This is a genomic window from Parazoarcus communis SWub3 = DSM 12120, from assembly GCF_003226565.1.
Taxonomy (GTDB): Bacteria; Pseudomonadota; Gammaproteobacteria; order Burkholderiales; family Rhodocyclaceae; genus Parazoarcus; species Parazoarcus communis.
This window is the reverse complement of record NZ_QKOE01000026.1, coordinates 1-42,423: the sequence shown is the minus strand read 5'-3', so window position 1 is coordinate 42,423 and position 42,423 is coordinate 1. Positions and strand designations below refer to the sequence as shown.

At 62.7% G+C, this 42,423-nt stretch carries 36 protein-coding genes, 1 tRNA gene and 2 pseudogenes; 23 read left to right on the top strand and 16 right to left on the bottom strand.

What is annotated here, in order from left to right; translation table 11 throughout:
• Positions 1 to 127: 127 nt before the first annotated feature.
• A pseudogene (locus tag DNK49_RS21070) lies at positions 128 to 280 on the bottom strand (transposase); the annotation flags it as partial.
• Between the two features lie 80 nt (positions 281 to 360).
• On the opposite strand from DNK49_RS21070, the pseudogene DNK49_RS21065 reads away from it, so the two are divergent.
• The 10 genes and pseudogenes from DNK49_RS21065 to DNK49_RS21015 all read left to right on the top strand — a co-directional run.
• Positions 361 to 1,248, top strand: a pseudogene (locus tag DNK49_RS21065) (IS3 family transposase); the annotation flags it as partial.
• A 540-nt stretch (positions 1,249 to 1,788) separates the two neighbouring features.
• On the top strand, positions 1,789 to 3,249 hold the full coding sequence (locus tag DNK49_RS21055; RefSeq protein WP_110529524.1) for a 2-hydroxymuconic semialdehyde dehydrogenase: 1,461 nt from the start codon (positions 1,789 to 1,791) through the stop codon (positions 3,247 to 3,249).
• Positions 3,250 to 3,256: 7 nt separating this feature from the next.
• A complete protein-coding gene (dmpE, locus tag DNK49_RS21050; RefSeq protein ID WP_110529521.1) occupies positions 3,257 to 4,054 on the top strand; it encodes a 2-oxopent-4-enoate hydratase in 798 nt (265 codons plus the stop codon).
• Between the two features lie 2 nt (positions 4,055 to 4,056).
• On the top strand, positions 4,057 to 4,860 hold the full coding sequence (gene dmpH / locus DNK49_RS21045; protein ID WP_110529537.1) for a 2-oxo-3-hexenedioate decarboxylase: 804 nt from the start codon (positions 4,057 to 4,059) through the stop codon (positions 4,858 to 4,860).
• Between the two features lie 19 nt (positions 4,861 to 4,879).
• Positions 4,880 to 5,095: a tautomerase family protein gene (locus DNK49_RS21040; protein WP_110529518.1), complete on the top strand. Its 216-nt coding sequence runs from the start codon at positions 4,880 to 4,882 to the stop codon at positions 5,093 to 5,095.
• Entirely contained in the window at positions 5,092 to 6,006 is a 915-nt protein-coding gene (locus tag DNK49_RS21035) for an acetaldehyde dehydrogenase (acetylating) (protein WP_110529515.1), read from the top strand. Before DNK49_RS21040 ends, DNK49_RS21035 begins: the two co-directional genes overlap by 4 nt.
• On the top strand, positions 6,006 to 7,058 hold the full coding sequence (dmpG, locus tag DNK49_RS21030) for a 4-hydroxy-2-oxovalerate aldolase (RefSeq protein WP_110529512.1): 1,053 nt from the start codon (positions 6,006 to 6,008) through the stop codon (positions 7,056 to 7,058). The genes DNK49_RS21035 and dmpG overlap by 1 nt, the downstream gene beginning before the upstream one ends.
• Positions 7,059 to 7,123: 65 nt before the next feature.
• The gene (locus tag DNK49_RS21025) at positions 7,124 to 8,059 is read left to right on the top strand and encodes a catechol 2,3-dioxygenase (RefSeq protein ID WP_110529509.1); all 936 of its coding nucleotides are present in this window, start codon (positions 7,124 to 7,126) and stop codon (positions 8,057 to 8,059) included.
• A gap of 4 nt (positions 8,060 to 8,063) precedes the next feature.
• Complete coding sequence (locus DNK49_RS21020; protein ID WP_110529506.1) at positions 8,064 to 8,831, top strand: SDR family oxidoreductase; 768 nt, start codon at positions 8,064 to 8,066, stop codon at positions 8,829 to 8,831.
• A gap of 19 nt (positions 8,832 to 8,850) precedes the next feature.
• Entirely contained in the window at positions 8,851 to 9,294 is a 444-nt protein-coding gene (locus DNK49_RS21015; protein ID WP_110529503.1) for a tautomerase family protein, read from the top strand.
• Positions 9,295 to 9,812: 518 nt separating this feature from the next.
• On the opposite strand, the gene DNK49_RS21010 is transcribed toward DNK49_RS21015, so the two are convergent.
• Complete coding sequence (locus DNK49_RS21010; RefSeq protein WP_110529500.1) at positions 9,813 to 10,658, bottom strand: alpha/beta hydrolase; 846 nt, start codon at positions 10,656 to 10,658, stop codon at positions 9,813 to 9,815.
• 183 nt (positions 10,659 to 10,841) lie between these two features.
• Between DNK49_RS21010 and DNK49_RS21005 the strand changes: the two genes are divergently transcribed.
• Positions 10,842 to 13,166 carry an acetate/propionate family kinase gene (locus DNK49_RS21005; RefSeq protein ID WP_110529497.1) on the top strand — a complete coding sequence of 775 codons (2,325 nt, stop codon included), beginning with the start codon at positions 10,842 to 10,844 and terminating at the stop codon, positions 13,164 to 13,166.
• A 17-nt stretch (positions 13,167 to 13,183) separates the two neighbouring features.
• Here the strand turns inward: DNK49_RS21005 and DNK49_RS21000 are convergent, their stop codons facing one another.
• From DNK49_RS21000 to DNK49_RS20975, 6 genes are all read right to left on the bottom strand, one after another.
• On the bottom strand, positions 13,184 to 14,230 hold the full coding sequence (locus DNK49_RS21000) for a VWA domain-containing protein (RefSeq protein ID WP_110529494.1): 1,047 nt from the start codon (positions 14,228 to 14,230) through the stop codon (positions 13,184 to 13,186).
• Complete coding sequence (locus DNK49_RS20995) at positions 14,227 to 15,195, bottom strand: DUF58 domain-containing protein (protein ID WP_110529491.1); 969 nt, start codon at positions 15,193 to 15,195, stop codon at positions 14,227 to 14,229. Before DNK49_RS20995 ends, DNK49_RS21000 begins: the two co-directional genes overlap by 4 nt.
• Complete coding sequence (locus DNK49_RS20990; protein WP_110529488.1) at positions 15,176 to 16,186, bottom strand: AAA family ATPase; 1,011 nt, start codon at positions 16,184 to 16,186, stop codon at positions 15,176 to 15,178. Before DNK49_RS20990 ends, DNK49_RS20995 begins: the two co-directional genes overlap by 20 nt.
• A gap of 9 nt (positions 16,187 to 16,195) precedes the next feature.
• Positions 16,196 to 17,176, bottom strand: a complete 981-nt coding sequence (locus tag DNK49_RS20985) for a S1C family serine protease (RefSeq protein WP_110529485.1) — start codon at positions 17,174 to 17,176, stop codon at positions 16,196 to 16,198.
• A gap of 136 nt (positions 17,177 to 17,312) precedes the next feature.
• Positions 17,313 to 17,924, bottom strand: coding sequence for a YceI family protein (locus DNK49_RS20980; protein ID WP_110529482.1), 612 nt, complete (start codon positions 17,922 to 17,924; stop codon positions 17,313 to 17,315).
• Positions 17,921 to 18,655, bottom strand: coding sequence for a CDP-alcohol phosphatidyltransferase family protein (locus DNK49_RS20975; protein WP_243632467.1), 735 nt, complete (start codon positions 18,653 to 18,655; stop codon positions 17,921 to 17,923). Before DNK49_RS20975 ends, DNK49_RS20980 begins: the two co-directional genes overlap by 4 nt.
• A gap of 210 nt (positions 18,656 to 18,865) precedes the next feature.
• Between DNK49_RS20975 and DNK49_RS20970 the strand changes: the two genes are divergently transcribed.
• Genes DNK49_RS20970 through DNK49_RS20950 form a run of 5 tightly spaced genes read left to right on the top strand, consistent with a single transcriptional unit; the run spans position 18,866 to position 23,438 of the window.
• Positions 18,866 to 19,882 (top strand): zinc-dependent alcohol dehydrogenase, encoded by a 1,017-nt coding sequence (locus DNK49_RS20970; RefSeq protein ID WP_110529480.1) that lies wholly within the window; start codon positions 18,866 to 18,868, stop codon positions 19,880 to 19,882.
• 60 nt (positions 19,883 to 19,942) lie between these two features.
• Positions 19,943 to 20,341, top strand: a complete 399-nt coding sequence (locus tag DNK49_RS20965; RefSeq protein WP_110529477.1) for a 6-pyruvoyl trahydropterin synthase family protein — start codon at positions 19,943 to 19,945, stop codon at positions 20,339 to 20,341.
• Positions 20,342 to 20,363: 22 nt separating this feature from the next.
• Positions 20,364 to 21,548 carry a glycosyltransferase family 4 protein gene (locus DNK49_RS20960; RefSeq protein WP_110529474.1) on the top strand — a complete coding sequence of 395 codons (1,185 nt, stop codon included), beginning with the start codon at positions 20,364 to 20,366 and terminating at the stop codon, positions 21,546 to 21,548.
• Entirely contained in the window at positions 21,545 to 22,480 is a 936-nt protein-coding gene (locus tag DNK49_RS20955) for a class I SAM-dependent methyltransferase (RefSeq protein ID WP_243632466.1), read from the top strand. Before DNK49_RS20960 ends, DNK49_RS20955 begins: the two co-directional genes overlap by 4 nt.
• Positions 22,473 to 23,438: a lysylphosphatidylglycerol synthase transmembrane domain-containing protein gene (locus tag DNK49_RS20950; RefSeq protein WP_165843402.1), complete on the top strand. Its 966-nt coding sequence runs from the start codon at positions 22,473 to 22,475 to the stop codon at positions 23,436 to 23,438. Before DNK49_RS20955 ends, DNK49_RS20950 begins: the two co-directional genes overlap by 8 nt.
• Here the strand turns inward: DNK49_RS20950 and DNK49_RS20945 are convergent, their stop codons facing one another.
• Together DNK49_RS20945 and DNK49_RS20940 are read right to left on the bottom strand one after the other, a co-directional pair.
• Positions 23,439 to 24,311 (bottom strand): RibD family protein, encoded by an 873-nt coding sequence (locus DNK49_RS20945; protein ID WP_110529468.1) that lies wholly within the window; start codon positions 24,309 to 24,311, stop codon positions 23,439 to 23,441.
• A 7-nt stretch (positions 24,312 to 24,318) separates the two neighbouring features.
• On the bottom strand, positions 24,319 to 25,149 hold the full coding sequence (locus tag DNK49_RS20940) for a creatininase family protein (RefSeq protein ID WP_110529465.1): 831 nt from the start codon (positions 25,147 to 25,149) through the stop codon (positions 24,319 to 24,321).
• 268 nt (positions 25,150 to 25,417) lie between these two features.
• Between DNK49_RS20940 and DNK49_RS20935 the strand changes: the two genes are divergently transcribed.
• Positions 25,418 to 27,061: an LTA synthase family protein gene (locus DNK49_RS20935; protein ID WP_133255139.1), complete on the top strand. Its 1,644-nt coding sequence runs from the start codon at positions 25,418 to 25,420 to the stop codon at positions 27,059 to 27,061.
• A 100-nt stretch (positions 27,062 to 27,161) separates the two neighbouring features.
• On the opposite strand, the gene nadC is transcribed toward DNK49_RS20935, so the two are convergent.
• The 6 genes from nadC to DNK49_RS20905 form a co-directional block, all read right to left on the bottom strand.
• Complete coding sequence (gene nadC, locus DNK49_RS20930) at positions 27,162 to 28,007, bottom strand: carboxylating nicotinate-nucleotide diphosphorylase (protein WP_110529532.1); 846 nt, start codon at positions 28,005 to 28,007, stop codon at positions 27,162 to 27,164.
• Positions 28,008 to 28,056: 49 nt separating this feature from the next.
• A complete protein-coding gene (locus tag DNK49_RS20925) occupies positions 28,057 to 28,950 on the bottom strand; it encodes a DMT family transporter (protein ID WP_110529459.1) in 894 nt (297 codons plus the stop codon).
• Between the two features lie 85 nt (positions 28,951 to 29,035).
• Complete coding sequence (locus DNK49_RS20920) at positions 29,036 to 30,544, bottom strand: NAD(P)H-hydrate dehydratase (protein WP_110529456.1); 1,509 nt, start codon at positions 30,542 to 30,544, stop codon at positions 29,036 to 29,038.
• 100 nt (positions 30,545 to 30,644) lie between these two features.
• The gene (locus tag DNK49_RS20915; RefSeq protein ID WP_110529453.1) at positions 30,645 to 32,171 is read right to left on the bottom strand and encodes a SpoVR family protein; all 1,527 of its coding nucleotides are present in this window, start codon (positions 32,169 to 32,171) and stop codon (positions 30,645 to 30,647) included.
• Positions 32,168 to 33,436: a YeaH/YhbH family protein gene (locus DNK49_RS20910; RefSeq protein WP_110529450.1), complete on the bottom strand. Its 1,269-nt coding sequence runs from the start codon at positions 33,434 to 33,436 to the stop codon at positions 32,168 to 32,170. The genes DNK49_RS20915 and DNK49_RS20910 overlap by 4 nt, the downstream gene beginning before the upstream one ends.
• Positions 33,437 to 33,505: 69 nt before the next feature.
• Positions 33,506 to 35,428 carry a PrkA family serine protein kinase gene (locus tag DNK49_RS20905; RefSeq protein ID WP_110529529.1) on the bottom strand — a complete coding sequence of 641 codons (1,923 nt, stop codon included), beginning with the start codon at positions 35,426 to 35,428 and terminating at the stop codon, positions 33,506 to 33,508.
• 334 nt (positions 35,429 to 35,762) lie between these two features.
• Here DNK49_RS20905 and tig point away from each other — a divergent pair, with 334 nt between their 5' ends.
• From tig to DNK49_RS20875, 6 genes are all read left to right on the top strand, one after another.
• Positions 35,763 to 37,067 (top strand): trigger factor, encoded by a 1,305-nt coding sequence (tig, locus tag DNK49_RS20900; protein WP_110529447.1) that lies wholly within the window; start codon positions 35,763 to 35,765, stop codon positions 37,065 to 37,067.
• Between the two features lie 18 nt (positions 37,068 to 37,085).
• Positions 37,086 to 37,724, top strand: a complete 639-nt coding sequence (clpP, locus tag DNK49_RS20895) for an ATP-dependent Clp endopeptidase proteolytic subunit ClpP (RefSeq protein WP_110529444.1) — start codon at positions 37,086 to 37,088, stop codon at positions 37,722 to 37,724.
• Between the two features lie 17 nt (positions 37,725 to 37,741).
• Positions 37,742 to 39,010, top strand: a complete 1,269-nt coding sequence (clpX, locus tag DNK49_RS20890) for an ATP-dependent Clp protease ATP-binding subunit ClpX (RefSeq protein WP_110529442.1) — start codon at positions 37,742 to 37,744, stop codon at positions 39,008 to 39,010.
• An 88-nt stretch (positions 39,011 to 39,098) separates the two neighbouring features.
• Positions 39,099 to 41,522 carry an endopeptidase La gene (gene lon / locus DNK49_RS20885; protein ID WP_110529439.1) on the top strand — a complete coding sequence of 808 codons (2,424 nt, stop codon included), beginning with the start codon at positions 39,099 to 39,101 and terminating at the stop codon, positions 41,520 to 41,522.
• Positions 41,523 to 41,725: 203 nt separating this feature from the next.
• Positions 41,726 to 41,998 (top strand): HU family DNA-binding protein, encoded by a 273-nt coding sequence (locus tag DNK49_RS20880; protein WP_110529436.1) that lies wholly within the window; start codon positions 41,726 to 41,728, stop codon positions 41,996 to 41,998.
• A gap of 38 nt (positions 41,999 to 42,036) precedes the next feature.
• A tRNA-Val gene (locus tag DNK49_RS20875) sits at positions 42,037 to 42,112 on the top strand.
• The last annotated feature ends 311 nt before the right edge of the window (positions 42,113 to 42,423 follow it).

Sequence of the window (42,423 nt, the reverse complement as noted above, 5' to 3'; positions counted from 1 at the left end):
CCTTGAACCTATCGGGTATATCCCGCCCGCAGAAGCTGAGGCAAACTACTACAGGCAGCTCGCCAGTCAGGCCGCGATCGCGACCTGACTTAAACCAACCGGCCTCCACGGAACCCGGGGCGATTCACACCACCTCGTCGAAGAAGCGCCGGGCGATGTCGGTCTTCACCAGGCGCTCGCGCAGTCGGCTGAAGTTCGACTGATCCAGGCTGGTGCTCTCGAGATTCATGTCAAGAAACCAGCGAAAGAGGATGTTGTAATCGAGCTGTTCGCAGAACTGGAGTTCCCAGGATTTAGTGGAGAGGGGAAAATAACCTATCCTCATCTCGTGGGAGGGACTACATGGACACCAAGCTAAATTGCAGTCATGTCCGCCTTGCCTATCAATTCATAGAGGCGAACAAGAAACTATACAGCGTTGAGGCCATGTGCCGCGTGCTCGAAGTTGCGCCCAGTGGCTATTACGCTTGGCTTAAAAAGCCGATCTCCGAACGAGATCAGGAAGATGCGAGGTTGCTTCGATTGATTCGTGCCTCTTTCGATCGCAGCCACGGAGTGTATGGTGCGCCTCGCGTTTTTCTTGATCTTCGCGAAACGGGTGAGACTTGTAGCAAGCATCGTGTCGAGCGCCTGATGCGGGAAAACGGCTTGAGAGCACACGGAGGGTTTCGTATCAGACGTGTAGTAGCGGGAAAGCCCGCCGTTTTGATACCGAACCTACTCCAGCGCCAGTTTACCGTTTCGCAACCTGATAAGGCGTGGGTGACGGATATCACTTACATTCGTACCTGGGAAGGGTGGCTTTATCTAGCTGTCGTCATAGATCTGTTTTCGCGCAAGGTGGTAGGTTGGGCAACGAGAGGTAGCATTCAACACGAGCTAGTTCTTGACGCTGTGCTGATGGCGACTCGCCGTCGCCATCCACGAGAAACCTTGATTCATTCTGACCAAGGCTCACAGTACGGAAGCGATGTTTGGAGGCGATTTTGCAAGTCCAATCACCTTGAACCCAGCATGAGTCGCAAAGGTAACTGTTGGGACAATGCCGTAGCAGAATCCTTTTTCGGTAGTTTGAAGAAGGAACTCATCAAGAAGCACATCTACAAAAACCGCGCACTCGCAACGGAAGATATTTCTAACTACATTGAGACTTTCTACAATCGAACCCGCAAAAACTCGCATCTATCGGGTGTCAGCCCTGATGACTTCGAGGCCAACTTCGAGCAACAAGGCAAAGGTCTCCACTAAATCCTGGGAACTCCAGAATTCGTCAGTCAGTTCTGGCGCATCGTCGGTGTCAATCCGGTCGGTCGGCGTAGCGTGCTTTTTCGCGTTCATTCGCTTTCCTCATGCTGATGATGCGGCGTGTTTCACCACCGAGTGTAGTTACGATAATTCCGACTGCCGAGGATTTTTTGTAACTACGCGTCGGTCGGAGGATGCACGCTCTTAGCGGATGTGGGCTTGCGTTCGGCAGCAGCGATTCGGGAATTGGAAATCGACCAACGCCTTCGGCCCGCCGCCCACGATGGGATACCGGCACCTTCCGCCGCTTAGCCGTCATTGAATCAACACAGTCAATATCCTCCTCAAGCCACCTTCAGCGCACGCTGGTTGAAGATGCTGTGTAAGCATGTCTCGTCATACCTCGCAGGTATTGAACGTCCTGGAATAAGGTATTAGACGGTATTCCACTCGCTTCTTAGACTCTCTTCCAGGTCGAGTGAACTGCAGCCCCGCAATCCGCCGCTTGAGGCGCGGAGCAGGGGATGGACAGAGGAGATGAGGATGCGTCAGATCGAGAATTTCATCGCGGGCGAGTTTGTCGGCGCGGCCAGCGGGCGGCGCTTCGACAAGCGTTCTCCGCTGGATAATCGGGTCATTGCTTCGATCAGCGAGGCTGGAAGGCCCGAGGTCGATGCCGCCGTCGCGGCGGCGCGTGCCGCGCTGCGGGGCGAGTGGGGCGGGCTTGCGACCGAGCAGCGCGTTGATCTGCTCTACGGTGTGGCCGATGGCATTACCCGCCGCTTCGAGGATTTCGTCGAAGCCGAGATGGCCGATACCGGTCAGCCTTCGCATGTGATGCGCCATGTGTTCATTCCGCGCGGCGCAGCCAACTTCAAGGTATTTGCCGATGTCATCAAGAATGTGCCGACCGAGGCCTTTCAGATGGATACGCCCGATGGGCGCGGCGCGCTGAATTATGCCTTGCGTATGCCCAAGGGCGTGATCGGCGTGATCAGTCCGTGGAACGCCCCCTTTTTGTTGATGACGTGGAAGGTCGGGCCGGCGCTGGCCTGCGGCAATACGGTGGTGGTGAAACCCTCCGAGGAGTCGCCGCACACCGCTGCGCTGCTGGGCGAGGTGATGAACGAGGTGGGCATCCCGAAAGGTGTCTACAACGTGGTGCACGGCTTTGGGCCGGATTCCGCGGGCGAGTTCCTGACCCGCCATGCGGGCGTGGATGCGATCACCTTTACCGGCGAGACGCGCACGGGCGCGGCGATCATGAAGGCGGCCTCGGACGGCATGCGCGACGTGTCGTTCGAGCTCGGCGGCAAGAACGCCGGCATCGTGTTCGCGGATGCGGACTTCGATGCGGCCGTTGAAGGCATCTTCCGCTCCGCCTTTCTCAATACCGGGCAGGTCTGCCTGGGTACCGAGCGGGTGTATGTCGAGCGGCCGATCTTCGATCGATTCGTCGCGGCGCTGAAGCTCAAGGCGGAGCGCGTCCGGTTTGGCCGCCCCGAAAGCCACGATGCCAACTATGGCCCGCTGATCAGCCAGGAACACCAGCGCAAGGTGCTTTCCTATTACGCCAAGGCGGTGGAGGAAGGGGCGACCGTCGTTACCGGCGGTGGCGTGCCCGACATGCCGGGCGAGCTTGCGGAAGGGGCCTGGGTGCAGCCGACGATCTGGACCGGGCTGCCCGAGAGCGCGGCCGTGGTGCGTGAGGAGATCTTCGGGCCGTGCTGCCACATCCGCCCCTTCGACAGCGAAGACGAGGTGGTGAATCTCGCCAACGACACCGACTACGGCCTGTCGACCACGATCTGGACCACCAACCTGACGCGCGCACACCGGGTGGCAGCGCGGGTCGAGGTGGGCATCACCTGGATCAACAGCTGGTTTCTGCGCGATCTGCGCACGCCCTTCGGCGGCTCGAAGCAGTCGGGTATCGGGCGTGAGGGCGGGGTGCATTCGCTCGAGTTCTATACCGAGACGCGCAATGTGTGCGTGAAACTCTGAGGCCGACATGAACGACGAAACCATTCAGAAATATGGCGACGAGCTCTATGTCGCCTGGCTCGAGCGGCGCACGGTCGCGCCGCTGCTCGAGCGCGAGCCGGACATCACCCTTGCCGACGCTTACCGCATTCAGTCGCGCTACATCGAGCGCCGGGTGGGCGCGGGCGAAACCGTTGTCGGGAAGAAGATCGGCGTCACCAGCAAGGCGGTGCAGGACTTTCTCGGTGTGTTCCAGCCCGATTTCGGCCAGCTCACCTCGGGCATGGTCCATGAGGAAGGCGACACCATCGATCTCGGGACGCTGATCCAGCCCAAGGCCGAGGCGGAGCTGGCTTTCGTGCTCAAGGCCGATCTACAGGGGCCGGGCGTGACCGCGATGGACGTGATTCGCGCCACCGACTACGTGGTGCCGTGCTTCGAAATCGTGGATTCGCGCATCACCGACTGGAAGATCAAGATCCAGGACACGGTGGCTGACAACGCCTCCTGCGGCGTGTATGTGCTGGGCAAGACGCGGGGCGACCCGCGCAAGCTGGACATCACCCTGGCCGGCATGGTGCTGGAGAAGAACGGCGAACTGCACTCCACCGGCGTCGGCGCCGCGGTGCAGGGCTCGCCCGCCAATGCGGTGGCCTGGCTGGCCAACACGCTGGGCGAGCTGGGCATTCCGTTCCGGGCCGGCGAGGTGATCCTGTCCGGTTCGCAATCGGCGCTGGTGCCGGTGGTCGATGGCGACGAACTGGTGTGCACAGTCGGCGGTTTGGGCAGCTGCCGGGTGAAGTTTTCCGTAGGGAGTGCAGCATGAGCATGAGCATGAACGTCACCCTGTCGCGTGAGGACGTCGTTCGCTTGTGCGAACGTGTGGAAGGGGCGCAGAAGCGTGCCTATGCGATTCCCAAGCTGACCGACGAATACCCGGGCATGACCATGGGCGACGGCTACGCCGTGCAGCTCGAGCTGCGTCGTCGCTTTCTCGAACAAGGCCACCGCCAGGTGGGCTGGAAGGCGGGCCTCACCTCTAAGGCCAAGATGCAGCAGATGGGGGTCAGCGTACCCTCCATCGGTTTCCTCACCGACCGCATGGCACGGCCCGAGAACTCGGCCATCTCCACCGCCGATCTGGTGCATCCGCGGGTCGAGTGCGAAGTGGCTTTCGTCATGAAGAAGACGCTTTCCGGGCCAGGTTGCACCCGCGAGGACGTGCTGGCCGCGACCGACTATGTGCTGCCCGCCGTCGAGATCATCGATTCGCGCTTTTCCGGCTTCAAGTTCGACCTTGAAAGCGTGGTCGCCGACAACGGTTCGTCGGCGCGCTTCGTTGGCGGCGGTCGCGCCCGCTACGCAGAGGAGCTGGACCTGCGCACGCTCGGTGTGGTGATGGAGAAGAATGGCGAGATCGTCACCATGGGGGCGTCGGCCGCGGTGCTCGGCCACCCGGCCGAGGCGATCGCGATGCTGGTCAATATCCTCGCCGAGCTGGGCGAAGACCTGCCCGCCGGCAGCTTCGTGATGAGCGGCGGCATCACCGAAGCCATTGCGGTGAAGCCGGGCGACAGCATCACTGCCCGCTTCCAGGAACTGGGCAGCGTATCGATGCGCTTTGTCGACTGAAGGAACCCAAGGAGATCCCATGCCAATTATCGAGATGCACATGATGGTGGGCCGCACCACCGAGCAGAAGCACAAGGTTGCGGCCGCGGTCACCGAGGCGGTTGCCAGAAGCCTGGAATGCAGCGCCGATACGGTGCGCATCCTGATTACCGAACATGCCGCCGACGGCTTCTTCGTCGCTGGCCAGACCATGGCCCAGCGTGCCGCCGCCAAGGCGCAGGAGCTATCCCTATGAAAAAGATCCGCTGTGCACTGATCGGCTCGGGCAACATCGGCACCGACCTGATCTACAAGGTCAAGCGTAGCCCGGTGCTCGAGCCTGTATGGATGGTGGGCATCGACCCTGAGTCCGAAGGCCTCGTCCGCGCCCGCGAAATGGGCCTCAAGACCACGGCCGAAGGCGTGGACGGGCTAGTGCCCCATGTGCTGGAAGACAACATCCAGATCGCCTTCGATGCCACCAGCGCCTATGTGCATGCGGAGAACAGCCGCAAGCTCAATGAGCTGGGGGTGATGATGATCGACCTTACGCCCGCGGCCATCGGCCCCCTGTGCGTGCCGCCGGTGAACCTGCGCCAGCATGCCGACAAGGTGGAGATGAACGTCAACATGATCTCCTGCGCGGGTCAGGCGACGATTCCCATCGTTCGGGCGGTGTCGCGCATTCAGTGCGTCGACTACGCCGAGATCGTCGCCAGCCTGGCCTCCAAATCGGTCGGCCCGGGCACCCGCGCCAACCTGGACGAGTTTACCTACACCACCTCCAACGCGATCAAGGTGGTCGGTGGCGCCCGCCGCGGCAAGGCGCTGGCGATCATCAATCCGGCCGAGCCGCCGATGATCATGCGCAACACCATCTCCTGCCTGACCGACGACGAACCCGATCACCTGAAGATCACCGAGTCGATCCTGCAGATGATCGGCGAGGTGCAGAAGTACGTGCCGGGCTACCGCCTGGTGAATGGGCCGATCTACGACGGCAACAAGGTGCAGGTGTTCATGGAAGTGGCCGGCCTTGGCGACTACCTGCCGAAATACGCCGGCAATCTCGACATCATGACCGCGGCGGCGGCCCGTACCGCCGAGATGTTTGCCGAGGAAATTCTCGCTGGAACAATCCAGCTCAAGGCGACGGAGGCCGCGTGATGAGTGAATCCAGTCTGAAAGGCCGCAAGGTCATCCTGCACGACATGTGCCTGCGCGACGGCATGCATGCCAAGCGCGAACAGATCAGTGTCGAGCAGATGGTCAAGGTTGCCACCGCGCTCGACGACGCGGGTGTGCCCTACATCCAGGTCACCCACGGTGGCGGCCTGGGCGGCAACTCGCTGCAGCACGGTTTTGCCCTGGCCAGCAACGAGGAATACATCACCGCCGTTGCCTCGAAGATGAAGCAGGCCAGGGTCTCGGTGCTGCTGATCCCCGGCCTGGGCACGATGAAGGAACTTCAGTCGGCCTACGACTGCGGCGCCCGCAGCGTGCATGTGGCCACCCACTGTACCGAAGCGGACACTTCGCCTCAGCACATCGCCTTTGCCCGCAAGCTGGGCATGGACACCACCGGCTTTCTGATGATGGCCCACCTCAACGACGCCGCCGGCATTGCCCAGCAAGGCAAGCTGATGGAAAGCTATGGTGCACAGACGGTGTATGTCACCGACTCGGCCGGCTACATGCTGCCCGACGACGTGAAGGCCCGTATCGGTGCCTTGCGCGCGGTGCTCAAGCCCGAAACCGAGATCGGTTTCCACGGACATCACAACCTGGGCATGGGCATCGCCAACTCGATTGCCGCGATCGAAGCCGGCGCCAGCCGCATCGATGGTTCGGTGGCGGGGCTGGGGGCTGGTGCCGGCAACACGCCGCTGGAAGTCTTCGCCGCCGTGTGCGAGCGCATGGGAATCGAGACCGGCGTGGATCTGTTCAAGATCATGGATGTGGCCGAAGACATCATCGTGCCGATGATGGATCACCTGGTTCGGGTCGACCGCGAGTCCCTGACCCTCGGCTTCGCCGGTGTCTATTCCACCTTTCTGCTGCATGCGAAACGCGCCGGAGACCGCTTTGGCGTGTCGGCCCGCGACATCCTTGTCGAGCTTGGCCGCAGGAAGATGATCGGCGGGCAGGAGGATATGATCATGGACACGGCGATGACCATGGCCAAGGCGCGTGGCCTGCTCAAAGAGGTCGCGCGCTGACGGAAACGACGGGGTGTCCACGCAGATACCCCGCGCAGGCAACAAGCACATAACGGAGACAAGAGATGGCACTCAGAGGATTGCTTCGCCTCGGCGAAGTCGCAGTACGCGTGCTCGACATGGGCGAAGCCCGCGAGCATTACGGCAAGCGCATGGGCCTGCACGAGGTCATGACCGACGCCGCCGGGCAGGTCTACTTCAAGGCCTGGGACGAGCATGACCACCACTGCCTGGTGCTGCGCGAGGCGGATTCGTCGGGCATGGATTACTTCGCCTTCAAGGTCTTCGACGATGCCACGCTCGACGAGCTGGAGCCGAAGATCCGCGCCTTCGGCCTGCAGGTCGAGCGCATCGCGGCGGGGGTCTATCCGAAGAGCGGGCGCCGCCTGCAGTTCATGCTGCCCAGCGGCCATCTCATGCAGCTCTATGCGCACAAGGAGCAGATCGGCAACAGCCTTGGCGTGCGCAATCCGGGGGTACTGCCCGACGAAGGCGTGATCCGTGGCTTCCGCATCAACCGGCTGGATCACGCGCTGCTTGGCGGGGTGAATATCGACGAGTCGGCACGCCTGTTCCGCGAGGTGTTCGGCTTCGACCTCAGCGAGCGCCTGATCGATGCGGAGGGCGGGCAGTCACTGGCGCTGTTCCTGAGCTGCTCGACCAAACCCCACGATATCGCCTTCGTGCTGCAGCCGACGCCGGGGCGCTTCCATCACGTGTCTTTCCTGCTCGAGTCGGAATCCGACGTGATCCACGCCGCCGACCTGATCGGAAAGTATCGCATCCCGGTGGACGTGGGCCCCAACCGGCACGGCGTGACCCGCGGCATGACGATCTATTTTTTTGATCCGTCGGGTAATCGCAACGAGGTCTTCTCCGGCGGCTATGTGCATTACCCGGACACCCCGACGCTTACGTGGGACACGACCGAACTGGGTCATGCCACTTTCGCTCAGGACAACGTCGTCCGCGAGAGTTTCCTGACTGTGCTGACCGGGTGATCGAATGAACGCCAACGTGCAGCAACGCGACGAGATCGCGGTTGTGGTGGGCGCTACCGGCGCCTTCGGCAATGCAATCGTGGGACGGCTCGCTGCCGCCGGGCTGGGCGTCGTCGCCGTGGCCCGCAGTGGCGATGCGCTTGCCGCCCTGCAGGACAGGGTGCCCGGCCTGCGCGCCTGCGTTGCCGACATCGCCTCCGACTCCGCCATCGCAGCCATTTCTGCGGCGGTGAACCGGCCCGTGCGGATGGTGGTGCACGGCCCCGGCGTTGGCGTGGCCGGCGGCATCCTCAGCGTGCCCACGGCGACGATGGTGGATGCGGTGAATATCAAGGTCGGCGGCCTGCTGCGCCTGACCCGGGCGGTGGATAGCCTGCTGGTGGATGGTTCGCGCATCGTCGCCATCGGCGGCCACTACGGCTTCGAGCCAACCGCTTACGCCGCCGCGGCCGGTGTCGCCAATGCGGCGCTGATGAACGTGGTACGCCAGCTCAGTCTGGCCTACGGCTCGCGCGGCATCACTGCGCACCTGATTGCCCCGGGGCCCGCCGACACCGAGCGCCTGCGTCGCGTGGCTGCCGACCGGGCGGCCCTGCGCGGCATCACCGTCGATGAAGTGCTGGCCGAGATGCTCGCCGATTCGTCCATTGGCCGCTTCACCACGGCGGAGCAAGTGGCCTGGGCGGTTTCCATGCTGCTGGACCCGGAGGCGGATGCGATGACGGGCTCGAGCCTGATGCTTGACTCCGGCCGCCGTCGCGGCCTGCCGTGAACACCCGAGGGAACAGATCATGCCGGTCGTGAATTTCCATCTTGTCGAAGGCATGACTTCATCCGAACAGGACGAACGCCTGTTGATCGGGGCGAGCCGACTGTACGCGGAAGTGCTGGGTGCGCCGCTGCAGCGGGTGCGGGCCTTCATCACGCCGCACCGGGCGAGCCGGTTTGCGGTGGCGGGAGATGTGGTCGTGAACAATGGGCTGCACGCGCCGTACTTCGATTTCATCGTGCTGGAAGGGCGTCCGCTCGACGAGCGCCAGCGCTTGCTGGCCGGCTTTACCGACCTGCTGGTGGACACGCTCGGTGTCCGCCGCGACCTTGTCCGCGGCAGTTGCCGCAGGGTGGCGCCCCAGGATTGGGCCATTGGTGGCGAGCCGGCGAGTGTGTTGCGCCAGGATGAGGTCGAGGCACGTGCCCGCGCTACGGCGATCAGTGGCGATGTCGAACGTCGATAAGGCCGATGCGGCTTGCGTCCGTCCGGCGTATTGATGGCCTTGAAAGCATGGGACGTCGGGGGGCAACCGATGTTCTCTCTCGACCGACGTGATTCCTCTCCTCCCCGCCTAGTCGGTCGTGTTTGACCCCTTCGTGGTGCAATGCCGCGAAGGGGTTGTTTTTTTGCTCGGTGAGCTGAAACGCGTGGCCTACAGGTCACCTTATGCTTGATTTCCTGAGTCTCGGCTGTGTTGCTGTTGCATGCCTTGTGGTAGGTCGGCGTCCTTCGGCGATCTGAACCACGCCGAACATCAACGGGCGGACAACCAAAAGAAAAGCCCGAACGCTTTCGGGTTCGGGCTAAATCCACACCAAAGGAGGAGGGTGGAGGAGACAGCTGCAGAATACCGAGACAGGTGTTGCAATGCAATATCAGCGCATTCGAATGTTTCTATCCCGGTATAAGTAAAAAATATGCATAAGCCCGAAGCCGCGGACGTGTCGACAACCCGAGCCGCTGAGAGCGAGCTTGATATCGTCAGGAGCCGGTACAGCCGACGAGGCTTTCCGGTGGGTGGGTGACCGGCAGGTTGTCCACCCACTCGAGCAGTTTTTCTGCTGCAACGGGCCATTGTGGGTCGAGGATCAGCATATGGCCGGCGCCTTCGACGATGACCGAGCGTGCGTTCCAGATGGCTGCGGTGAAGTGCAGCATCGAAGCAGGAAACACGGCGTCGCAACTGCCGCTCATGACCAGCGCGGGCAGCTTGGGGCGCCGGCCTGCGGGGCGGAATGGCAGGGTGACCATTTCCGCAACTGCATGCTCGGATTCGTTACCGATCAGGGGCATGAAGCGCTCGATGTCTTCCGGGCTGAGATCGGGCGAGAAATACACCTGGGCCATGACGCGCAGGGTGTCGGCTGTGGGGGTGCCACCGACTGCGTTTGGCAACTCCTCAAAGAACCCGGGCACTTGCAGCGCCAGGCGCGTGGCCGAGCCGCCGGTGCCGGTTGGCGGGACCGGCGCAAGCAGTGCGACGGCCACTGCGCGGGCGTGTGCTGAAGACAGGTAACGGTCGATGACCAGTGTTCCCATCGAGTGGCCGATCAGCACCGGGGTATCGGCCAGGCTCTCAATGGCGCGAGCCAGGTCCTCGGTGTAGTCCGCCAGACCGAAGTTGTCCAGTTGATCCTGTCCGCCACTCTGACCATGGCCGGCGAGGTCGATTGCATGGCAGTCGTACCCCCGTGCGTTGAAGTAGGGGATGAAGTTTTGCTGCCAGCTGCCCGCATGGGTGTAGCCGCCGTGCACAAACAGCAGTGGCGGGCGATCGTTGGGACTGTCGGCGGGATGATGATGAATCTTCAGCGGATGGGTGGTCATGTTTGGGGGTTCGATGTGTTATGTGCTGTTGGTCGTTGCCGCGTATCGTGCGATGTGATCGGCATATCCGGTGATCTGATGCGTCACCTGGGTCACGCAGGGGACGTGACGACGCTTTGCTGCAATGCAACACAATGATAATCTCTCAAATCAAGCCCACAAGGCAATCGTGCGAGAAATGAGATGAGTGATGCGGATCTGAAACGGTTCTTCCTTGAGCAGGTTCGGCTGTTCGAGAGCTTTTCGGCCGACCGGGTCGATGAGATCGTGGCGGCGTCCCGGCTGGAAACCTACGAAGGCAACGAGGCCATCATCGAGACGGGTGATGAGGGGCGCTTCCTCGGGGTGGTGGTCAGTGGCGTGGCCGAGATTTCGCTCACCGACAACACGGGCACGCGCTCGGTGATCGGTCAGCTGGGCGAGGGGGATGTGTTCGGCGTGCTATCGCTGATGACCGGTGAGCGCATCGCCGCCGACGTGATCGCCGGTAGTCGTTGTTTCGTGTTGATGATTCCGCGCGAGATCTTTCATACCCAGATCCTGACCAACCCGAAGGCAGTCGCCTATCTGTCGCGCCTGCTGACCGAGCGCACCCGGGCGATGTCACAGGATGCGGGCAAGCTGCAGCGCCGCGCGCTGGCCAATGCGGATGATCCCTACGCCTTGTCGCTGGCCACCGATACTCCTGGTAAGGTCGTGGTGCTCAATGTGGGCATCAGCCAGATTCACTTTGGCATCTACGACACCCGCGATCTGGGTTCGGACATCCACGGTGTCATCGACAACGTCGATGACCGCATCGCGAAGATCAGTGTATCGGTGGGGCCGCATACCCGCACGTTGGAGCGCCCGGCATTTCCGCTTGCCGACTTGTTTCTGGTCATGCAGGAGACCACCCGGCTGTTTGGCGATGCGTTCGCGCTGCATCTGCAGGACGTGACCGCCGTGGGCCACCGTGTGGTGCACGGTGGCAGCAAGTTTGCCAGTTCGGTGGTGATCACGCCGGCCGTGATCGCCGATATCGAGGCATTGTCGGTGTTCGCACCGCTGCACAACCCGGTCAACGTCGATGGCATCCGGGTGGCGATGCAGCAGTTGCCTGGGGTCGCGCATGTGGCCGTGTTTGATACCGCCTTCCATCAAACCCTGCCGCCCTATGCCTATCTCTATGGTCTGCCTTACTACCTGTACAAGCAGGATGGTATCCGGCGCTACGGTTTTCATGGCACCTCGCACCGCTATGTGTCGCTGAAGGCGGCCGAGGTGCTCAAGCGCCCGCTGGGCGAACTGGAGATCGTTTCCTGTCACCTCGGCATCGGGGCGTCGGTGTGTGCGATCGACCACGGCCGCTCGGTCGACACCACCATGGGCATGACGCCGACGGACGGCCTGATCATGCCGAGCCGCTCGGGCAGCATCGATCCGGCCGTCATGATCCATCTGCTCCAGCATCACGGCATGTCGCCGGATCAGCTGTCCAACCTGATCAATACTGAAAGCGGCATGAAGGGCATCTCGGGCATCTCCAGCGACATCGCCGAGATCGAGGCCGCCGCGGCCGAGGGGCATCACCGCGCGCTGTTGGCGCACAAGGCCTTCTGCTACCAGGTACGCAAGAACATCGGCGCCTATGTCGCGGCCATGGGGGGTATTGATGTACTGACCTTCACCGGCGACATCGGTGAGACCAGCGCCACCGTGCGCAGCCTGGCCTGCCAGGGGCTGGGCTACATGGGCATCAAGCTCGACGAGGAAAAAAACCGCAATCTGGGTACGCTGGGTGCCTGCAAGGTGATCTCGACAGACGACTCGCCGGTGACTGTGCTGGTGATCGCCAACGATGACGAGCGTCTGGTGGCATGGGAGACCTTGCGCGCAATCGAGCGCAACGAGCTGATTGTGGCGATGAAGCAGGATCAGGCCGACGCGCCGATTCCGGTCGAAATCTCGGCGCACCACGTGCATCTGGCGCAGGCCGACGTCGAGAAGCTGTTTGGCCCCGGTCACCAGCTGACGCCGGAGCACGAACTGTCGCAGCCCGGGCAGTTTGCCTGTGCGGAGAAGGTGCATCTGGTCGGCCCCAAGGGGCGGATCGCCAATGTCCGGGTGCTGGGGCCGACGCGCAAGGAAACCCAGGTCGAGATCGCGATGACCGAGCAGTTCAAGCTTGGTGTGCAGCCACCCATCCGCCAGTCGGGGGATCTGGCCAACACCCCGGGGCTGACGCTGGAAGGGCCGTACGGTAGCACCACGATCGAGCGCGGCGTGATCTGCGCGCAACGCCACATCCACATGTCGCCCGAAGACGCCCTGCGCTTCCGGGTGCGTGACAACTATGTGGTGCGGGTGCGGGTGGAGGGCGAGCGCGAGCTGATTTTCGGCGATGTGGTGGTGCGGGTGAATCCGGCCTTCCGTCTGGCCATGCATATCGACACTGACGAGGGCAACGCGGCCAACATCCGCACAGGCATGCGCGGCTACATCGAGGAAATCCAGAGTCGTTACTGAGGACGGCGCGTCCGTGATCAGGCAATTCTGCCGAACCACCAGATCGACAGCCCGGCCGCGCTCAGCATCAACAGGGCGCCGAGCGCGGCGAGCAGCGCGCTGATCTCGGTTTCCTTGCGCTCCAGTGCGATGCGGGTGGAGAGACTTTCGTAGACCCGCTTCAAGTCTTCGGCGGTGCCGGCATAGAAGTAGTTGGCGTGAGTGATCTGGGCGATGGATTTCAGCGATTCCTCGTCCAGCTGTACCCGCATCGACCAGCCCTCGAAGCTGATTGTTTCGCCCTCCTTGGTGCCGATGCCCACCGTGTATACCCGCACGCCGCGCTCGGCTGCCATGCGGGCGGCCTCAAGAGGGTCGGGGCCGGTGGTGGCGCGGCCGTCGGTCAGCATGATGATGGCTGCGGAACCATAGGAGCCCGGTTCCACCGGGACGAAGTCAGGGCTGGGGGGCGCATCGGCGGCGCGCGGCATGGCGCGTTGGCCGGTGATTTGCGACAGGTCGATGCCTGCCTCCGGGAACAGCGTGGCCAGTGACAGCACGATGCCACTGCCGGTGGCGGTGCCGCGTTGCAGTTGAAAACGATCGATTGCGGCGACGACGTCTTCACGGCTGTGGGTGGGGAGCTGCACCGCAGCCGCGGTGCCCGCAAACTGCACGACGCCAACCCTGACATTGCGTGGCAGCGCGGCAATGAAGGCCTTGGCCGCCTCCTGCGCGGCCACCAGACGGTTGGGTTGTACATCATTGGCCCGCATGCTGCCCGAAACGTCCATCGCCAGGATGATGGTCTCCTGTTGCGAAGGCAGGCTGAGCAGCGCGGTCGGTCGGGCGCTGGCCAGGATCAGCGTTGCCAGCGCAAGCCCCATCAGCATTGGTGGCAGATGCCGGCGCCAGCCGGCGCTGCGACCGATGGCCTCCCGCACCAGGGCAAGGTTGGCGTAGCGTACGGTGACCTTCTTGCGCCGGTGCAGCAGCCACACATACAGCAGGACCAGCAGCGGCAGTAACAATAGCAGCCACAGCAGTTGCGGCCAGATGAAGTCGAGCCTGGGCAATGCGTTCATCGAGATTCCACCTTCAGTTCGCTCAGGTGCCTGAGGGCTCGTCCGCCGCTGCTCAAACTGCTACGGATGCGGCGCATTTCGGTGAAGCGCAGGATGGCATCGAACAGATCGTCATCGGTGGCCAGCTCCAGGGTATCCACGCCTGCATCGGCAAGCGCACTGCGCAGTGTCGCCTCACGTGCCTCGGTCGCGGCCGCGAAGCGCTTGCGGAAGCCGGTATCGTGGGTGTCGACCAGCAGCTGTTCGCCGGTTTCTGCATCCACCAGGTTGATCAGGCCCAGGTCGGGCAAGCTCATCTCCAGCGGGTCGTACAGGCGCACTGCGGTGACGTCGTGACGGCGTCCCAGTTGTCCCAGACGCATCGCCCAGTCGGGCGGGCTGATGAAGTCGGACAGGAGGAAGATCGAGCTACGCTGACGGATCACCCGGCTGGCTGCGTTCAACAGCTCACCAAGACGGGTTGCCTGGTGGGTTGTGTCCGCGGTGTCCGGGCGGCGGCTGATGCGCTGCATCAGATGCAGGACCTGCAGCCGTCCGCCCCGTGCCGGAATCACTGCCTCCACCGTATCACCGTAGATCAGGGCACCGACCCGGTTGCCGTGCCGTGTCAGCAATTGCGCCAGCACGCCGACAAAGGCGCAGGCCACCTGACGCTTGGTGCGCAGGTCGGAGCCGAAGTCCACACTGGCGCTCAGGTCGATCAGAAACCAGGCGGACAGTTCGCGCTCTTCGGTGAACTGGCGTACATAGGGCTGCTGCAGGCGTGCGGTGACGTTCCAGTCGATATGGCGCACGTCGTCGTGGTGCTGATATTCGCGCAGGTCGGCGAGGTCCAGTCCGCTGCCACGCCACAAGCTGCGGTAGTCGCCCTGCAGCAGGCCGTCCAGACGCCGGATCACCGTCCATTCCAGGCGGCGCAGCAGCGCGTCGGCCGAGCCGTCGGCTTCAGTGTCTGGCGTGCTCATGGGGGGCAAGGGCCTTTTCTGGCAGCGGGATGTGCTCGGTTACCCGGCGCAGCACGGCGTCGGCGTCCAGTCCGTCGGCCAGCGCTTCATAGCTCAGTACCAGACGGTGGCGAAGCACGTCATGCACCAGTCCGCTCATGTCCTCCGGCAGTGCATAACTGCGCCCCCGCATGAAGGCCAGTGCGCGTGCGCCTTCAATCAGGCCGATGGTGGCCCGTGGGCTGGCACCGTAGCTCAGGTAGGGGGTGAGCTCGGCAAGGCCGTAATCGGCCGGGCGGCGGGTGGCGCTGACCAGCTTGACCGCGTACTGCATCAGCGACGGGTCGACATAGACCTTGCGGCAGGCCTGCTGCAACTCCGCCAGCTGCTCCATGCTGGCCACGGCTGCGACCTGGACGGCGGGGCCGGTGACGCGCTCGGCAATGACGAACTCTTCCTCCTCACTCGGATAATCAACCAGCACCTTCATCATGAAGCGGTCGACCTGGGCCTCGGGCAAGGGGTAGGTGCCTTCGGTCTCGATCGGGTTCTGCGTGGCCATGACGAGAAAGGGGCGGGGCACGGCATGCGAAGTGCCCGCAATCGTCACCTGGCGTTCCTGCATGACTTCCAGCAGGGCGCTCTGTACCTTGGCGGGGGCCCGGTTGATTTCGTCGGCCAGCAGCAGATTGGTGAAAACCGGCCCGAGCGCGGTATCGAACTCACCATTCCTGGGGTTGTAGATGCGCGTGCCAACCAGATCGGCCGGCACCAGATCGGGGGTGAACTGAATGCGCTTGAAGTGACCGTGCAAGGTGTCGGCCAGTGTGCGCACGGTCAGTGTCTTGGCCAACCCGGGCACACCCTCGACCAGAAGGTGACCATTGGACAGCATCGCCACCATGACGCGCTCGAGAAAGTGATCCTGGCCGACGACGACACGCTTGACCTCGTACAGGATGCGCTCCATCAGGTTGGCAGTGTGCTCGGCCTGTGCGGTGTGTGGAATCATTACCTGTCCTCAGAATGGAGACATGCCAACGCCGGCAGCCGCGTTTTCGATTGGTACGGCAAAACCGATGCCGACGAATACCCGCTGTTCGGTCGGGTTGAGTATCGCGGTGACGATGCCGATCACCTCGCCCTCCATGGTGACCAGCGGGCCGCCCGAGTTACCGGGGTTCGCCGCTGCGTCGAACTGGATCAGGTTGCTCAACACGCCCTTGCCTTCGGGCGAGCGGAATTCACGTTTGAGACCGGAAATCACGCCCAGTGATGCCGAAGGGCCGATATCGAAGGGAAAACCCACCGCCATCACGGGATCGCCCGGGACCAGACCCGCAGTGCTGCGCAGCGTGGCGGGCACGAGATCGTCAGGCAGAATGCTGGCCTGCAGCACCGCCAGGTCGTGCTCTGGCATCACGTTGATCAGCCGGGCCTCGGACTCCAGCCCGTCGCTGAAGGTGACCTTGATCGTACGTGCGCCCAGTACGACGTGAAGGTTGGTGAGAATGGTGCCGTTGTCCAGGATCACCACGCCGCTGCCGACACCACTGGTGTGGTCCGCATTGTCCTGGGGCGGCAGCCTGGCGCTGTTTCCCGCGTCTGCATGGCCGCTTACCCGCACCACCGAGGGGTGGATCTTCGCGTAAGCCAGGGTGCTGGCCGGGGTCAGCGGACGTTCGGCGATGGACGTGCGCATCATGTGGTCGATACGATCGAAGTCCAGGCCGGGCTGTGTTGTGCCGGGGGCACTGATCCGCCAGACGCCTGCCAGTGCGAGCAGCAGGACGGTCAGCAGCCACAGGCGGCGCTCGTGATGCCGGGCGAGTCGGACCAGCCGGGCCATCAGGCTGCGCGTTGGCAAGGGGGGCAGGTCGTGCGCTGCTTGAGCGGTGGGGGTTGCCGCAGCTCCATCGAGCGCGTGTGATTCTGCGGCCGGCGCGACAGGCGCAGCGGGAAGGCTACGGCGCGAGTGGCTGTAGAGCGGCGTTCGTTTCATCGCTGCCATCCGGATTGAAGCATGTGCTGCACCTCCCCGCGACTGCCTTCCAGCGAGTGACTCATTTGCACAAACCGAGTTCCTGACGTCGGCAAAATAATGCGGCGCCGCGTCAATCCTCAGCTCGGTCGGCTTTTCAATCCTGACGGATCGCTTCGAACTCGAATCGCATCTCCACTGCGTCGCCCACCATGTCGTCTTTCAAAGCATAGTTCATACCCCATTGACTGCGCAGCAAGGTGGTTCGCGCCGAGATCCCGAGCGTGGGCTTGCGGTGGCCAAAGGGGTAGGCGGCGGACTTGTTCAGGGTGGTTTCCAGCACGACGGGGTGGGTTTGCCCAAGCAAGGTCAGATTGCCCTCGAGCCTGCCCTTTCCGTTATCGCCGGGAAGGTAACGAGTGGCTTCGAAAACGATCCTGGGATGGCGGCTGGTCTGCAGGAAGTCGCGGTCGCGCAGGTGGCGGTCTCGGCGATCATGATTGGTGAACACGCTGTCGGCCTCGACCACGAAGCGCCCCGTGCTCAGTTCGCGTGTGTGCTCGTCGTACAGAAACTCGCCCTCAGCCTTCAGGAACAAGCCGATCACGTCGGCGTAGCCGACATGACGTACCTGGAATGCGATCGACAGATGTTCGGGGTCGATCCGATAACTGGCTGGGGCGGCTTGCGCACTGATGGCGCCCAGGCTGGCAAGCAGCGCCCCCAGCAGCAGGGTCTGGCGAACACGGGGAAGGGGAAGGGTGTTCATGATTGGACTCCTTGGCTTGGGTTGGGCGTGGTGCTGCCGTCGTGTCTGCCGGCTATTGATGTGCTGCGATGTTGGTACAGCCAGGCAACATCGATGCCGAAGGACAGGCTTAGAGCCCCCAGCGCGGCTGCCAGCAAGGCGGTCGTCAGCACCGGCGACAGGAGCGGCAGCAGACACACCAGCAGTGCAAGGATCTGTCCCACGCAAACCGCCTTGCGCCGGAAGCTTTCGGGCAGCGGGCGATTCATCCAGGGCCAGGCTTGCATGGCAAGCACGAAGAGATAGCGCATGGCTCCGATCAGCACGACCCAGGCGCCTGCCCGCCCCAGCAGCCACAAGACGATGCACAGCAGCAGAATGAACAGCGCATCGAGCTCCATATCGAAGCGGGCGCCATAAGGGCTGGCACTGCCGGTTCGCCGGGCGACCCAACCATCGACGCCGTCGAGCATGAGTGCAAGCAGGCTGACGACGGCCAGCGCAGTTGCGGCCTGCGGCAAGGCAGCGGGCAGCAGTGCCATGCCGCCCACCATCGACACCAGGGTGGCGCGCAGCAGGGTGATGTGATTGGCGGCCCCCAGCGTCTGGCCAGGATGCCGCCAGCTCAGCGCGATGACGAGCGCAATTCCCGTCTGGACCCCCATTGCTGGCCACAGCAGTGCATGCGGCAGGTCGATCAGCCCCCCGAATGCAAGCACCAGCCCCCCCGTCAGCGGGATGCTGAGCAGCAATGCAAACCATGCGGGTATCTGGTGCGTGGCAAGGGGGCGAGGTGATACGGGTGAGCGCACGATGGCGGGCCTCGTCGAAAAACAGTGGATGGTGCAGGGAACCCTTCGGTTCACGCCCTGCTCCGAGCGCAAGCGTGCTTTTCACGCTGCTTCGTCATACGCTACCAGCTTTCCGGCTTAGGCCGGCAACACGCTCCGGAGTTCAGTGCCTTGAGTCTGACCCATGCTTTCTGGACCCTCGTCCCCGGCCGCGGCGAAATCCGTGCCGAGCCTCTGCCCGAGCCCGGACCCGGTGAGGCCCGGGTGCGAACCTTGTACAGCGGCATCAGCCGTGGTACCGAACGGCTGGTGTTCAATGGGCGCATACCGCCGAGCGAGCATCAGCGCATGCGGGCACCCTTTCAGCAGGGTGACTTTGCCGATGCAGTGAAATACGGTTATGCCAGCGTTGGCGTGGTCGAAGCGCTTGGATCCTGCCTGCCGGGCGAGGGGACGCCGGACCGACTTGGGCGCGAGGTGTTCTGCCTGTTTCCGCACCAGCACCGCTATGTGGTGCCTGTTACGGCGCTGACGCCCTTGCCTGCCGGCTTGCCTGCGGGGCGGGCAGTGCTCGCCGCCAATATGGAGACGGCAGTCAATGCGCTATGGGATGCCTCGCCGGCAGTGGGCGATCGTATCGTGATCGTTGGTGCGGGCGTGGTTGGCTGCCTGGTGGCCTTTCTGTGCGCCCGGATACCGGGCGCCGAGGTCAGTCTGGTTGATGTCGATCCCACGCGTGCCGCCATCGCCCACGCGTTGGGCGTGGATTTCTGCCGGCCTGAAGCCGCGCCGTCGGAATGTGATCTGGTGATCCATGCCAGTGGCCACCCGGCAGGACTGGATACCGCGCTGGGCCTGGCAGGAGCAGAGGCGACCGTGCTGGAGATGAGCTGGTACGGTGCGCAGTCAGTGTGTCTGCCGCTTGGTGAGGCGTTTCATGTACGTCGTCTGAACTTGCGCTCGAGCCAGGTTGGCTCCATTCCGCCGCTGCGCCGGCCGCGCTGGGATTACCGTCGACGCCTGGGGCTGGCGCTTTCCTTGCTGCTGGATACCCGGCTTGATGCGCTGTTCAGTGGTGAGTCGGATTTCTTTCAACTGCCTGCGCAGATGCCGCTCATCCTGGCCGAAGGTGCGTCCACCCTGTGCCACCGTGTGCGTTATCCGTCGACGCCGGACGCGGGTGACTGATGTCTGTCGCGGATCTCCGCCCCTGTTTTTCTTCATTATTCCCCGAACAAGGAAGCCTTCATGTACAGCCTGAATGTTCGCGATCACATCATGATCGCCCACAGTTTTCGCGGTGAAATCTTTGGCCCCGCGCAGCGCGTCCACGGTGCCACCTACGTCGTCGATGTGTGCTTCCAGCGCGAGGATCTGGACGACGATGGCTTGGTGGTGGATATCGGCCGCGCTGGCGAGGTGTTGCGTAGCCTGCTGGCCGACCTCAACTACCGCAATCTGGATGATGAGCCGGCCTTTGCCGGGAAGAACACCACCACCGAGTTCATGGCGCGGGTCATCTTCGAGCGGGTCGCCGCAGCCGTACGGGCAGGGGCGCTTGGCGAAGGCGCGCGCGGTTTGCAGGCCATCAAGGTCTGCCTGCATGAGTCGCACATCGCCTGGGCCAGCTACGAGGGCCGTCTGTGAGCGGAATCCCCAGGTGAGGCCCGTGCTGACGCTGATCGTGCCCGGTGCGCTGAATCAGCGCACCGGTGGCTATCGATACGATGCCAGGCTCCTTGACGGGCTGCGCGCCCGTGGCTGGCAGGTGCAGGTGTGCGAGCTGGACGGTACCTTTCCGCAGGTCGATGAGCAGGCGCGTGCCGCAATGGATGCGGCGTTGCGTGCGCAGCCGGACGGCGCCAGGGTACTGGTTGATGGCCTGGCCCTGGGCGGACTGCCCGAACTCGCGCACAACCATGCCAGCCGCCTTCGTCTGATCGCGCTGGTGCATCACCCGCTCGGAGACGAGACCGGGCTGGATGAGACCCAGGCGGTGGAACTGCATCAGCGCGAGCTCAAGGCCTTACAGGCTGTCCGGCTGGTGATCACCACCAGCGACTTTACCGCACGCCGTCTGCGTACGCTGGCGAGCATCCATGCCCCGGCGATGGGCCTCGTGCAGCGGCAGACGCCGCGCGCATCGTCTGGAGATCGCTCAAGTGCGGGGCCTCGCGCCGGGTCTGACATGGGTGCTGATGCGGGGCTGGATCCGGGGGCTGGACACCCCTCGAGTCCGGGATCCATTCAGGTGCCCATCGCTGTTGTCGAGCCCGGTGTCGAGCCGGCACCCTGCGCCGCTGCCGATCATCAACCGCCCCGTTTGCTGTGCGTCGCGACGCTGACCCGGCGCAAGGGGCATGAGGTGTTGCTGCGGGCCTTGGCCGGCATGGTCGGACTGCAATGGCACCTGAACTGTGTCGGCAGTGCCGAGCGCGACGTCGATCACGCCAACCATTTGCGTTCACTGGTGATGGCATTCGGGCTTGCCGGGCGCGTCGATTTTGTTGGAGAGCTGGACGATGCAGCCCTGACGGCTGCCTATGCCGGGGCCGATGTCTTTGTGTTGCCGTCGTTCTATGAGGGCTATGGCATGGTGATTGACGAAGCCTTGGCTCATGGCCTGCCGATTGTGTCGACCGGAGGCGGGGCGCTGGCGCAGACCGTGCCGGCAGGGGCGGGCCTGCTGGTTCCGCCAGGGGATGTCGATGCCTTGGCCGAGGCCTTGCGCCTTGTGCTGACAGATGGGGCGCTGCGCGCACGACTGAGGGCGGGTGCCCGCCAGCGGCGCATCCATCTGCGCGGCTGGACGCAGGTGGCAGCGGCGTTCGACTCCATCCTGGAGGGGGTATGACTCAGACGGATCACAAGCCGGCACACCGGGCCACCCTTCAGGCCGCCGGGCCGGATCCCGGTCTGGTCTTTGCCGACAGCTGGCTTGCCCTGCGTGCCGAGGCAGATCGGCGGGCGCGGGCTGCAGTGCTCGACAAGCAACTGGCAATGCACCTGCGACGCCGACTGGCGGGCGGACAGACCCTGCTGAACTTGATCGATCTGGGGACGGGCAGTGGGGCCAATGGGGTCTACCTTGCGCCGCGCCTACCCGGGCCTCAGCACTGGCACCTGTTCGATCACGATGCCGCGCTGCTTGCCCGGGCGACGACGCGTGTCGCGTCTGCGGCGGATGAAGCCGGGCGAACGCCGATCGTGTCCAGTCGTTGTGGTGATCTTGCAGATCGTGTCGGCGAGGGCTTTCACGGCATGGATCTGGTGACGGCCTCGGCCTTGATTGATCTGGTGGGAGATCGCTGGTTGCGGCTGCTCGCAGATCAGCTTGCTGCAGCCGGCGCAGCCTTGCTGGTGACCCTGAGCGTCGATGGTGGCTGGCGTTTCCTTGACGCCGGCGGCAGGCCCGTCAGCGATCCGGACGATGACAAGGTGTGCGCCTTGTTCAACGCGCATCAGCGTCGCGACAAGGGGCCGGAGGGGGCCTTGGGTGCGGCGGCGGCGCCCAACCTGGTCCGCCACCTTCAGACGCTTGGGTTGGTGGTGATGACGGCGCCCAGTCCGTGGCGCTTGGCGCTGGACCGCGCGGATGATCGTGCTCTGGCACTGGCCTTGCTGCAAGGCTGGCTGGATGCGGCGATTGAGCAGTCACCCGGCGAGGCCGAGGGGATAAGGCGCTGGGGGGGGCGCCGCCGTGCCTGGATGGAGGTCGGTTCGGGGGGGATTGAAGTCGGTCATGTGGATGTGTTGGCCTTGCCTGCAACGCGCAGCGATGACTGACAGGCTGCGCTTGCGTCTGAGGGCGAGCTTGCGGCTTTTGATCAGCGCTGCGCTATTGCTGGGCCTGGTCTGGCTGCTTGACCCGCTTGAAGTGTGGGCGAGCTGGCAGGCGGCGCGGATTGCACTTGACCCTTGGTGGCTGGCCCCCGCGCTGTTGATGGTGTTGCCGCAGCTTGTGCTGTCCGCATGGCGCTGGCGCTTTACCGCAGGGCGCTTGGGAATGGCCTTGCCGATGCGGCGGGCATTGGGCGAATACTACCTGGCAAGTTTCATCAACCAGGTGCTGCCCGGTGGCGTGGCAGGCGATCTTGGCCGTGCCTGGAGGCACGCGCGCTGGCAGCAGGCCGGCGCTGCGGCCTGGCACGCGGTGCTGATCGAGCGTCTTTCCGGGCAACTGGCCATGATCCTGCTTGCCGTGCTGGGCGTGGCGGCGTCACCGGCGCTGCGCGCGGCAGTGATCGAGCATGGGGTGACGACCAGCGCGGGGAGCGCGTTGCTGCTGCTTGTGCTGCTGGGCGGCGCGGTATGGGGGTGGGCGCGGATGGGTTCCCGCCTGCGGGCCTTCGGGCGGGACTTGAAGCTAGCCCTGATCCAGCCCGATGTGCTGGCGGTGCAGTTGGTGCTCTCCTTGCTGCTGGCAGCGAGCTATGTGCTGGTTTTTGTCTGCTGTGCGCGTGCGATCGGCGTGGCGCGGCCGCTGGCCGAGTTGTTGCCGTTGCTGCCCCCGGTCCTGCTGGCGATGGCCCTGCCCTTGACGATGGCGGGTTGGGGCGTGCGTGAGGGGGCCGCCGCCGGGGTCTGGTTGCTGGCGGGTCTGCCACCCGCGGAGGGGTTGGCGGTGTCGCTTGTCTACGGCGTGGTGGTGCTGCTGTCGAGTGTGCCTGGTGGGCTGCTGTTGTTGCGGCGGGGTGGGGTGCTTGCCGCACAGGCCGGCGAGGCTCTGCCACCTCGGCGCTGATCAGCGCAGCTGGAGATCGAAGATGGTGTCGCGTCCGCAGGCATAGCTGCGACTGACTGGGCGCAGGGCGCTGTCTAAGGTGTCGATGGGGGGAAGGCAGAGTCCCGGGCGACCCGAGCCAATCAGCAGGGGCGCGACCAGCAGGTGCAGACGGTCAAGGCGTCCGGCCTGAACAAAACGCGACAGGGTATCGCCGCCCCCCTCAACCAGGATGCGATGTAGTCCTCGTGCGGCCAAGGTGTCCAGGATGCCCGTCGGCGAGAAGCCCCGACCTTCGAGCGGCAGTACGATGCGCTCCACATGGTGAGCGCAGGCTTGAGCCACGTGGCTTGAGGCGGGAGACTGGATCAGCAGGACCGGTGCGGTGCCGTCATGTAACAGACTCAGGTCCGGACGAATGCGTCCATTCGGGTCGAGTATGACCCGCCGGGGTTGCGGGCCGTCAACGTGGCGCACGGTCAGCAAGGGGTTGTCGGCGTTGGCCGTGCCCACGCCGATCAGCACCGCGTCGACGACGGCGCGCAGGCGATGCAGATGGGTGAGGGCTTCAGGATCGTTGATGTAATGCGAATGCCCCGTTTCGGTGGCGATGCGGCCGTCCAGACTCTGACCCAACTGGCCGATGGTGCGCACTCCGGTGCCTGCGACCAAGGGCAGGAAAAGATCGAACAGTTCGCGGGCCGCGGTGCTGGCCGCGGGCATGGCATGCCAGGTGCCGCCGCGCTCGATCCGCAACACGCAGCCGTCTTCGGTCGTTTCCAGCAGTGGCGTATGCTGCCAATCATGATCGCGCGCCTGCAGGATCCGCCGCCAGGCGGTGTCCGGCCCCAGGAGTGTGTGGGTGAGCGCAGGTTCGGCATGCGGGAAGTTCATCGTCACCTCAGGGTTGTCGGGCTTGGTCTGCCTGCGGACGGGACCCCAGCCATGCCAGGTCGAAGCGGGCGGTGTCGAGGATGAGCTCGGCCAGAACCGCCGCGAAGTGCTCGACCAGGCGGGCGCCGAGGGCCGCGTTGGCGAGGAGCGCATTGCCGGTCACGCCAGCAGGGTTCAGATCTTCGGCCAGCCAGGCAAAACCGGCTTCCCCCTCCGGGCCCAGACGCCTGTCATGATCTGCCAGGGTACAGCCGAGCGAGGACCAGTTTGCCAGTGCGTCGGTGCGGACTTTGGCGGGGGCGAGGTGGAGCATCATCGAGGTTTCGAGCGCACCGCCGTGCAAGCCATGACGCAGCTCCTGTGCCGGAAGGGCATCGGCCGGCGGGGCGAAGCGGAAATAATTGGCACGTACCACCAGCATGTCATGGGTTGCACGCAGGCCCAGCGCGGCCAGGTCCACGACAGCCTTGTTGCCGCCGTGGCTGTTGAACAGGATCAGGCGGCGCACGCCGGCCGCCGCGATACTGCCACCGACCTCGGCAATCACCGCCTGAGCGGTGGTGGGAGACAGGCTCAGTGTGCCGGGGAAATGCGCATGTTCCAGACTGAGCCCGATCGCAAGGGGCGGGAGCAGCAGGGCGTCGATCTCGGCAGGCAGACGGGCGAATGCGGCCTCGGCCAGGCCCATTCCGATATCGAGGTCCGTCGATAGCGGCAGATGGGGACCGTGCTGTTCGATGGCGGCCAGTGGCAGCACGGCAACGGTGGCAGGGCCGACGCGTTGGCGGATGTCTTCGGTGCTCAGATTGGACCAGTAACGGTGTGCGGGCAGGCTCATGACGGGGGGCTCGGGGAACATCGGGGTGTTGGAGGCGTCATTGCACCACGAGTTTCGTTAGAGTGGATAAAGTCCGTGATGGGCCGCATGCCCGGGTTTCGGGCAATCGTGCCGGGGCCGGTGATAGGTGTGGGGTAAGGGATGAGTGGGGTAAGGGATGAGTGGGTCCGTAAGGCGCGCAGATGGGGCGCCATCATCCCGCAGACAGGAGTGTACCTGGAAGTGAGCGTCGCCAATGGGGTCTGAAGGTCGAAGCCGTGCGGCCGCCGTGGTCCAATCTTTGGGTTGGCTTGGCTTTGTACTGGTCGTGATGCTGCTCAACGCCTTGCTCAGTTTTGGCAACGACTGGCCCGGCATCGGGGTGGTGCTGCGGCCGCAACTGGCGCCCGAGGCTTGCGTGCTGGTGCTAGGTCTGGTGGTTTTCGCACACTTGCGCGGGCGGGTACCTGCCAGTATGTGCTCGACATGGGCGGCAGTGTTCGTGCTGTTGGTCTTGGTGCGTTACATCGACGTTACCGTGCCGGCCGTGCTGGGGCGGCCGGTGAACCTGTACTGGGACGGTCGGCATGCGTGGCAGGTGTTGCTGATGGCCTGGTCCGGGCAGTCAGCCGCGCGGGTGCTGTGGACCGGATGTGCGGTGCTGCTCGGGATCGCCGCATTGTTCTTGATCGTACGGTGCTGCGCGGTCTGGATTGGCGGGTTCTCGTCGGTGCGTGGGGGGCGCTTGTGGGCGGTGCTCGCGGGCATGGCCTTGCCGGTGGCGTTCCACATGTGGCAGCCGTGGTTCGATCGCGAGGGGCGACCCTTGTTTGCTGATGCAGCGACCCCGGCAGTCCATCGCGCGGTGCTGCAGTGGCGCGATGCGGTATCCCCGGCGCGCCAGGCCTTGCTGCTGTCGGATAGCCCGGTCGAGGCCTTTGCCCGCGCTGATCTTGCGGCGCTGGGCGGCGGGGACGTGCTTGTGCTCTTTGCCGAAGCCTATGGTGCGATCACGCTGGATGATGGAGATCTGGCCGCGCAGCTGGAAGATGCGCGGGCGGTGCTGGATGCGGCGATACGCCGGGATGGCCGTGAGGTGGTATCGGCACGGGTGGTTTCGCCGACCTTCGGGGGTGGGTCGTGGCTGGCGCATTCGGCGCTTTTGTCGGGCGTGGATACCGCGCCCGCCGGCACCTACGAAACCCTGCTGGCGTCCGACCGACCTACGCTGACCGGCCACTTTGCCCGTCATGGCTATCGCACGGTCGGCTGGATGCCCGGGTTACAGATGCCCTGGCCGGAAGGTGCCTATTACGGCTATGAGCGCATTGCCGATGTCCACACCTTGGGGTATCGCGGACCGGCTTTTGGCTACTGGCGTGTGCCCGATCAGGCGGCAATGGCCTTGCTGCATGTGCAGGAGTTCGATTCAGGGCGTGAGCAGCCGGGTCGGCCGCGGTTTGTGGTCTTTCCTACCGTCTCGTCGCATGCACCGTTCCGGCCCCTTGCACCCTGGGTGGACAACTGGGCGGCACTGGAGCACAGCGATGCCTACGATGCGGCTACGCATGCTGCCGTGCTTGCCGAGCCGGTGTCGTGGTCGGATCCGAGACCGGCGTATGTTGCGTCCATGCGCTACACCCTGACCTGGCTGGCTCAGTACCTCAATGAGCGTGCCTCGCCCGACCTGGTGCTGGTGATTGTTGGCGACCATCAGCCGGTGGGCAGCGTGACGGGGCCGGGGGCAAACTGGGAGGTGCCGGTGCATGTGATCAGTGCCAATGCGCGCCTGAGCCGGACCTTGCGTGAGCGCGGTTTCATCAGGGGTGTGTATCCCGCGGAGACTGCGCTCGGGCCCATGCATGCACTGACCGCGATACTGCTGGAGGCCTTCTCCAAGCTGGATGGTGTGGAGGTTGCCGTGGACGACTGAGCCGGCGCACTCGGCGTTTTCCGGTTCAGGCTGCGGGACTGCGACGGTGCCGGGGCGTGAGACAGGCCTTGCCGGGGCAAGGGTCTGCCCCGGCAAGGGGTCAGGCTTCGATATGGCGCAAGGAGAGATCGAGCGCGCGTACGTCCTTGGTCAGACTGCCGATCGAGATGCGGTCGACGCCGGTTTCTGCAATGGCGCGAACGCGTTCGAGATTGACGCCGCCCGAGGCCTCGAGCAGTGCGCGGCCCGCGGTGATGGAGACGGCTTCGCGCATTTCTTCCAGGCTCATGTTGTCGAGCAGGATCATGCTGACGCCGGCATCGAGCGCTTCGCGCAGTTCGTCGAGGGTTTCGACCTCGACTTCGATGAAGACGTTGGAAGGGGCGATCTCGCGTGCCTGGGCGACGACCTCGCGTATGCCGCCTGCGGCGATGATGTGGTTTTCCTTGATCAGGATACCGTCGTACAGGCCGATACGGTGGTTGACCCCGCCGCCAATCGCAACCGCATACTTTTGTGCCAGCCGCAGGCCGGGCAGCGTCTTGCGGGTGTCGACGATGCTGGCCTGGGTTCCGGAGACGGCATCGACAAAGCGCCGGGTGACGGTGGCCGTACCTGACAGCAACTGAAGGAAGTTGAGTGCAGTACGCTCGGCTGTCAGCAGCACGCGGGCGCGGGCAAAGACCTCGCACAACTGCTGGCCTGCTTCGACCCGGTCACCGTCCTTGACCAGCCAATTGACTGTGGCGGCCGGGCTGAGCGCGGCAAAGGCGGCGTCGAACCAAGCGGTACCGCAGATGATGGCATCCTCGCGGGTGATGACCCGGCCCACGGCCTCGGCCTGGGGCGGAACGAGGCGGGCGGTCAGATCGCCCGTGCCGATGTCCTCGGCCAGGGAGGCGGCGACGGTACGCTGGATTTCGACGCGAAGCTGTTCGGAGAGCATGACGGTGCGTAGTTGGAGGTTGCCGGGAGCGAATTCTAGCATCCGGTGCTCAGACCTTGTGGCGCGGACCTGTGGCTGGCTTGCGACTGTCCAGCGCGATCATCGCCCCGGCGCCGCCAATGGTGAGGATGCCTGCCAGCGCAAGGCCATCCGGCAGGTGGCCAAAGGCAAGCCAGCCAACCAGGGTGGCCCAGATCAGCTGCATGTACAGGATGGGCGAGAGCACCGAGGCCGGTGCACCGCTGAAGGCGCGGATCAGCAGGAAGTGGCCGAGCCCGCCGTAGAGGCCCAGCGAGGCAATCATCAGGCCATCGATCAGGTCGGGCGTCGGTCCACCCCAGATCCAGGGTAGCAGCAGGCTCATCGCCAAGGTGCCGACCAGCGCGGTGTAGAACAGCATCGTAACCGGGCTTTCTGTCGGTGCAAGTTGCTTGGTCAGGATCTGGTAGACGGCATACGACAGTGCTGCGGCAAGGGCAAACAGTACGCCGTCGGTGACCAGTCCACTGCCCGGGCGCGCGATCAGCAGCACACCGACAAAGCCGACGATGACGGCGCCCCAGCGTATCCAGCCGATCTGCTCACCCAGCAACGGCCGCGCGAGCAGGGTGACGATCAACGGCGCGGCAAACACAATGGCAGTGGTTTCGGCCAGCGGCATGCGGGCGAGCGCGGCCATGCCGAAGAAGGTCGTGCCGAGCAGGCACACGGCACGGATGATCTGGCGTGAGGGCCGGCGGGTATTGACCAGACGCATGCGCATCGAGGGTGCCAGGAAGACCATCATCAGCACGAAGTGCACCGCGTAGCGCGCCCACACCAGCATGGGGACCGGGTAGGTCTGGCCAAGGTGCTTCGCGGTGGCATCGAGCAGCACGAAAAGGAATAAGGCGCCCGACAGCAGCAGGATGCTGCGGGCGACCCCGGGGGTGACTTCAGGCATGAGGGTTCCGGTGCGAAAGGCGTGTGGAGGAGGCGTTGTGGACGGTGGTGGACGACGGGTGCGCCAGGCGATATCCGGGCCGGGCTCAGTGCGTGCCGCGCTGAGCCTCGACCATCCAGCCGTTGAAGACCCCCCGCGCAGCATCGACGACTTCTCCAGCAGTCAGTCCGATCGGGCCGATGCCTTCCCGCGCCAGCCGGTCGGCAGCTGCACCGTGCAGGTGTACCGCGGCAATCAGGGCGGATTCTGGTGGCCAGCCCTGAGCCAGCAGGCTGGTGACGAGCCCGGTCAGCACGTCGCCCATGCCTGCCGTGGCCATGCCCGGATGCCCCGTGGTGTTGACGAACCAGCGCCCGTCGGGTGTGGCGATCAGACTGCCGCAGCCCTTCAGCACGACGAGGGCATGATAGCGGCGGGCAAGGTCGAGCGCGGCGGCGAGACGGTCATGCTGGACCTGGGCCGTGGTGGACGACAGCAGCCGGCCAGCCTCAGCGGGGTGGGGGGTCATCAGCGTGGGCGCTTTGCGTACCGCCAGCGCGCTGCCCAGGGCGGTTTTCTGCGCGACCAGGTTGAGCGCGTCGGCATCGAGCACCAGTGGGATCTCGCGTTCGATGGCCGCCGTCAACAGTTCGAGTGCCATCGCGCTGGTGCCCAGGCCGGGTCCGACGGCGAGGGCCGACAGTGACTCGGGCAGCGCATCGGCAGGCCTCAACATCATCTCGGGATAACGGCTATCGACCGTGGGTGCGTCCTTGTCCAGCAATCCGCCATACACCCGGCCAGCGCCCAGCCATAGTGCGGCGCGTGCGGCCAGCAGTGCAGCACCGGCCATGCCGCGATCGCCGCCGAGGATGCCGACATCCCCATAGATGCCTTTGTGGGCATTGCGCGGGCGTGGTACCAGGCGATCGCGAAACATGCTGGGGCGGATGCATTGCCCCTTGGCGGGCACCCAGGCAGGCGCGTCGATGTCGATGCGTTGCACCGAGATTTCACCGCAATGATCCGGTCCATCCAGCGTCAGCAGGCCTGGTTTGAGGGCGATGAAGGTGGTGGTGTGGGTGGCGCGGAAGCAGGTGCCCAGCGGCTTGCCGGTATCGGCGTCGAGTCCGCTCGGGACGTCCAGCGCCATTCGTGGCGCGCGCTGGGCGTTCATCGTGGTGATCCAGGTCGCGTAGCGACCTTCGATCGGCCGTCTGAGGCCGATGCCGAACAGGGCGTCGACGACCAGCGCCCAGCCATTGGCGGGTGCCGCAGGCAGATCGGAAACCGTGCCACCACCGGCATGGATGAAATCGGTATAGGCCTTTGCTGCTTCGGGCGGGAGTTCGCCCGGATCATCGGCAAAGGCGACGATCACCTCGCGGCCGGCCTGTCGCAGCTGGCGCGCCATGACCAGCCCGTCGCCGCCGTTATTGCCGGGGCCGCAGGCAATGAGGATGGGCCCGGGGCGGTCCATGATCAGGCGTACCGCATCTTCGGCCGCCGCTCGTCCGGCGCGCTCCATCAGCGGCGGACGGGCACTCGGGATGAGCTTGCGCTCGATCTCGCGGATGCCGGAGACGGGGTAGATCGGTTGGGCGGGAGTGAACATGTGGGGCCGCTCGTGCTGGGGAAGCCCCGATTCTAAGTTCTGAACGCCGTAATGCGGCGCATTTTTGCACCGCGGGCTGCACTGACGGGTGGGCCCGGTTTCAGTCGCGTGTCTTGCGCTTCTCCAGCCGAGTCTCGTTGATGAGTTCCACCGTGCCCTGTTCGTCGACCGACTCCAGACGGACGGTAAAGCCCCAGAGCCGGGCGATGTGCTTCATGACCTCGGTGGTGGTGTCGCCGAGCGGTCGCTTGCGCCAGGCCTGGTGGCGCAGCGTCAGCGAACGATCGCCGCGCAGGTCGACGTTCCACACCTGGATGTTGGGTTCGCGACTGCCTAGGTTGTAGTGCTCGGACAGGATCTCGCGTACCCGGCGGAAGCCGGAATCGTCGTGGATTGCCGAGACCTTCAGGTTCTGCTCGTGTTCGTCATCGAGAATGGCGAACATGCGGAAGTCGCGCATGACCTTGGGCGACAGGTACTGGGCGATGAAGCTCTCGTCCTTGAAGTTGCGCATGGCAAAATCGAAGGTGTCCTGCCAGTCACTGCCGGCAATCTCGGGAAACCACTCGCGATCTTCGTCGGTCGGGTTCTCGCAGATGCGGCGGATGTCCGTCCACATTGCAAAGCCGAGCGCATAGGGGTTGATGCCGTTGTACCAGCGCACGTTGTAGGGGGGTTGGTAGACCACATTGGTGTGTGACTGGAGAAACTCGAGCATGAAACTGTCAGAGAGCAGGCCCTCATCGTACAAGGTGTTGAGCAAGGTGTAGTGCCAGTAGGTGGCCCAGCCCTCGTTCATGACCTGGGTCTGACGTTGCGGGAAGAAGTACTGCGCAATCTTGCGCACGATACGGACGATTTCGCGCTGCCAGGGGTCGAGCAGTGGGGCATTCTTCTCGATGAAATAGAGCAGGTTCTCTTCCGGTTCGTCCGGGAAGCGGCTTTCCTGCGCAGCGCCTCCGCGGGCTTCGTGCACCGGCAGTGTGCGCCACAGGTCGTTGACCTGGGTCTGCAGGTACTCCTCGCGTTCTTGCTGGCGCATCTTTTCCTTGGCCAGCGATAGCTTGGGGGGGCGACGGTAGCGGTCGACACCCAGGCTCATCAGCGCGTGGCAGGAGTCGAGCAGCAGTTCGACGTCTTCTTCGCCATAGCGCTCTTCGCAGCGGGCAATGTAGTTGCGTGCAAAGATCAGGTAATCAATGATCGCGTCGGCATTGGTCCAGGTGCGGAACAGGTAGTTGCCCTTGAAGAAGCTGTTGTGACCATAGGCGGCGTGGGCAATGACCAGCCCCTGCATCGGCAGGGTGTTTTCCTCCATCAGATAGGCGATGCAGGGGTTGGAGTTGATGACGATCTCGTAGGCCAGCCCCATCTGCCCTCGCCGGTAACCTTTTTCAGTGGACAGGAAATGCTTGCCGAACGACCAGTGGTGGTAGTTGACTGGCATGCCAACGGAGGCGTAAGCATCCATCATCTGTTCGGCAGTGATGATCTCGATCTGTACCGGATAGGTGTCGAGCTTGTAGGCGGCTGCGACACGGGCAATTTCGGCGTGGTAGCGGTCGATGCTCTCGAACGACCATTCCGATCCGGAGGGCAGGGGCTGGGGCTTGAGGTCGCGTTTCATGCGAGGCTCTTCTTGAACAGTTCGCGGAACACCGGATAGATGTCAGCCGGTGACTCGATGCGCTGCATGGCAAAGCTGGGACTGGTGCCGATCAGCTTGGTGTATTCGCGCCACAGGTTCTGCGGTTCGCCCGGCGTGATCTCGATGTAGGCGAAGTACTGGCACCAGGGCAGGATTTCGCTGGAAAGTATGTCCCGGCAGATGGGCGAATCGTTGTCCCAGTTGTCGCCGTCGGAGGCCTGCGCCCCATATATGTTCCATTGGCCGCCCGCGTAGCGTTCGCGGATGATGTCCCGCATCAGCACCAGGGCGCTGGACACCACGGTGCCACCGGACTCCCGCGAGTGGAAGAACTCGTCCTCGTCGGTTTCCTTGGCGACGGTGTGGTGGCGGATGAACACCACCTCGATGTGCTCGTAAGTGCGGTTCAGGAACAGGTAGAGCAGCATGAAGAAACGCTTGGCGGTGGATTTCTTTTCCTCGTCCATGGATCCGGAAACATCCATCACGCAGAACATCACCGCCTGGGTGGTCGGCAAGGGAATCTTCACCCGGTTGTTGTAGCGCAGATCAAAGCTGTCGATGAAGGGAATGGCGTCGATCTTGGCGCGCAGGCGGCCGAGTTCGTCGCGGAGTTGGCGAACTTCGTCGCTGTCCTCGCCATGGATGGCGATGGCTTCATCCACGGCCTGCTGCAGTTCGCGCAGGCGGGCACTGTAGGGCGAGCCAAGTGCCAGGCGGCGACCCAGCGCGCTGCGCATCGAGCGGACGATATTGATGTTGGCCGGCACCCCGGTCGAGGTAAAGCCGGCGCGCTGGGTCTTGAAATCTGTGACCCGGGCCAACTGGGTGCGGACGAGGTTGGGCAAGGCGAGGTCGTCAAAGAAAATGTCGAGAAACTCCTCGCGCGACAGCTGGAAGACGAAATCGTCCTCGCTTTCGCCGTCCTTGCTCGCCTTGCCCCCACCGCCGCCGCCTCCACCACCGCTTTGCGGGCGCTTGACCTGATCGCCAGTGCTGAACTGGTCGTTGCCGGGAAACACCTGTTCCCAGATGCCACCCTTGCCATGCTGGAAGTGAGGTTCGGACAGGTCCTTGGCAGGAATCGACACGCTCTCGCCATTGTCGAGGTCGCGGATCGAGCGCCCCTGGATTGCGTCGGACACCGCACGGCGAATCTGCTGCTTGAAACGGCGCACGAAGCGCTGGCGGTTTACCGCACTCTTGTTCTTGCTGTCGAAACGCCGATCGATGATCCGGACCATACCTTCCTCCAGGTTTGCCATTCCCGGCCCACTACCTGTCGTTGTGGGTAGGGCACGGCACTGAGGTCATCAGGATGATTTGCGCACGCGCAGATACCATTCGCACAGCAGGCGGACCTGCTTCTCGGTGTAGCCTTTGTCGATCATGCGGTTGACGAAGTCCTGATGCTTCTTCTGCTCATCGGCGCTGGCCTTGGCATTGAAGCTGATCACCGGCAGCAGGTCTTCGGTATTGGAGAACATCTTCTTCTCGATGACGGCACGCAGCTTCTCGTAGGAGGTCCAGCTTGGGTTGCGGCCTTCGTTCTTGGCCCGGGCCCGCAGCACGAAGTTGACGACTTCGTTGCGGAAGTCCTTCGGGTTGCTGATGCCAGCCGGTTTTTCGATCTTCTCAAGCTCTTCGTTCAATGCCGAGCGGTCGAGGATCTCGCCGGTGTTCGGGTCGCGGAACTCCTGATCCTGAATCCAGAAATCGGCATAGATGACATAACGGTCGAAGATGTTCTGGCCGTACTCGGAATAGCTTTCGAGATAGGCGGTCTGGATCTCCTTGCCGATGAATTCGGCGTAGCGCGGTGCAAGGTATTCCTTGATGAAGGCCAGGTAGCGAGCCTCGGTTTCGGGGGGGTACTGCTCCTGGCCGATCTGTTGCTCGAGCACATACATCAGGTGCACAGGGTTGGCTGCGACTTCGCGGTGGTCGAAGTTGAACACGCGTGATAGCACCTTGAAGGCGAACCGGGTAGAGAGTCCGGTCATGCCTTCGTCGACGCCGGCGTAGTCGCGGTATTCCTGGTAGCTCTTGGCCTTGGGGTCGGTGTCCTTGAGGTTCTCGCCGTCGTAGACCCGCATCTTGGAGAAGATGCTGGAGTTCTCGGGCTCTTTCAGCCGCGACAGCACCGAGAACTGCGCCAGCATTTTCAGTGTGTCGGGCGCGCAAGGCGCTTCGGACAGCGAGCTATGCACAAGCAGCTTCTCGTAGATGCGGATCTCGTCCGACATCCGCAGGCAGTAGGGCACCTTGACCGTGTAGATGCGATCCAGGAAGGCCTCGTTGTTCTTGTTGTTCTTGAACGCGACCCACTCGGACTCGTTCGAGTGTGCCATCACGATGCCATCGAACGGAATCGCCCCGAAGCCCTCGGTACCCTTGTAGTTACCCTCCTGAGTGGCGGTCAGCAGCGGATGCAGGACCTTGATCGGTGCCTTGAACATCTCGACGAACTCAAGCAGACCGCGGTTTGCCAGGCACAGACCGCCGGAGTAGCTGTAGGCGTCGGGATCGTTCTGCGAATATTGCTCAAGCTTGCGGATGTCGATCTTGCCGACCAGCGAGGAAATATCCTGGTTGTTCTCGTCGCCTGGCTCGGTCTTGGCGACGGCAACCTGACGCAGCACCGACGGCGTCAGCTTGACTACGCGGAACCGGGTGATGTCGCCGTTGAATTCATGAAGGCGCTTTACGGCCCAGGGCGACATGATGGTGCCGAGGTAACGGCGGGGAATGCCGTAGTCGTCTTCAAGGATATGACCGTCCTCAAGGGCGTTGAACAATCCCAAAGGGGACTCGTTGACCGGCGAACCCTTGATGGCATAGAAGGGCACGCGCTCAATCAGGGATTTCAGTTTTTCGGCGAGCGACGACTTGCCGCCGCCGACGGGGCCGAGGAGGTAGAGGATCTGTTTCTTTTCCTCCAGTCCCTGTGCCGCATGTCGGAAGTACGACACGATGTGCTCGATGACTTCCTCCATGCCGTAGAAGTCACGAAAGGCCGGGTAGAGCTTTAGAACCTTGTTGGAAAAGATCCGTGACAGGCGCGGATCGAGGCGGGTATCGACCAGCTCCGGTTCGCCGATCGCCATCAGCATCCGCTCTGCAGCGGTGGCGTAGGCCGCGCGATCCTGCTTGCACAGGTCCAGGTATTCCTGGATCGACATTTCGTCTTCGCGGGCGGCTTCGAAGCGGGCCTGGTAGGCGTTGAAGATGCTCATCATGACGTCTCCTGCTCGTTCGGGCCTGATGACCCGGTTTCAGTTTCGTCGATCACATCAATGCATCATCGGCAGTTGTGCTGTCTCTGATACAAAGCCATTCTCCCCCTTGAGAGGCGGTCGTTGCGATGGAGTTCCATCACGCGCCGTGCATTTTTTCACCCTCTGTCGTGCATTCTGCGCCGTCAGAGGCGCTGGAAGGAAGGCCCGGGCCCTGTGCTAGAATCAATGTTTGATTTTTTCGCCCATGTTGCACATGGCCGGTTTTTTGCTAGGGACTACCTGGGTAAAACGGTCGTGTCGGCAGTATTTTTGACTTGTCAGGATCGATTTAATGCAGACCAACCAGGAAACCACCAGCGCGCTGGAGCGCCGCATCGACATGGCCGTCACCATGGCGGACATCAACAAGGAAGTCGAGGCGCGCCTGAAGAAGATGGCCCGCACGGTGAAAATGCCCGGCTTCCGTCCGGGCAAGGTGCCGATGAAGATCGTCGCCCAGACCTACGAGCCGCAAGCCCGCTCCGAAGCGATCGGCGCTGCAGTGGAGAAGGCCTTTGGTGAAGCGGTGCGTAGCCAGAATCTGCGCGTTGCCGGCTACCCGCGCATCGAGCCCAAGGAAGGCTCCAATGCCGAGCAGCTTGAATTCAGCGCCGTGTTCGAGGTCTATCCCGATGTGGCCCTGGGTGATCTGTCGGCGCAGGAGATCGAGCGCCCAGTGCTCGAAGTCGGCGATGCCGAAGTGGACAAGACGATCGAAGTGCTGCGCAAGCAGCGTACGACTTTCGATGTGGCCGAGCGTGCAGCGGCAGAAGGCGATCGCGTGGTGATCGACTTTGCGGGTCGTCAGGATGGCGAGCTGTTCGAAGGCGGTCAGGCACAGGATTTCCCGTTCGTGATCGGTGCGGGTTCGATGCTGAAGGATTTCGAAGCGGCGGTGACCGGTCTGGCTGCAGGTGAGTCCAAGACCTTCGATATGACCTTCCCTGAGGACTATCACGCGGCGCACCTGGCCGGCAAGACGGTGCAGTTCGAAGTGACGGTGAAGAAGGTCGAGGCGCCGAAGCTGCCTGAAGTCGATGCCGACTTTGCCAAGGCGCTCGGCGTGGCCGACGGTGATGTCGCCAAGCTGCGTGACGAAGTCAAGACCAACCTGAGCCGTGAAGTGAAGCGCCGCATTCAGGCCAAGGTCAAGGAGCAGGTCATGGAAGCGCTGTTGACGGTGACGCCGATCGAAGTGCCGAAGGCGCTGGTCGAAGCCGAGTCGCGTCAGCTGGCTGAAAACGCCAAGCGCGATCTGGAAATGCGCGGCATGCAGACCAAGGACATCCCGGTCGAGCCGGCCTGGTTCGCCGATCAGGCCGTGCGCCGGGTCAAGCTGGGCCTGATCATGGCTGAACTGGTCAAGGCACAAGAGTTGCATGCAAAGCCGGAGCAGGTACGTACCCTGGTCGACGAGATGGCTCAGAGTTACGAGGATCCGTCTGAACTGGTACGCTGGTATTACGCACAGCCCGAGCGGCTGGCGCAAGCCGAAGCGGTCGTGATCGAGGACAACGTGGTGAGCTGGGTCGTGTCGCAAGCCCAGACCACGGAAAAATCGGTCGAATTCGATGAATTGATGGGAAATGCAGCTTAACGCTACGGAAGGCTCACGATGAACTACGGAACACCACAGCACCAAAGCGCATGGGAGCCGGTCGGTCTCGGCCTGATCCCGATGGTCGTCGAACAAAGCGGCCGCGGCGAACGTTCTTATGACATCTACTCGCGTCTGCTCAAGGAGCGTGTGGTGTTCCTCGTGGGACCGGTGAACGATGTCACCGCAAATCTGATCGTGGCCCAGTTGCTGTTCCTGGAGTCCGAAAATCCGGACAAGGACATCTACTTCTACATCAATTCGCCGGGTGGCTCGGTGACCGCAGGCATGGCGATCTACGACACCATGCAGTTCATCAAGCCCAATGTCAGCACCCTGTGCATTGGGCAGGCGGCCAGCATGGGGGCTTTTCTGCTGGCGGCTGGAGAAAAGGGCAAGCGCTTCGCGCTGCCCAACTCCCGCGTCATGATCCACCAGCCGCTGGGGGGCTTCCAGGGGCAGGCGTCGGACATCGAGATTCACGCCCGCGAGATCCTTTATCTGCGCGAGCGCCTCAACGGCATGCTGGCGCATCACACTGGCCAGTCGATCGAGCAGATCGAAAAAGATACCGATCGTGATAACTTCATGGCGGCTGCCGCTGCCAAGGAATACGGTCTCATCGACAAGGTGCTGACCAGCCGCGCCGATACCTGAAACAGGAGAGCCAGAACATGTCGGAAAAGAAGACGGGCGGCGAAAAGCTGCTTTACTGCTCGTTTTGTGGCAAGAGCCAGCACGAAGTGCGCAAGCTCATTGCCGGCCCGTCCGTTTTCATTTGCGACGAGTGCATCGAGCTGTGCAACGACATCATTCGCGAAGAGGTTGCGGGCGATACGGGTGGGGAGAGCGTCAAGGGGCAGTTGCCCACGCCGCAGGAAATCTGCGCCATCCTCGATCAGTATGTGATTGGTCAGTCCAAGGCAAAGCGCAGCCTGTCGGTGGCGGTGTACAACCACTACAAGCGCTTGCGCCATCTGGGTGACAGCAAGGACGATGTCGAGCTCTCCAAGAGCAACATTTTGCTGATCGGTCCTACCGGTTCGGGCAAGACCCTTTTGGCCCAGACGCTTGCGCGCCTGCTCAATGTGCCCTTCGTGATGGCGGATGCGACAACGCTGACCGAAGCAGGTTATGTTGGCGAGGATGTCGAGAACATCATCCAGAAGCTGCTGCAGAAGTGTGACTACGATGTCGAGAAGGCGCAGCAGGGTATCGTCTATATCGATGAGATCGACAAGATTTCGCGCAAGGCGGATAACCCCTCCATTACCCGTGACGTATCCGGTGAGGGGGTTCAGCAGGCCTTGCTGAAGCTGGTCGAAGGCACGATCGCGTCCATCCCGCCGCAGGGGGGGCGAAAGCACCCGAACCAGGATTTCATCCAGGTGGATACCACTAACGTGCTGTTCATCTGCGGTGGCGCTTTTGACGGCCTCGACAAGGTCATCCGCAACCGTACCGAAAAAGTCGGGATCGGTTTTGGTGCCGAGGTCAAGAGCAAGGAAAACAAGAGCCTGACTGAGACGTTCCGCCAAGTCGAGCCTGAAGATCTGATCAAGTTTGGTCTGATCCCCGAGTTGATCGGACGTCTGCCCGTCGTTGCGACCTTGCAGGAACTGGATGAGGAGGCCTTGATCCAGATCCTCGTCGAGCCCAAGAACGCGCTGGTCAAGCAGTACCAGAAGCTGTTCTCGATGGAAGGCGTCGAGCTGGAAATCCGCCAGGCTGCCCTGCATGCGGTGGCTCGAAAGGCGATCCGCCGGAAGACTGGCGCTCGTGGCCTGCGTTCCATCCTTGAGGTTGCGCTGCTCGACATCATGTATGACCTGCCCGCACTGGATGGTGTTGCCAAGGTCGTGGTGGATGAGAACACCATCGAAGAAGGCGCCAAGCCGCTGCTGATCTATGCCGATCAGCAGAAGGTGTCTGGTTCGAACTGAACTACCGCGCAGTGCGCGATTTCCCGCCACTTGAATTCCCGGGTCACGCCCGCATATGGGTGTGACCCCTATCGGAAGGACAAAGAATATGTCGGGCCCTGCTGACCTACCCAACGAACAACTGGAACTACCGTTACTGCCGCTGCGCGATGTGGTGGTGTTCCCGCATATGGTCATCCCCCTCTTCGTAGGGCGGCCCAAGTCGATCAAAGCGCTCGAGAACGCGATGGAAGCGGGCAAGAGCATCTTGCTGGTGGCGCAGAAATCCGCTGCCAAGGATGAACCCGCGATCGAGGATCTTTACGATATTGGCTGTGTCGCCAATATTCTGCAGATGCTCAAGTTGCCGGACGGCACGATCAAGGTGCTGGTTGAGGGCTTGCAGCGCGCGCGCATCGACTCGGTGGAGGATCTGCGCCAGCTATTCGTTGCCAAGGCAACGCCTGTCCCGCTGGCCGAGGTCGATAATCACGAGGTCGAGGCCATGCGTCGGGCGATCATCGCCCAGTTCGACCAGTACGTGAAATTGAACAAGAAGATTCCGCCGGAGATTCTGACTTCGCTGGCGGGTATCGACGAGCCGGGTCGTCTGGCCGACACCATTGCTGCGCACCTGCCGCTCAAACTGGAGCAAAAGCAGGAAGTGCTGGAGATGTTCGATATCAACGAACGTCTTGACAAGCTGTTGTCCCAACTCGAAACCGAGCTCGACATCCTGCAGGTCGAAAAGCGCATCCGGGGTCGCGTCAAGCGGCAGATGGAGAAAAGCCAGCGCGAGTACTATCTCAACGAGCAGGTCAAGGCTATTCAGAAAGAGCTCGGGGAAGGCGAGGAGGGTGCCGATCTCGAGGAGATGGACAAGAAGATCAAGGCTGCAGGCATGCCCAAGGATGCACTCGCCAAGGCCTTGTCCGAGTTGAAAAAACTCAAGCTGATGTCGCCGATGTCAGCAGAAGCAACAGTGGTGCGTAACTACATCGACACCCTCATCGGCTTGCCGTGGAAGAAGAAGTCGCGTGTCAGCAAGGATCTGTCCGAAGCCGAAAAGGTTCTGGATAAGGATCACTACGGTCTCGAGCGTGTCAAGGAACGCATCCTCGAATATCTTGCGGTCCAGCAACGTGTCGACAAGGTCAAGGCGCCGATTCTTTGCCTGGTCGGACCTCCGGGGGTGGGCAAGACCTCACTCGGTCAGTCAATCGCCAAGGCAACCAATCGCAAGTTCGTGCGCATGGCGCTGGGTGGAGTACGGGACGAGGCCGAGATTCGTGGTCATCGCAGGACTTACATCGGCTCGATGCCGGGCAAGATCCTGCAGAACATGAGCAAGGTTGGTTATCGTAACCCGCTGTTCCTGCTCGACGAGGTCGATAAGCTCGGTCAGGACTTCCGTGGTGATCCGTCGTCCGCGTTGCTCGAGGTGCTGGACCCGGAGCAGAATCACACCTTCCAGGATCATTACGTTGAGGTGGATTTCGACCTGTCGGACGTGATGTTCGTGGCGACGGCAAACACGCTGAACATTCCTGCTCCGTTGCTCGATCGCATGGAAGTGATTCGTCTGTCGGGTTACACCGAAGATGAAAAGGTGAACATCGCTCAACGCTATCTGCTGCCCAAGCAGATGAAGAACAACGGGCTGAAATCCGAAGAGCTCACGGTGACCGAAGAGGCCTTGCGCGATGTCTGCCGCTACTACACCCGTGAAGCGGGCGTGCGCAGCATGGAACGTGAGGTCTCCAAGATCTGCCGTAAGGTCGTGAAGTCGCTGGTGCTCAAACCACGTAATTCCAAGATCGTGGTCAATGCCAAGAATCTCGACAAGTATCTCGGCGTCCGCAAGTACAGCTTCGGTGTGGCCGAAAAGCAGAATCAGGTCGGGCAGGTGACGGGGTTGGCTTGGACGGAAGTCGGTGGTGAGTTGCTGACTGTCGAGGCGGTCGTTCTGCCCGGCAAGGGCAAGGTCATGACGACTGGCAAGCTTGGTGAGGTGATGCAGGAGTCGATTCAGGCCGCGCTGTCTGTCGTGCGCAAACGTGCGCGCTCGCTGGGTATCGAGGATGACTTCTATCAGAAAAGCGACATCCACATTCACTTGCCGGAAGGCGCCATCCCTAAAGATGGTCCCTCTGCAGGCAGCGCGATCACGACCGCGCTGGTCTCGGTATTGTCGGGAATCCCGGTTTGCTGCGACGTGGCCATGACTGGTGAGATCACGCTTCGTGGCGAGGTGTTGCCGATTGGTGGGCTGAAGGAAAAGCTTCTTGCCGCAGTCAGGGGCGGGATTGCGCGGGCCTTGATTCCGGAAGAAAACGTCAAGGATCTGGCGGAAATCCCTGACAACATCAAGAACGCCATCGAGATCATTCCGGTCAAGTGGATCGATCAGGTTCTGGAGTTGGCCCTGGAGCGTAAGCCCGTGCCATTGCCTGACATCGCGGAGTCGGCGGCTGCTGCCGTTGGTGCTGAAGACAGCACTAAGGGCGCCGGTACCAAAGGTTTGGCACACTAGGTTTCTGCTTCCCCTCTTGTCTTGGGTGTCGGGCGATACGTGGATATTTCTTAAGTACCGCGTTTCGTCTTGACACTCGGGAATTCACCGCGCTATAAAGACCACGAGTTGAGCAGCATGACAGAGATGGTTCGGAATCCCGCGCCGTTTCTGGGTTTGGCCGGGTTTTTCTGACGCGATCCACATTATGAGGGGGGCTGGAAGTGAACAAATCCGAACTGATCGATGCCATCGCCAAAAACGCTGAAATTTCCAAGGCAGCAGCAGGAAAGGCGTTGGATGCAACCATCGAATCTGTCAAGCAGGCGCTTAAGCTGGAAGATACCGTAACCTTGGTGGGGTTTGGTACTTTCTATGTAGGGGATCGCGCAGCTCGAACAGGGCGTAATCCGCGAACAGGCAAGAACATCAAGATCAAGGCAGCAAAGGTCCCGAAATTCAGGGCTGGTAAAGGCCTTAAAGATGCAGTAAACTAGCGGACTTTCCTGAGCACACAGCATCTACGCTGTTGCGCGGGTGCTTAGCTCAGTTGGTAGAGCGTCGCCCTTACAAGGCGAATGTCGGCGGTTCGAGCCCGTCAGCACCCACCAAATTCCAAAGCCCGGCTCAATGCCGGGCTTTGTTCGTTTATGCCGTGTTCGCGTTGCTTTCTTCGGGTGCTGCCTGCTTTGCCAGGAGTAAGTCCAGCAGCCTCTCTCGGTAGAACAGGTGTGGCTCTGTGTTGGTACTCGGATCAGTTCCTTGCCTGAGTGCATCGTTTGATGCAGGCCTGTCTCTGAGCAAGCTGAAGCCTCTGGGTGGCATGTTGCAGGGTGAGGACTATGAGTTGCGTGTGTTTCAGGTGGTGTAAGTAGGATTTCTGGTTTTTTTGATTTTCTACTTGCAAGATTCTCTGGGGTGT

Bases quoted from the DNA above. Each gene is read 5' to 3' on its own strand.
- dmpH (WP_110529537.1), top strand. From the start codon at position 4,057: ATGAGCATGAACGTCACCCTGTCGCGTGAGGACGTCGTTCGCTTGTGC.
- clpX (WP_110529442.1), top strand. From the start codon at position 37,742: ATGTCGGAAAAGAAGACGGGCGGCGAAAAGCTGCTTTACTGCTCGTTT.
- DNK49_RS20995 (WP_110529491.1), bottom strand. From the start codon at position 15,195: ATGAGCACGCCAGACACTGAAGCCGACGGCTCGGCCGACGCGCTGCTG.
- DNK49_RS21025 (WP_110529509.1), top strand. From the start codon at position 7,124: ATGGCACTCAGAGGATTGCTTCGCCTCGGCGAAGTCGCAGTACGCGTG.
- clpP (WP_110529444.1), top strand. From the start codon at position 37,086: ATGAACTACGGAACACCACAGCACCAAAGCGCATGGGAGCCGGTCGGT.
- DNK49_RS20925 (WP_110529459.1), bottom strand. From the start codon at position 28,950: ATGCCTGAAGTCACCCCCGGGGTCGCCCGCAGCATCCTGCTGCTGTCG.
- tig (WP_110529447.1), top strand. From the start codon at position 35,763: ATGCAGACCAACCAGGAAACCACCAGCGCGCTGGAGCGCCGCATCGAC.
- DNK49_RS20905 (WP_110529529.1), bottom strand. From the start codon at position 35,428: ATGAGCATCTTCAACGCCTACCAGGCCCGCTTCGAAGCCGCCCGCGAA.
- dmpG (WP_110529512.1), top strand. From the start codon at position 6,006: ATGAGTGAATCCAGTCTGAAAGGCCGCAAGGTCATCCTGCACGACATG.
- DNK49_RS20945 (WP_110529468.1), bottom strand. From the start codon at position 24,311: ATGAACTTCCCGCATGCCGAACCTGCGCTCACCCACACACTCCTGGGG.
- DNK49_RS21010 (WP_110529500.1), bottom strand. From the start codon at position 10,658: ATGACCACCCATCCGCTGAAGATTCATCATCATCCCGCCGACAGTCCC.
- dmpE (WP_110529521.1), top strand. From the start codon at position 3,257: ATGAACGACGAAACCATTCAGAAATATGGCGACGAGCTCTATGTCGCC.
- DNK49_RS21020 (WP_110529506.1), top strand. From the start codon at position 8,064: ATGAACGCCAACGTGCAGCAACGCGACGAGATCGCGGTTGTGGTGGGC.
- DNK49_RS20910 (WP_110529450.1), bottom strand. From the start codon at position 33,436: ATGGTCCGGATCATCGATCGGCGTTTCGACAGCAAGAACAAGAGTGCG.
- DNK49_RS20940 (WP_110529465.1), bottom strand. From the start codon at position 25,149: ATGAGCCTGCCCGCACACCGTTACTGGTCCAATCTGAGCACCGAAGAC.
- DNK49_RS20955 (WP_243632466.1), top strand. From the start codon at position 21,545: ATGACTCAGACGGATCACAAGCCGGCACACCGGGCCACCCTTCAGGCC.
- DNK49_RS20965 (WP_110529477.1), top strand. From the start codon at position 19,943: ATGTACAGCCTGAATGTTCGCGATCACATCATGATCGCCCACAGTTTT.
- DNK49_RS21000 (WP_110529494.1), bottom strand. From the start codon at position 14,230: ATGAACGCATTGCCCAGGCTCGACTTCATCTGGCCGCAACTGCTGTGG.
- DNK49_RS21005 (WP_110529497.1), top strand. From the start codon at position 10,842: ATGAGTGATGCGGATCTGAAACGGTTCTTCCTTGAGCAGGTTCGGCTG.
- DNK49_RS20920 (WP_110529456.1), bottom strand. From the start codon at position 30,544: ATGTTCACTCCCGCCCAACCGATCTACCCCGTCTCCGGCATCCGCGAG.
- DNK49_RS21015 (WP_110529503.1), top strand. From the start codon at position 8,851: ATGCCGGTCGTGAATTTCCATCTTGTCGAAGGCATGACTTCATCCGAA.
- DNK49_RS20950 (WP_165843402.1), top strand. From the start codon at position 22,473: ATGACTGACAGGCTGCGCTTGCGTCTGAGGGCGAGCTTGCGGCTTTTG.
- DNK49_RS21040 (WP_110529518.1), top strand. From the start codon at position 4,880: ATGCCAATTATCGAGATGCACATGATGGTGGGCCGCACCACCGAGCAG.
- DNK49_RS20985 (WP_110529485.1), bottom strand. From the start codon at position 17,176: ATGAAACGAACGCCGCTCTACAGCCACTCGCGCCGTAGCCTTCCCGCT.
- lon (WP_110529439.1), top strand. From the start codon at position 39,099: ATGTCGGGCCCTGCTGACCTACCCAACGAACAACTGGAACTACCGTTA.
- DNK49_RS20980 (WP_110529482.1), bottom strand. From the start codon at position 17,924: ATGAACACCCTTCCCCTTCCCCGTGTTCGCCAGACCCTGCTGCTGGGG.
- DNK49_RS21035 (WP_110529515.1), top strand. From the start codon at position 5,092: ATGAAAAAGATCCGCTGTGCACTGATCGGCTCGGGCAACATCGGCACC.
- DNK49_RS20915 (WP_110529453.1), bottom strand. From the start codon at position 32,171: ATGAAACGCGACCTCAAGCCCCAGCCCCTGCCCTCCGGATCGGAATGG.
- DNK49_RS20990 (WP_110529488.1), bottom strand. From the start codon at position 16,186: ATGATTCCACACACCGCACAGGCCGAGCACACTGCCAACCTGATGGAG.
- nadC (WP_110529532.1), bottom strand. From the start codon at position 28,007: ATGCTCTCCGAACAGCTTCGCGTCGAAATCCAGCGTACCGTCGCCGCC.
- DNK49_RS21055 (WP_110529524.1), top strand. From the start codon at position 1,789: ATGCGTCAGATCGAGAATTTCATCGCGGGCGAGTTTGTCGGCGCGGCC.